The sequence below is a fragment of the Heyndrickxia acidicola genome (assembly GCF_001636425.1).
Classification (GTDB): Bacteria; Bacillota; Bacilli; order Bacillales; family Bacillaceae_C; genus Bacillus_AE; species Bacillus_AE acidicola.
The window spans coordinates 3,951,861-4,009,531 of sequence record NZ_KV440953.1 but is presented as its reverse complement, the minus strand read 5'-3'; the positions used below and the strand labels follow the sequence as shown (position 1 = coordinate 4,009,531).

Here is a 57,671-nt window from a genome sequence, read left to right as displayed (position 1 = left end):
CAAAGTTGATTGAAGCGAAAAGAAGTACTTGCAGATTAATAGATATACAAACGAATCATAGACAAAAAAAACATCCAAAATAAGAGACTCCAATATTACGAAGTCTCTTAATAGAATAAAAAGAATTATATTATTCTGCTGCTTCAGCCCGTTTTTTCTCCACTGCATCTTTATATACTTCCAACACCTTTTTTACCCCTTCTTCCAGTGACCAGTGGTGGAAGGCCCACTCCCTAGCTTGATTCCCGAGCTTTTGACGGTAAGCATCATCCTTTAACAGAGAATCGATATGCTGACATAATTCCGCTTCATCTCCAATTCTTGAAATCAATCCGGTTACTTGATGCCTTACCATTTCCGGTAGGCCTCCCGCATCGCTAACGATAACAGCCTTCCCTGCAATTTGGGCTTCAATGACGGATAAAGGCTGATTTTCTATGAGGCTCGGCAGAACGAAAATATCTGAACTTGCCAGCAGCTGCGGAATGTCATCACGTTTTTCCAAAAAAATCAGGTCCCCTTCTATCCCGAGAATTCTGCTCTGTGCTTCCAGCTCCAGCCGCTTCTCCCCTTCTCCAACAATCCAGCAAACCCAATCCTGCCGTACCTTTTTTAATAAACTGAGAGCCTCAATGAGGTGATGAACTCCTTTCAACTGAACAAGTCTCCCGGTATACAAAATCACCTTTTTATCCTTCGGGCGAACAACCGGTTTAAATAGCTGAACAGCCGGCTTCTCATTCATTTGTCTCAAAAAGTCTTCTACATTATAACCATAATGATAGACTCTGAGTTTTTCAGCAGGTACCTTGAATTCATCCGTTAAAATCTTCTTAAGCCATTCATTCGCTACAATGGTCCATTCTGCTGATACGGTCCCTGTATATTCCAATTCGTCAAAGTACCTCCGCACTTCTTCAGAGGTTTGAGAAGAGGATAGCTGCCGCCTCATTTCATGGGCAACACAGCCATGCAATGTTGTCACCAATGCCGGCCCTTTGACATTCAATAGATTTATACAGGCTGTTGAGAGTACATCCTGTGTATGAATAACATCATATTTTTCAAGGCCGAGATAAGCAGCCCCCAGCTCATAAATACGTCTTTCCAATTCACAGTGCTTTACGATGGGATCACTGGGAATGGCCCTTAGAGGATCTGTGGCTAAGCTCTCATTCACTAAAGGAAGCAATTGGGACCTTTCTACTTTCCTAAATTCATTGACAATATAAACATATTGATACTTTTCGCCATAGCCAAGTATATCTACTTCATTTCCTAATGATTCAAGCTTTTTTTTAAGCTGACTGATATAGTTCCATACCCCCCCTACATGCGGAACAATCCAAAACGTAGCAAGCAGGATCTTCATGGTTCATCTCCCTTTTCTTATTCTATTTACATAAATATTTTAAGGAACAAGCTGGTGTATAGACCGATATCCTCTTTCCTGAAACTTATTTATAACGGCTCTTTCACAAACCTTGCCGCCAGTTGACATTTAGAAAAAGATAAAATTAAAGCTTCTGTATGAAACCATGTGAAAATATCTGTTGAATGTTATTTTTTACTCTGATGATTGAAGAGGAAAGTGAGTGCCTGCAGCGGAAATCAATAGCCTATTTATAAGAAAAAACTAATTTCATATTATATAGCTTGCAAAAAAATTTTGGTAAGACGGACAACTTAAAATGTATTCATTGTACGTAAAACAACCTTTATAAAACATGCAAAACAAATACTACTTTTTGAAAAATAAAAATAATTCATTTGTAAATTTTTTATATAAATGGGGGAATCGACTCTTTGATACGTCTATACGTATAATCGAAAAAGCCATACAATATCACATGCCACTAGCTTGGCATAATATTTTTTAGGAGGTCATTCTATTGCCATTAGCATTACAAGCTTTCACAACTCCTTCCAACACTTTGGTCATCGCAGATACTTCTGCACCACCGCCGCCCCTTCCAACCCCAGCTGTCCTAACCACTCCAGCCACGCCTTTCATAGATGGAAATAACGCATATATTTGGTCACCTAACAATGCATCAGGGCAAACAGTCACATTTCAAACCGATTTCATAATTCCCGGTCTTCCAATAGGTGTAGCATTAGGACTTTCAGCTTTTTATGCTTTCGCTGCAAATGAAACAGCTACTGTTACAGCAAACCTTCAGATTGTAAATAATCTCGGAATTGTTATCTTAGATATTCCTTTATTTACAGCATCCAATGGCGGAAATCCAGAAAACGTTGTGTCTGCATCCGGAGATGCTCTGCTTGCAGCCGGTATATTGGACGGAAATACTGCACGCATCAGAGTTGATGCCACTGTAACAGCACCTGTAACACTCCCATACGAACCAGCCAATACAGGAAGATATCTTGGAGAGATTATTGTACGTGACATTGTAGGAATCGGATAAAGTCACTTTCTGATTAAGGAGCAGATACAATTTCGGTTGTATCTTCTCTCTTGATAGAGGAATTCACACTCATTTGTTTGATACCTACCAACGATACTGACTGTATGCAAAAGGCATTCTGGTAAACAGGCATTTTAGATGATATCCAAGAATCGATAACCAGAATACGCACCTTGAAAAATAGGAACAAGGAGTGCAGGCAATGAAAATCATGACCATTTTAGGGACCCGCCCTGAAATTATTCGCTTAAGCTTAATCATAAAAAAATTAGATGTCTTAGCTGAGAAACATATATTGGTGCACACAGGACAAAATTTCACTTCTTCCCTAAACGATATTTTTTTTCAGCAATTAGGAATCAGAAAGCCGGACTATTCATTATCAGCCCAGCAAAACACACTCGGTGGGCAGCTATCGAACATGTATAAAAATCTGGAATCCATCCTCCTGAAAGAAACCCCTGACAAGGTACTGGTTCTGGGAGATACGAACAGCGGATTAAGTGCTATTTTGGCTGAAAGAATGGGCATTCCGGTGTTCCATATGGAGGCAGGCAACCGCTGCTTTGACTTAGAAGTACCGGAAGAGAAAAACCGCCGGGTTATCGATGCTATTTCAAGCTTTAACTTGCCCTACACACCGCAAAGCAAAGAAAACTTAATAAAAGAAGGCGTCCCAAGAAACCGCATTATTGTCTCCGGCAATCCCATTTATGAAGTGTTAGAGCATTATGTAAAAGAAATTGACGGAAACGATATCTTAGACAGATTAAAGCTTAAAAAAGAAGACTATTTTCTTGTTACGATTCATCGTGCTGAAAACGTTGACCATGAAAACCGATTAATAGAAATTATTCAAGGACTGAACTTTGCCGCAAAAAGATATAAAAAAAGATTGATCTGCAGCATCCATCCGCGTACTAAATCCCGAATCGACAACATCCCTTCAATATCTGTAGATCCTCTGGTTGAGTTTCATGAACCCTTTGGTTTCTTTGAATTTGTAAAATTAGAGAAACATGCTTTTTGTGTCTTAACAGACAGCGGGACCGTACAGGAAGAGTGCTGCTTGTTTCATGTACCTACCGTGACAATCCGAAAAACAACGGAACGCCCTGAAACCATTGAGTGCGGAAGCAATATATTATCCGGAATAGATGCGAAACAAATCCTACATTCCATTCAAATTATGGTGAACCAGCCAAAGGTATGGGAATTCCCTGAAGGTTATCATGTTAAAAATGTTTCTGATAAAGTGATTAAATTATTAGCAGGAGGAATGAAAGTTGTTTAATAACAAAGTCATTTTAGTAACAGGAGGAATGAAAGTTGTTTAATAACAAAGTCATTTTAGTAACAGGAGGAACGGGATCTTGGGGGCATGAATTAACCCGGCAGCTTCTCTCCTGCAACCCAAAAGAAATTCGGATATTCTCAAGAAATGAAGCCAGCCAATTTTCCATGAAGCAGGAATTTAACTCCCACCCCAAATTGAACTTTGTGATTGGGGATATAAAAGAAAAAGATGATTTAACGAAAGCATGCAAAAATGTTGATTATCTGTTTCACTTAGCCGCTTTAAAACATGTCCCTGTATGTGAGAACCAGCCAATGGAAGCCTTAAAAACCAATGTACTTGGAACGCAAAATGTCATTGATGCAGCGATAGACTGCAATGTTCAAAAGGTCATTTATATTTCTACAGATAAGGCGTCGGATCCTTCCAACTTCTATGGGCTCTCAAAGGCGATGGGAGAAAGGCTGATTATCCATGCAAATACATTGGATACCAAAACACGTTTTGTTTGTATCAGGGGCGGGAACGTTCTGGGGACAAACGGAAGTGTAATCCATGTTTTTAAAAGGCAAATAAAAGAAAACAATCGTGTCGGCATTACCGACCAAGATATGACCCGCTTTTTTCTAACCGTTCAGGATGCCATTAAGCTCGTTTTTAAAGCTACATTTGAAGCTCTCGGCGGCGAAATCTTTGTCATGAAAATGCCCACATGCAGGATTATCGACCTTGCCCAGGTATTAATCGACGAATCGAAACAAGAAAATGTTGAAGTGGATATCATTGGAGCCCGTCCGGGAGAAAAAATCCATGAATTACTCCTCTCGGAATATGAAAGTAAAACAACTGTAATCTATGATGAAGAATACTACGTTATCCTGCCTTCCATCCACATTGAAGGGCTAAAAGAATATTACAGCCAATGTGAACTCGTTACGTTAGAAACGTATAATTCCAGTACAGGACTTATGAATATGGATGAAATTAAAGCAATGCTCGAGAAGGGAGGCTTCCTGTAAATGAAGGTATTAATCCTTGGAGGAACAGGAATGGCCGGACATGTGATGAAAGAATACTTTAGGCATAATCCTAGATACGAAGTTTCCTACACTTCAAGGGATAAAAACGATCCGGATAGTATTTATTTGGATGCAACCGACTCGAAAAGGCTTGAACATGTTATTGATGAGTTGAGGCCGGACATTGCTATCAATTGCATCGGCATCTTAAATGAAGCCGCTAGCAATGACCCCATGACGGCATTGCAGGTGAACGGCCTGCTCCCTCACCAGCTGGTAAAATTAATGGAGAGGCACCAGGGAAAAGTCATTCACATCAGTACAGATTGCGTTTTTCTGGGGACCAAAGGGGATTACACCGAAGATGAGATCGCGGATGGAATTTCTGTATACGCCAGATCAAAACGATGGGGAGAGATTCTGAGCGATAAACATACAACCATCCGGACTTCCATCATCGGTCCAGAGCTGAACGAAAACGGGATTGGTCTTTTTTTATGGTTTATGAAGCAATCAGGAGTGATTAAGGGCTATGACAAAGTATTTTGGAACGGCGTCACCACTCTTGAATTAGCCAAAGCAGCGGAACAGATGATTGAGCAGAATATTACCGGCCTGTATCACCTTTGCTCTAAACAGAAAATCACAAAATATTCCTTATTAAAATTATTTCAGGAGATTTTCCAAAAAGATGATGTCACCATTATACCGGACAGCGATATTGTACTCGATAGAACCATAAAAAATACGAGGACGGATTTTCTCTACCAAGTCCCAGACTATAAAGACATGCTGATAGAGCTGAGAGATTGGATGCAAAGCCATTAACCTAGCCATTTTGCATAGCATTCTCTGCAGTTAATATTCTAATAAACCCACAGCAAACCAGACGGCCACGCTCTGCTTTATCAGCCTCTCCCCTTCAATCTCCCTGAGTTAAATTATTTTAAGTGTTATATGTACCTAAAAATGTGAGTGAAATAAAAGAATTGCGTACAATCTTTTTTATATGGGTTAGAAATGCAACTAAGACTGATCATTACGAATAGATCTTTTGTAGAAAAACAACACTCTATGCGAAAACAGCAATGAAAAAAAGAGGGATAAACCAATGAAGAAAAAATCTTCTGAAAATCCAAAGGTTTCCATCATTATACCTACTTATAATTGCCGATATACCGACCAGGCTATCATAAGTGCGATGAATCAAACTTATAGTAACAAGGAAATTATTGTGATTGACGATGGCTCAACACAGGAATTTGATAAAATCATTCCCTATTTAAGCTCCATTCGCTACTGCTGGAAGCCAAACGGCGGAACAGGCAGTGCTTTAAACCTCGGAATAGAACAGGCTTCGGGAGATTATTTTTCATGGCTTAGTTCAGATGACCTCTTTGAACCGGATAAGCTGGAAAAACAGGTCTGGTTTATGATCTCCCAACATTATGATGTAAGCTATACCAATTACAGCTTTATAGATGTGGACAGCAACGTAACCGGAAGATCCGTAGGTCTGCATTTTCCCTCCAAGAAGGATTTTTATAACCGTTTTAAAACGTTCTGCCATATCAATGGCTGCACCGTCATGATGAAAATGGATGTCATCAAGAAGGTTGGCTTGTTTAATGAAAACCTTCGTTATACCCAGGACTTCGAATACTGGCTGAGAGTCATTCAGCATTATGATTTTCATTATTTAGATGAGCCCCTTGTAAACTACCGGGTTCATTCCGAATCCGAATCCTTTAAAAGTGCCGATGCACAGCTGCAAGAGATTTACCAGCTCAATGATAAATACCGGCCGATGCTGGAAGAAATGATACAAAAGGAGGAAGAAGCTTGAGGTTTACCTTTCCCATTGTCACTCTCTCGAAAGGGGGAGCACAACGTATGTTAGCCGAAGTGGCAAATGGATTAGCGGAAAAGGGGCATGACATCACCATTCTTTTATCCAAAAGTGGCGTCATTGAATTCGATATGAAGGCTACTATCAAAGTGGTACCCGATCATTTTCCCATAGACTCCTTCCCGCCTGCAGACGTAATTGTTTCGAACTTCTATACAACCGTCCCTCCCTGCCAATTGGCTGCAGAAAAAGGACTCGGCACACATATCCGTTATACCCACTGCTACGAACCCATTTTCATGCCGAATCAGGCAGAAACCTTTCTCAGCTACCATGTCACCCCCCATCTGTTCGTAGTCTCTGAAGCTCAAAAAAAATTAGTAGATGTCAATCACGGCCTGAACGCAAAAGTAATTCCAAATGGCATTAACCCTGTATTTAAAAACCTGCATACAAAAAAAACGAATGGGCCGTTGCAAATCTCTGCCATCGTCCGCCTTAGTGAAGGGGGACTTTGGCACAGACAGCAGAATTACTTAATTGAACAGTTGCGCATTGTGAAGCTGGCGCACCCGGAAGTGCAGATAAACCTTTTTTGTCCGCCAGCTGAGCTAACAATCTCTAAATCACTACAGGAGATAAAAATGCTAAATGAATTCACTTTCCATACGCCTGCAAATGATCAGGAATTGTGCATGTTGTATAACCAGACGGATATTTTTGTCACATCCTCCATTTTTGAGTCGTCCCTTTTAACAGGATTAGAAGCCATGGCATGCGGGGCAGCATTAGTGACTACCTATGCAGGAGGGAATATGGACTATGCAAAGCACTATAAAAATTGCCTGGTATCTTCCCGCATGGACAATCAACTCTCTAAAGATATCATGACCTTGATAAAAGATCCTTTTCTACGACACTATTTAATCGTAAATGGCGAAGCGGAAGCAAAAAAATGGACGATACAGCGTACGGTAGACACCTTTGAAGAAAAAGCCAGAGAAATCCTTACTCGTTTGGGACAATAAAAAGTGGTATATTGAGACACACCATTCCCCACAGGGATGAAGATTCTCCGGCCCGGTCCAATCATTCACATATAGGAGGATTATGATGATCCCCAAGGTCTCCATCATCATTCCATTTTATAATTGCCCCTATGTCGATCAAGCCATCCAGAGTGCACTGAATCAAACCTACCCAAATATTGAAGTGGTTGTAATCGACGATGGCTCAAGCATGTTTATCGAAAAAATAGATTTCTTCCGCAACAGAATCATCTATCTTCGCAAGGAAAACGGCGGCACTGCTACAGCCTTGAATGAGGGCATTAAAACCGCTAAAGGTGATTATATCGCCTGGTTAAGTTCAGATGATTACTTTCTTCCCGATAAGATTGAAAAACAAGTAAAGCTTATGATAGAGAAGAATACAGCGGCCAGCTTTACAAACTATGATTATATCGATGAAAAGAATCGGGTATTGGTTCATCGGAATGGGCCACGTATTTCAAAGCCTAAAGTTCTTTATACCGAAATGCTAAAATACAATGCGATCAATGGCTGCACTACCATGATTAAAAAAACGATCTTCGATGAGATTGAAAGCTTTAACCCTAAATGGCGATTCACACATGATTATGACATGTGGTTCCGCTTGTTATTAACCGGTGTGTCCATTCATTATTTGGATGAAGCACTAGTTAAATTCCGATATCACAAAAATGCTGGCACTAAAAAGTATGCACGGGAAATCCAGCTTGAGGCAGCTGCTTTGGAGAATCATTATCGGCCGCTTCTGGAGGAATATATCCGAGAACATTTTTAGAATAAGGCTTTGTTAAGAGACTATATTTTAGCTCATTCGTGTAAAAAGGTCATTTCACACGAATGAGCTAGAAAGTGATCAGTTATCTAAATCGAAATGAACAGAGCCTTTTATCGATAACAACTGCTTATGCAAAACCTGCCATTCAAGTGGTAGACCGCTAAAGACTTTGAAATGGCGGTTTACTCCAGAATTGCCCGCTAAAAAGCAGGCACTTAAAGCGGAACTCAACAAGCTATTGCAATAGAGCCTATGAAAGGAGCGCCATTATGAAAAATGATCATCAACTTTTTTTCCCTCCATTCTTCTTCAATTCAATACCTAAGAGCGGGACTCATTTAGTCAAACAACTGCTTTTAGGAATACCAGGTATTCAAAACGATGAACTGAAAGGTCTATACGGCGAGCTGTCCTATAATAATGATGCCGTTGAATGGCTGACAAACCTAAAGACCAATGAATTTCTGAATGGACATATCTTTTTTTCCGATGAATGGACTGAGTTATTAAATAAATGTAGCCTGAAACAAATCTTTCTTTATAGAGATCCCCGTGATGTCGTGGTTTCCATGGCTTATTTTATCCCTACTCTGCCAGAACACGATTTATACGAACTGTTTACATCTTCTGATATGACACATAAAAAAAGAATCATGCTGCTGATACAAGGCATTGAAACACATTCACAGCCAGACATCGGAGAGTGGTTTGACTCTTTTTTAAAATGGTCTAACCACCCATCCGTATTGTCCCTTTCATTTGAGGAATTTGTCACGAGCCATTCAAGCTGCCTGGCATCTACACAAGAAATGGCCCGGTTTATCACAGAAGATAAGCTGCCTCCTGATGAACTCGAGCAATTAGCTTTAATCATGATGGAAAATCTTCATCCGCAATCATCCCCGACATTTCGAAAAGGAAAAATTGGCGGCTGGAAGGATGAATTTACAAATGAGTTGAAGGAAGCCTTTAAATTGACAGCAGGAGATGTACTCATTTCTTTAGGATATGAAAAGGATCTTAATTGGTAAGACCTGAGCCCAACCTACACGGCTCCTTCTTTTTCATGGATTTGAACTGTTCGTACGCGTTATCTATTTCTCCTAAGGTGGACTGGTAAAATGCATATAAATGAATTGAAAAGAAGATATTCAGCTATTTATAGCTTAGGACAAAACTGTTATCCCTCCATTCATCTCCGCAGGCTCGGATTAAGGCCGTTTGCCGGTTTCCTAGATTGGAATCTCAGCCATTCTTTAAGCGGCGTGAATCGCCTAATAAAAAATGATTTTCATAATTTCCTGCTTCTTGAAAACCTGGCCTTTACAAACTATTGGCTGGATGGCAAGGAGCTGGCATTCCTTGATACCCTTAATGATATTGAATCTGTCCATGATTTCAAATCTCCACCGAACACCACCACATCCCTGCCCTCCTATCCTGAAGTAAAAGCAAAGTATGATGCACGTATTAAACGTTTCATGGAAAATGCAAATACATGTGAATTGATCCTCTTCGTCCGGCTTGGCGGAACCTATATTGAAATAAAAGAATTGGAAGAAATACTGGAAGAAAAAGTAAAGAACCAATTCCATATCCTTTTTATTACTGAAGCATCGATCCCAAAAGAACCAAAATTAACACACACCTGCATCATTCAAACGCCCATTACAACGGAACTATGTCTTGAAGACACCTTTTGGAATCAAGTATTCGAAGGAATTACAGTAGAAACTCCCTAAGATCGCATTTCAGCTCTGCTCTGTTACATTTCTATCCGTTAACTGCTCGTTTTTTAGCTCATTATTTCAGCTTTGCTAAAGGCTCTTTTCGTAAACTTTGTTCCTATCTGACACAGTAAGTGATAAAAAATCGAGATTCAGTATGTTAACTTTTTAATAACGTACGAAAAGATGCCACGAAACTAGGCCACATACGGATAAATTCTTTATACGTAAAGCAACAATTTATGCGAAAACAGCCTTGCTAAAAGGCGAGGGTGACTCAAAGGGACTGGAATATGCCGCCGCTGAATGGAGTCACCCTTTTTTCTATTGAATAAGTATGGTAGGGGGAGACCCGCAGGAGCTTGCTATGATGAGGCTCCCCAACCGCCCCGCGAAAAGCGAGTGCCTGCAGCGCAAATCAGCCAGCAGGATGATCAGAACGCTGGCCTATATCTATGTACAATCCCAATTTGGATTTAATTCAAAGGTTGATTAGAGAGGAAAGTGCGAGACTGCTAAAAAACACGAATCCTTAAAAAAATAGCAAAACCCAAAACTCCCTCCTCAGAAATGATGGGGCGTTTGGCTAATTGTTGAATCCTGATAAGCGTCAAAAAAGACCTATTTATATGAAACTCGTCTTTTTACAGCAAGGGCGTTTTTTACACCAATACACAAACAGGCATTTGACCAACAAGATTCTTTTCGTAACGAGATAAAAAGCAACCAAACAAAAAGAACCCCGTATCTACGAAGTTCTTATAATGGAGAAAGAACCCTCCTCCAATTTCCAATCTATTTATACTGCCTGCCCGATGAAAGGGCAATACACCTATTCATCCTTTTCATTCATCGCTTCCTCAACGGAATAAGCCACTTCTTTCTTGATAAATTCATCAAAACGGGTCAGCTTCTCTCCTTTTACAAGCTTATCCAGCAGAGCAAGAATAAATTTACGGTTTTCCTGATCGTCTATCTTATGATCGAGCAAGACCTGCAAAATGCCGATCTGCATTAACCTTGGATCTTTCTTTAATTCCTTCTCAATCGTAAGCTGATTCTTTTTATTCGCGGATAGGGTTTTGTTTTTTTGTTGAAAAAAAGAAAAAGGATCTGCGCCTTCTATCTCTTGGCTGTTCCCAATCAATAAAATTCTGGATATCCCCAGATAGATTTCAAATATTCCGGTCAGTTCCTCATTTCCTTCCGTAACGAGGGTAATCTTTTCTTTTTTATAATTTAATGTAGATAAAAAATTCACCACAGTGGGATGAACATCCAGTTCCGCTTCCAAGAAGAGATGCTCCCCCTTTTGGACCTGCCTGAATGCCCATCCAAGAATTGGAACATCTGTCCCATCTAGGATTGCTTTATTCATATCTATGGTTTTACCTCCATAAAAATTGGTACACGTTTTTCTGTGACAGGAAAGGATAGGTACCATTAATGGCGGACCCTATCCGTTTCCCTCTTTGCTTTTCCTTCTGCTTTTTTAAAGACAATATACTTATTGAAAAAGAAGCTTGAAGTAGATGACAGGAACATAGAAGCCGTCTTCGCAATAAATGTATTCATCCATTTCGAAAATAAACCAGCAGATCCCAGCAGCCAAAGTCCCAAAAGGAATACAAGATCAGCAATCAATAGACTGGCAGCCGCCTGGATAAGAAAAGCGATAAATTGTTTCGGATTCTTCTTTTGCTTAAACGTAAATCGTGAATTCCAGATATAACTGTTCAAAACAGCTAATCCATAGGCTGCAGAATTATAAAAGGCAAGCCAAAAGGATTGCTTCGTTGGAAAAAAGAAAAGAAGCCCATACAGTACGGCAAGATCAATGATCGCACAGCTGATTCCCACCATACTGTATTTTCCATATTGAATGACGTTATCTTTATAGCGTTTAAGATTGTTCAAGGGAGCATCACGTCACCATTTCCCCTATTTAATAAGTATTTTCTTTCAGCACTTCAGCTGGCTGCAGATTTTCCGTTAACGTTTTTCTGTAATAATCAAGCAGCTGTTTGGATGGTTTATCCCATCCCGCCTTTTGGCTGGCATGGCGGGCCTGTTCAGCGAGCTTTAAACGAAGCGAGTCGTCCTTAAGCTTTATTATATGCTGGACAAATTCCTCTTGGTGTTCCGGATTGTAAAGCATTCCGGTAATCCCATGGCTGACCTGTTCAGCTGTAGGGCCGCTCTTGGCTGCAACAACCGGCAGGCCCGAAGACATGGCTTCTAATAACACAAGCCCCAGGGTTTCAGTTGTTGACGGGAACACAAAGATATCTGACGAGGCATAGGCACTAGCCAGCTCATCCCCATGCAAAAAACCAGTAAATACCGTATCCGTTCCCTTGAAAAATTCCTCAAGGAACGCTCTATGCGGGCCGTCCCCCACAATGGCCAGGCAAAAGTCAGAGGATTTCCTCAGTACCTCACGCAGCTTTTCAATATCTTTTTCCGGGGCCAATCGTCCCACGTATAGAAGCAGTTTTTTATCTTTTTTGCCCTCAGTCAGCCGATCACGCATGGCTTCATCATAACGGTGAGGATGATATTGCTTTGTATCCACGCCGCGTTCCCAAAGATGAATGTTTTTAAAGTTTTTCTCCTTTAGTTCAGTCAGCACAGATTGGGAGGTACATAAATTCAAGTCAGCCCTGTTATGCAGCAATCGGAAGTACCACCACAGCGCCGGCTTTAAAAATGAAAGGCGGTAATAATCCGCATACTTAGGCACATGTGTATGATAGGACGCCATCAAAGGGAGCTTTAATTGTTTTGCATAATAAATTCCTGCTGCTCCAAGAAAGGCAGGATTGACTACATGGACCAGATCAGGCTTGAAATCCAGTAAATATTTTTTTACCTTTCGAGAAAGAAAGGATAATTTTTTATCTTTATAAAGAAAAAAAGGATAAGCTGGAATGCCCGCAACAGGTGTTCCTTCAAAATCTGCCACACCTAAATCCGGTGCAATCACCAGAACCTCATTCCCCTGCTTTTTAAGCCAGCGAATGGATGCACACAGCCGGGTCACGATTCCATCTGTTGATGGCAAAAAAGTTTCCGTGATGATCGCTATTCTCATGGTTCTGCTCACTTCCTATTACCATTTGACTTCAGGTAAAATTTTCTCCTTAATAACACGATCTTGGTGCTTCATCACCGTTATTAAAATATTATGAAGGACCTCATCGGTTAACAAGTGCGGCTGAAGGCCGAGATCAACGAGTTTGGTGTTAACGGCATGATAGTAATGCTCTTCTTTTTCTTTCCTAGGGTTATCCAGATGGGCAATCTTCGCCTGAAGGCCTTCCTTCTCTGCAACCTTCTTCACCTTTTGGGCAAGGTCAAGCACTGAGAACTCTTCTGTAAATTGGTTAAATACACGGAATTCCCCTTTATCAGCAGGGTGATTGGCTGCAATTTCGATGCAGCGGACCGTATCCTTTATGTTTAAGAAACTGCGAGTCTGGCCGCCTGAACCATAAACGGTTAGATCATGGCCGACCGCTGCCTGGATCAGAAAACGATTTAATGCTGTACCAAAAACGCCGTCATAATCCAAGCGGTTCGCCAAAACAGGATCAAGCTTCGTTTCCTCTGTATCTAATCCATACACAACCCCTTGGTTCAAATCGGTTACACGAAGTCCCCAAATTTTTGCAGCAAACATTAAATTATGGCTGTCATGGACCTTGGAAAGATGGTACATAGAACCTGGCTGTTTCGGATATGGAAGGACATCCTCCCGCCCGTTGTGGGAAATTTTAATATAGCCTTCTTCAATATCAATATTAGGCTGGCCGTATTCTCCCATCGTACCCAGCTTAATAATGTGGCAATCCGGAACAAGCTCCTTCACAGCATAGATAACATTCAGCGTGCCCACCACATTGTTTGTTTGGGTAAACACTGCATGCTCACGGTCAATCATGGAATAAGGAGCCGATCTTTGTTCCGCAAAATGAACAAATGCATCCGGCCGTTCCTGACGAATCACTTCTCTTAAAAAGTCGTACTGCATCAAGTCACCCTGATAGATATTGATCGTGCTGCCTGTTAATTCAAACCACCTGTTTACCCTTTCTTCAAGAGTAGAAATCGGTGCTAGAGAATTTGCACCAAGCTCCTGGTCCCACTTACGCCGAATCATGCTATCTATTATTGAAACTTCATGTCCTTGTTTTGATAAATATAGGGCTGTTGGCCAGCCGCAAAAACCATCTCCGCCTGCAACAATAATCCTCATTCTAAATCCTCCTAAATAATCGAATCGTAATAAATAGATACCAAAATCATTATAAAAGTTCATTCTTAAGTTTTTATGGAGTAGAATAAAAGAATTTTTAAAAATTATTGTGCAAGGATGAACTTTCTTAAGGTTTATCATGTCTGTTTTCCAAAACGGCTTGGGCCATGAATAACTCGATAACGGACATTATTCATGATTTCTCGTAAGGACAGGATTCAGAGGAAATAAAAATGGTTATGATAAGAGAAACATGCGCTATTGCCCGAGTAGAATACTGTCATTTAAGTTTATGAGGGAGTATGGTTATGAACGCATTAATTCATCTATTAAATGAATATGGATACATTGTGCTTTTTTTCTCATTAATGCTCGAGCTCATTATTATTCCCATACCGAATGAAGCTCTTATGAGTTATGTAGGCGTTCTTGCCTTCCAGGGGAAAATGAATCTGATTCTGTCCATTCTTGTTGCAGGACTTGGCGGCATTATTGGCGCCTCAATTTCCTATTGGATTGGATACAAGCTTGGCGGTCCCTTTTTTAAAAAATATGGACGCTACATCCATATGGGACCGGAAAAAATGGAGAAAATGGAACATTGGTATTCTAAATATGGCAAGGTCCTGCTAGTCGTTTCTTATATCATTCCGGGAATCCGCCATGTCGCCAGTATCATATCCGGTGTCATCAAGCTTCCGTTTCGTTCATTTGCTGTTTTCTCCTATATAGGTGTGTTTTTGTGGGCAGGAACTTTCATTTTCTTAGGCTATTCGCTTGGTCCTAAATGGGACAAGTATCAAGGGGAAATTAAAAAATGGCTGGTTCTTGCCAGCATTATAGCGGGCATCGCGGTTCTGGCGTATATCGTGATTAAAGCAAACCGTCAATTTATCAAGGAATCCATGAAACTCATTTTTCACGCCACCTTTAAACGCTATAAAAGCTTTGTCAAAGTAAAAATTCTCCTATTGTTTATGCTCATTCTGTTTGCTGCCCTTTTTGCATTAATGATCGGCATGATACAAGATTTTATTGCCAATGAATTTGGACACTTTAATATCGTTTTCCGAACCCTTGTTTATTCTATTTTCACACCAGGATGGAGCGGCATCATTTCTATTGTTTATGCTATCGCTTCTGTAAAAGTTTTAAGCGTACTCGCTGTCCTAACGGTTCTCATTGTTCTTCTTAACAGAAAGAATATCTGGCTTGAGCTGTTGTTTTTTGCCATCACCTTAATTGGCACCTTGTTGTTTTCAACAGGAATCCACTGGCTATTCCGATTCTTATTCAGCAATAAACAAATAAGCTCACATTTTCCCGATCAACCTGCCATGTTTATTGTCAGTATAGGCGGCTTCTTACTGTACACGCTATTTAGGCACAGGCGCAACTATCATGCCATCACCATCCTATTGGTTTTGTTTTTAGGCGTGCTTGCTGCCTATTCCGTCAGTGTCGTATCTATTCAAACTGCTGAACCCAGTGATATCATGGCGGGCTATGTATTCAGCGGAGCATGGACCAGCGGCATGTTTTTTGCCCTTGAAATATTCAGATTCCTTTCCCTTCTAAAAAAAGAGCAGAATGGTCAAGAGAGCAATTAACAACGGTCCGTGCATCGTTGTATCAGGGACTGTTGATCATGGAAGAATAGCAAGATGCTCTTTTGAAACTCCTTCACAACTTTTGTGGAGGAGTTTTTACTGGAGATTGGTTTTCATCAACTTTGTGAAGGACTTTTCTATTGTGCATTGGGCCTGTTTGGTCCTTCATCTACCTTGTGAAGGACTTTTCTATCGTGCATTTGGCTCGTTTAGTTCTTCATCTACCTTTTGAAGGACTTTTCCAGCTCGCCTTTGTCTCGTTTAGTCCTTCATCTACCTTTTGAAGGACTTTTCCAGCTCGCCTTTGCCTCGTATTGTCCTTCATTCACTTTATGAAAAACTTTTCCAACTGTGGTTTTACTGCAAATAGGATTACTTCTCAATATCTGCAAGCTATTTTGGTTCTAATCCCCCGCTCTCATAAAGCTCTTTTGATAAACCTCCTTACGATACTTTTGAAAGGAGCAAAAAAAGTATCGAATATGTATGCTTATAAGCGGTTTACGAAAAGATGCAGTGAGTACAGACAGAATACAGCTTTAACAAATGTACGAAGAATAAGATAAAGCAGCCAACAATAATAAAAGAATGGGATGTCATAGTATACGCTTCATCCCATTCTGTACACATCCTATTTAAAATCCCAGCCCCGGAAAACCGCTCATACCGCCCATTCCTCCTGGCATCCCCATCATTCCTCCGGTGCCGCCCATTCCTCCCGGCATTCCCATCATTCCTCCGGGCATTCCCGGCATTCCCCCTGGCATCCCCATCATTCCTCCGGGCATTCCCGGCATTCCCCCTGGCATCCCCATCATTCCTCCGGGCATTCCCGGCATTCCCCCTGGCATCCCCATCATTCCTCCGGTGCCGCCCATTCCTCCTGGCATTCCCATCGTGCCGCCGAGGCTGCCCGTGCTTCCCGGCATTCCCATCATTCCTCCAGTGCTGCCAGTGCTGCCTCCTGGCATCCCCATTGTTCCGCCTGAACCTCCCGTGCTTCCTGGTATTCCACTGGGAAACATTACACTTGCTGGCTTGCTGCTCATTGTTCCTCCCTGGCTTCCGCTATATCCCGGTAAGCTGCTCATCCCGCCGGGAGATCCCATCATTCCAGGCATTGTCATTGTCCCTCCAGGTCCCTGCATGATCATGGAAGCTCCAGGGGCTCCAGATCCTGGTGAGCCTCCGTGTGTGCTCGTACCGCCCGGCATCGATAGTGGATTTCCAACGATATTTATTCCCCCAGGCAAGGTTCCAGATTGTCTTATCTGGGCATTTCCAATCGCTCCACAATTTCCTAATCCATAACCCGCAGAACTGCGCATAACAGTCTCATACCCCTCATGTCCTATGTCGCTCATATAATCTCTCCTTCTATACTAGGTTACAGTCTAGATTATGGCTGAAGTCCAGGGAGGGTATAGACGATTACCCAATTTCTTTAAATTACACCTCTTTACATTTTAAAAAAGCTCGGTTAAAAACCTGCAATGGATTGAATACTTGGTACTCTTTAAGAAAAAGAGAAAATCAACCATAAACTAAAAAGCTCCCTTCCCCACTTGCGGCCAATAACATTTTTTATTCTAGAAAAAAATGTTAAAAAACCATTGCTATTTTTTGTAAATGTATTATTATCATTTATGAGAACATTTTTTATTCAACTATTATCAAAAGTGGTAATATTTTTAAAAATGGAGGATATAGATGAAACAGACCAACGCAAAACTCATCCTGCACCCTGTTCGCATGAAGATTATCCAATCACTAATTAATGGCAAGCATTTGACAGTTCAGCAAATCTCCGAACGAGTAGGAAATGTCCCGCAGGCTACCCTTTATAGACAGCTAAACACACTTTTAGAGGCGGGTTTTCTAGAAGTGACGGCAGAAAATCAGGTGCGGGGGACGCTCGAAAAAGTTTATGCCTTAAAACAGCCCTCTATCCAATCGCAAGAAGATCTTAAAAAGCTGTCAAAAGAAGAACATTTACAGTTATTCCTTCTTTTTCAATCACTGCTTATCGATCAATACGAGAACTATCTAAAAAACCATGACATTGATTTAATAAAAGACGGTGTCAGCTACAGGGCTGCAAACCTCCAGCTGACAGATCAAGAGTTTGCTGAACTGACAAGAAAAATTTCTGACTTTCTGTTAGAAGCCATGAACAACGAACCCTCACCTGACAGAAAGTCCAGAAACTTTGCCACCATTATTATTCCTGATTAACATCACCAAAAATAATGATTTGGGGGGTGTTGGCCATGGCTGACACATTTACAGAAGAAGAAATTGAAATAAAAGGAAAAACTGCAATACACGGAACCCTTACCATCCCTTCTTCGCAGCAAACTGAAAGATTTCCTGCTGTGCTCTTTTTAGCAGGCTCAGGGCCAATTGACCGGAACGGAAACGGCCCTAAAGGAAAATATCAATTTAACTTATACAAAGAACTAGCGGAACGAATTGCAGGCTTTGGCTTTGTCACCTTCCGTTATGACAAGAGGGGGACCGGAAGGAGTAAGGAAAAGCTTGTTTCAGCTGGGCTTTGGGACCTTGTTGAGGATGCAGAAGAAAGCTATTTATTTTTAAAAAATCACCCCAATGTTGATCCCGCGCGAATTGTCGTTCTTGGACATAGTGAAGGAACCATTATTGGAACGGCACTTTCAGAAAGGCAGGAAATTGGAGGCTTGCTGCTGGCTTCAGGTGGAGCAGCCAACTTAAATGAGTTCCTATCCTTTCAAAGAAAGCTGAGCTATAAAGAATTGATGAATGCAAAAGGGCTAAAAGGACTGCTGGCACGAAAGCTTGTAAATGTTGAGAAGCAGGAAATGAAAGTTCAAAAATGGACGGATAAAATGATTCACTCTAATAAAGACGTGTATAAAGTGCTTTTCTTTTTTAAACAGCCGGCAAAATGGATGCGGGAGCATTTCGCTTATGATACTAGGAGCGCCTTAAGAAAGCTCGACTGTCCCGTCATGGCAATCTCTGGAGATAAGGATCCGCTGGTGGAACCGGAGCTTATCGGCGAGCTTCCTTCTCTTGTAAAAGGTCCATCTGCATCCTATTATATTAAGGATATGGAACACGGTTTGCGCGTCCAGCATGAAGAAAGGTCTATATTAAAAGCAAAAAAAATGTACAGCAAGCTTGTAGAACGCCCTTTAAGTCCAGAGGGGCTAGAGGCAATATCCCAATGGCTGAATACCCATTTCAAGGAGGGCGTTTCCGTTGATCACTAATACGGCAATCATTTCCATGTTTGTTTGTATTCTTTTTTCCTTTCTCTTATTCGGCGGTCTCATCGTCTTTTATAGAAAAAAAGGCGGAGTCTCCGTAAAACCGTTGCTTCTTGGTTCCGTTGGCTTCATCTTTTTTAGCCAGCTGCTCGAGAAAGTCCTTCATGCCATTGTTTTATTGCACTTTCCACATTACATGGATCATCCCGTCTGGTTTGGCTTATACGGTGGATTCACCGCAGGGATTTTTGAGGAGGTTGGACGCTTCATTCTATTTACCTGGCTTCTCAAAAAATATCGCGACTATCAATCTGGCATTTCCTTTGGCATTGGATGGGGAGGCGCTGAAGCCGTATTGTTAACCCTGGCAGTGGTGCTTCCAAATCTCATCTTTGCCTTTATGATCAATTCGGGAACATTTGAAGCTAAGCTTGGCAGCCAGGTTTCCGCTGAAGCCATCCGCACTTTAAAGGAAGGCGTGTTAAGCCATGGTGCCTCCTACTATTTCTTCGGATGTGCAGAAAGATTTTTTTCAATCTTTATTCAACTCTTTCTTTCTGTGTTTGTCTTATTGGGAGTGGTGAAAAGGAAGTCAATCTATCTTTTATATGCTGTGCTCATTCACGCTGCCGTCGACTTTCCACTAGTTTTCTTTCAAACAGGACATTTCACCCTGCTTTGGGTCATCGAGGTGTATGTTGCTATCATCGGATGCCTGTCCATTTTCTTTTTAAACCGCTTAAAAAGATACTTTTAAAACATAAAGATAGGTTTTAAATATCCTTTCACATCTCTCCACATATGATAAAAATTTAAAACCTATCAATCCTTCTATCACTGACCGCTACTAAAGTTTTTCACGTATGGGAAGCAATTTCGGATAGGAGAAATATAGCGGATGATATTGAAATGTAAAGGCTCTTTTCGTAAACTTTGTAGCTATTTAACACAAATAAATAATGAAATTCACAGGCTCTGTAGTAAATCTGTGAATTGCTTACGAAAAGATGCCACGAAGACTCACTTCACACGAATTTAACACTTTTACGAAAAACAACAATCTAAGTGAAAACAGCCAATGCTAAATTCCCAACACAAATGCAGGGTCAATCCATCACTATTCCCCCACAATATAAAAATCTAATAAAGTTTTTTGGGATTTCTCGTAAAAAACACTTAAAAATGTTTAATAGGGAATCATGCGGGAAAACAGATAATGTAAGTCATTCTTCACACCAAAGGAGATGTTGCTTTTATGAGGAACAACCAATGGAAACAAGAGAATGATGCCGTTTTTAGTCCCGGCGACTAAACGTGGAGTACCTGCAAATTAATAGTGTAAGCCATTCTCATGACCCAAAAGGAGATGTTGCTTTTATGCACAACAACCAATGGAAACAAGAGAATGATGCCGTTTTTAGTCCCGGCGATTTATATCCGAAAATACTGTAGATTCATAGGTTATAAGCTATTCTCATGACCCAAAGGAGATGTTTTCTTTTATGAACAACAACCAATGGAAACAAGAGAATGATGCGGTTTTTAGTCCTGGTGACTAAGAATGGAATACCTGTAACTAATAAATATAAACCATTCTCATAACCCAAAGGAGATGTTTTCTTTTATGAACAACAACCAATGGAAACAAGAGAATGATGCTGTATTTAGTCCCGGCGACTAAATACGGAATACCTGTAAGCTCATAAGTATGAACCGTTCCCATGACTCAAAGAAGATGTTGCTTTTATGAACAACAACCAATGGAAACAAGAGAATGATGCCGTTTTTAGTCCCGGCGACTAAAAACAAAAACCCTGCCACACGGCAGGGTTTTATTGTGTTGATTTCCATCTTATCCAGACTCTTTTCAGTAGCCTATCAAATGCGTCATTCTCTTTCGGGAGCAGTTAAAGGCTCGGAGTCTTGTTTTAACAGCTCAATAAAGACTGAAAGCGCGCTTGTCATAACGCTGTCCCTAAATTGTTTTCCTTGTGATGATATGACACATAATGTATTGCTATCTGCTGACCAAGAGGCTGTAGGGACAGCTAAAAAACTAATCCACTTACCATCAAAACTCCACTTAAAGTAATCAGCATCAATAGCAAACAAATCTTTTTTATCTGTTTTGACGGTATAAAAAGGTTTAGCTTTATCTTTACTGCCATTTGCGTTAACTGGAATTCTATATAGCGGTACTGGTCCCCATCCAGTAGGGCGTATACAGGATTGTGAGGAAACGATAAAGTCTTGTCCATCAGGGAACCATTCAAAACCACTAACACCTACTGCTACATTTTGAAAACCTTGTGGGCGGCCATCCTTTATTTTCGTGACATTTAATATTCCTTGATCATTGTGGGTGACCATTTAAAATCTGATGTCACCACCCTTACATAAGGCTGATAGCTTACTTTTTCCTTTGTGTCATAAATGAATAAATCCGATTTTCCCCCAAGCTTATCCCCATCGATATAGCCTATAAAATGACCGTCATAAGACCATTTTTGAGAATACACATAACGGTTCTTTGTTAGTTGAACTTCTTTATCTCCATCTTTTAGCCATAACTGATGGTCACGGATAAATGCAGCTTTAAGTGGAGAACTGGCACTAACCGAAGTTGATAAATATAGACCAATAAATATCAGTAGTAAAAAAATCCGCTTAATCAAGATCATCCATCCTCCTTTTAGGATGATCAAATATTAGTAAGGAATTCTCTTCACTCATCCCGGTTTAGTGAAACATGAAAAGGCTGCTCACAACCAACAGCCCTAAATGATGCCGCTATAATAAAAAAAGGCTCTTTTCGTAAACTTTGTTGCTAATTGACACAAAAAAATGATTTAAAACAAAGATTTAGTATTAAATGATGTGAATAGCTAACGAAATACGAAGGCACACAACATAAGGAATGATGCCTTGTACGTAAAGCAACAATTCATGCGAAAACAGCCTAACAAAATCTGTTTTTCCAATCGTCTAAAACTTACAACTTCTAAACATCTTTTTAACGGAAAAAAATGTCCTTCAAAATAGAAAAAGGTATCCGGATAGGGACATTCGAAATACCCTTTGTCTGCAACCTGACACCTTTCAAATGCAAGAGGTTTTTATTTTTGCTGTTGATTTGCTAATGGTTGTCGCAAGATCATCATTAACTATAACCATTTGAATTTATTACCATATTTCCCCAAAGGACAAATCACTATAGCTTTAATGTAGTATTAAACCATATTTGTTTAAAAAATATTGTTCAGCTTCTTTCATTTTCTCAGGTATTCGAAGGTTAGATTCATAGGTAGGGATTGCCCGGTGAATAGCCACAGCATCGTTGACAATAACGGTCTCATTAATACCTAATTTTTTCATTTCTAAATAAAAGGCATCATCTTCCCGAACATATAAGCCTGGCACCTTGACATCAGGCTGCAATGCCCTTCGACAAAGAATCAAGCAGCCGAAGGGACCCCACTCAGCTACATGGTATTTTTCATTAATAAAAGTATGTTCAAATCTGTAAAGGATGCCATCCTGTATAAGCATTCCTGATCCTGCCCTTTGAACAACTTCGTTAGGTCCTTTAACTACACACGAAAAAAAAGAGTGATTTGGAAAGGCATTAATTGCTTCAATTATCTTTTCATACCATCCCTCAGTTATTTGCATATCATCATCTAAAGATACGACAATTTCATAGTTCAATTTTACCCTTTCAAATAAATGAAAGCGTCCCCCCCCACACCCTATTTTTTCTAAACTTATTTCCCTGCTGTCATTTAGCACTGCAAAATAAATATCATCCCTTCCATATTTATTCAGCAAAGAAGATACAATGTCTTTAAGAGGAGGAGCACCATCGTTATATATATAGATTGCAAAAGGGATATTGATGTACTTTATTAAATGTTCCACAATCCATGAAAGGGATTCTTCCCTTGTATTCGTGGTGGTTATCATAAAACAAATTTTCATTTTTTTTCTCCTTAAATAACTTCTTCATTGTAAGCAAATTTACATGTTCATTAGATTATCTAGACCAATCACTTCATCAATAAAAGAATCGGTTACAACTTCATTAGTAATAAATGTCTTCATCCCTGAGCCGATGTCAAAAGCTACTTTCCCAAAATTTTGAGCTATATATGGAGCAAGAATAACTGCATTTATACCTGCTGAAAGAAAACATATGTCAAAGGTGAAATGACTGAGTTCTTGCTTAACATTAGGAATATCTTCATATTCATAAATTGGGATAGCTCCTACAATTTCACAGCCTAATTCTTCTGAGTATCTTGCTTTTAATGAAGTCATGGCTTGTGATGCCAGTGAACCAATCAATAACACCTTTCTATCTTTTAAAATTTGTTTGAACTTTTCTTCGTGCGATTTCATAAATACCCTTCGAATATTTGCTTCAAAGACCCTTTTTGGCTCTATATCGTAAAGTGAGAATACTCTCTCGGTAATTGTTTTTGCATTTACTTCTAAAGTATTATAACCAATAAAATCCGCCGCTTTTACTGCCTCGAGGACTTGCTGCTGTGCTTGTGGGTTAGGAAATCTAATTCCCCTATGATAAAATCCTTCCTTAAATCCACTATTAGCAATTTCTGCTTCCCTCTGAAGATGAAATTGGAAATTTTGCAATACAGGATCGCCAGCAAACCTATCTTGTCCCATAAAAACTGCTTCTGTTTGTCCAACTGATATGATTGAACACGGAAGCTTTTGATTCAATGACTCTAAAATTCTGTCCATTAATTGAGCACTGGTTAATGGTTGTGTATCCATTCAGTCTGGTCCTTTCATTATTAAATTAGATGCTTATTCGTAATAAAATATGTTCATTCATAAAGGTTGTGAACAAAGTATCCTTATTTTTAATAAAATGGGTCAAATCATGGGGAGAGGGTAAATTTGTGCAAGACTTTGTAATTAAATTCGTCTTTACCTAAGCAACGTGAAATTGTCCGCATAATTTATTACAAACTGCGATTTAAAAACATGGCTTTTTGCTTTGAATCTTATAGGAGGTTATTAAAGTTGGAGAGTGTTTCAATCCTTATTCCCTACAGACCAGATAACGGGCCACGGGATCAAGCGTTTAAATGGGTGAAAAAGTATTACAAAGCGCTCATGCCGGAGGCTGAATTGTGTATAGGCAGCTGCAAATATAGGATTTTTTCCAGGTCACAAGCCATAAATGATGCAGCAACAAAAGCAACAGGAAATATTTTTGTCATTGCTGATTCCGATATCTTGTATGATCCAAAAATTATTGAAGAATCCATTAACCTACTGGATCGATATCCATGGGTCATTCCTTATAACACCATTAAAAGGATTAGCGAAAACAGTTCTAATGACCTTTATAAAACAGAACCGGAGTTTCCAATCAAAATGAATCTGGAATGTGGGATTACATGTGGATTTCAAGGTGGATTGAACATAGTTCCAAGATTGAATTTCGAGAAGGTAGGCGGATTTGATGAAAGGTTTTGTGGCTGGGGAGGAGAGGATGATGCATTTGCACACTCTTTAAATACTTTGTGTGGTCGATATATAAGGCTAGAACATGAAATTTTTCATTTATGGCACCCACCATTTAGTGGATATGAGGGGTTGGAGGATAAAGATGCTATTTATCAACTTTTTCTTCGATATCTGAGCGCAAATGGGAATCCAGAGGCAATGCGGAATTTAATTGAAGAAAGAAACACCGACCTATGCGGCGAGTGTTATAAAGTTTAAACAATATGAGCTAAATTAACGTTAGTGAATAAAAAGGAGGATAAATTTTATTGGAAAAATTAAAACTTCTTGTCATAACTGGTGACTTCAGCAAATATGTCTCCCCTGAGTTTCATTATTTATTAAGTGAAGTGGCTAAACTAACAGATTTAACGGTTTGGCATGAACCGGGCAATATAAATGATATCATTAATACTCTCCCAGCACGCCCCGATTTTATTTTTATCAATGAATATGGCGAAACCAATTCCCCCAAACTTTCCGGAGTTGATACATTGGAAATCCCCTTTGCTGTAAACTTGCATGATATCCATTACCATATAGAACAACGCAAAGAAGAACTGCGATCATTAAATGTAAAAGCAATTTTCACCTACTATCGAGACAGTTTTGAGGAATGGTACCCGGAGTTTTCAAGCAAAATGAGATGGCTGCCGCATCATGCCAATACACATATATTTAAAGATTACGGAATGAATAAAGAAATTGATTACCTTTTAATGGGTGCAGTACATCCTACCATTTATTCCTTGAGATACAAAATCCTTGAGGCAATGCAAAACAAACCTGGATTTGTTTATCATGAGCATCCAGGATACCGTAATGTAGAAGACCATGAGAAAGATACTACTTTTGCTGGCCAAAGATATGCTCAAGAAATTAATAAGGCCAAGATCTTTTTTACATGTAATTCAATTTATAACTACACGGTAATGAAATACTTTGAAGTCCTTGCCTGCAGGACTTTAATGTTAGCCCCCGCCTCACCAGAAATATTAGATTTAGGATTCATTCCAGGTAAGCACTTCATTTCCATAACCGAAAACGACTTCCTAGAGAAGGCTGAGTATTACCTGCACCATAATGAAGAAAGGGAAGCTATTGCTTTAGAAGGTTATCGATTTATACAAGAACAGCACTCTACTGCTCAACGAGCTCGACAATTTGTAAATATGGTAAGTGATCTTATAGAAAAAGAAAATTAGAGTCCTTAACAAGGAGGAAATTAATTGAGTTCCCATCCAATTGAAGATATTACTTCTTCTGAGATTGCTAGTCTTCTTGGCTTAAAACATATAGAAATAATTGACCGGGATTTAATTCTAAAAAATAGCAGCACTAAAAAAATTGAACACATTAAGTGGAGAGAAAACTCGGAAGCAGCTATAAAGGAAGTTTTTATTAAATACGGTACGACTCCTTCATTTATTAAAGAAATATTATTTTATGATGCTTTATCAAAACCGGTACGCAAATTTATACCCCAACTTACTTCTTATCAATTTAACCCTGAAAGATATATTATGATATTAGAATGGATTAACGGAGAAAACCCTGATTTATCTAATCATCATATTGTAAAAAAGGTTTTCCGCAATTTAGGCTTTTTTGCTGCCTGCTTTGAAAACCCAATTTTGAGATTTCGTAATGGTAAAATCAAAGGACTTTTAAGGGAAAAAAGTCGTTATGGTATGAATGAAGCAAAGGGACTTGTCAATAATTTATTTGAAAAGCAAACAATCTGCGATAACCTCATAGAATTAGGGGAATTTCGGAAAATAAAAGAAGACACTATAAAAAACATTGGCGGAGAAAAATTGCTCTTATTTTTAGAAAGACTTCAAAACGGTTGGATTGACCATATTGTCAACACTATTTATTATATGCCCCTGACAATCCATCCTGGTGATGTTTCTAAATTTAATATGTTAATTAGAAATTCCAATAATGGCACTGTATTTTTTGATTTTGAAAACATGAAAATAACACCGATGTGTCAGCTAATGGAGTACATTGGTGAAAAAGATATTCACGTCCCTCCGGAGCAACTTTCAAAATTGGCTCTAAAATCATATTTAAATGGTTGGAATTCAAAAAGCAAAAATAAAATCAACTGGAATAAGTTCTATAATAGTTATATTTATACAAGAATTTACTACAAATGTTATTTGCTGAGTTGGTGGCTAAAAAGAGAAGGAACTAAGGGAGATCCAGGTATTGAATGGATATCACAGCATGTAAATGATTTGTCTGCACTAGTTGATATGGCCGATACACCCCCTCCAAAAAAATAACCTCACTTGTAAAAATCAGGACATCTGTCGGTTCGTTTATCCTTACTATAAATAAAAGGAGTTGGTTCTTGTTGAAGGTTTTGGTTACTGGAGGAGCTGGTTTTATTGGATCACATACGGTGGATCTATTAGTTGAAAGTGGATATGACGTTTTAGTGATTGATAACTTGTGTACCGGCAAAAAAGAAAATATAAGTACAAAGGCTGCTTTTTTTAATTTAGATATCAACAGTAAGGAAGTAGAGCAGGTTTTTTGCGAATTCCAACCAGATATTCTTATTCATCTGGCTGCACAAGTAAAGGTTTCAATTTCTTTAGGTGATCCTTTTAGAGATGCAATGGAAAATATCATGGGTACAATCCGATTATTATCATATTGTGATAAATATGGTGTTCAGAAAGTAATATTTGCTTCTTCTGCAGCAGTTTATGGAGAAAACCATCAACTTCCTCTTAAAGAATCTGCAGCAGCTTCCCCAGTTTCCTTCTATGGTGTTTCCAAATCAACATGCGAATCCTATATAAGGCTTTTTAATCATTATAATAAGCTTCCGTTTACCATTTTACGGTATGCAAATGTTTATGGACCAAGGCAAACAGCAGATGCAGAAGGAGGAATTGTGTCCATTTTTTTAAACAATATAGCAGAAAACAAACCTTTAGTTATTTATGGAGATGGCGAGCAGACAAGAGATTTTATTTTTGTTAAAGATGTAGCCAAAGCCAATGTGGCGGCCATCACAAAGGGAGATAATGAAATAATAAATCTTGGAACCGAAACTAACACGTCTATCAATAGGTTATCTTATATGTGCAGGGATATTTTGAAATGTAATATCGTTCCAAGCTATGAATCTGCTAGGGCAGGAGATATCCCAAATAGTTTCCTTGCAAATAGTAAAGCTAAAAAATTATTAAATTGGATACCATCATATACTTTGGAGGAAGGATTAAAGGAAACAGCTAAAAGTATAAAACCATAACACAGTTAAGCTTTACATTTCCAGTTCAGGTCAGACGCAAACAGCTGCGATCAAGAACAACTTAACAGGAAAGAATATTCCTTCACGATAGGATTTTAGGAAATCAATAGGAGAGCATTCTCCAAGGCTCTTTTCGTAAACTTTGTTGCTATTTGTATAAGTGAATGTAGGATACAAAGGGTCCATACTTGAAAACACAATGACTAAAGACGAAAAGATGCCACGACGCCTCACTTATTACGGGTTTAACACTTATGCGAAAAGCAACAATCTATGCGAAAACAGCCTTTTCCCAAAAGATCACTCAATTTAGTTTGGTGATCTTTTTGCTTACTTTAACATCTGCCTATACCGAAACTTTTACTAAACCCTCATTTACTTATGGTACGGTTCACCGTAGTAATTCTAAATGAGGTTTTTTCTATTATCACGACATATATTCAATTACAGAATTATAAGCACTATTCCATATTTCTCTTGATCTCTTTTCTCCTAAATTATGGACATTCATTAAGTCTGTTTCTGAACCTGATAAAACTTGTTCAGTTGTATTTATTCCTGCATCAATCAATAAAATTTTTTGAAAAGTGTTTTTTTGTTTTGAATCATACTATTCTCTAAAGTTCACTCTTACAGAAAAAATGTTGGGGAATCTGGAGGATTATTGGGTTCTAAATGGGAGGTTTTATTAAAACAGTAATCCCTTATATTTGACACAACATTATCAAAAAAATATACAAAAAATAGGCCCTAACTAAGAAAGACTTAGTAAGGGCATTTATCTTTTATACTTTTGCAGGAAACTATTGTAATATAATCTTAACTAAAATATCCCCCAATTTTCCTCAAAATAGGATTGCTATCAATCATTTAAACTTCAAGCATTGTGGGAACACACGAAAAATCATTGACCTTACCAACAGTTCAAGCGGTTGAACAAAAGCTTGAAAAAGCAGGTGCCACTGTCATCATGACTCGGACCGATAATTCGTATATTCCCTTACAACAACGTGAAGATATTTCCAACCAAAACCATGCGGACGCTTTTATAAGTTTTCACTATAATTGGTCAGATGAGTCATCGGTAAATGGATTGACTGATTTTTACTATCAGAAATCAAATAATCCTTTAGCCTCGGATATTTTAAATGAGGTCACAAAAACAACGGGATTAAATAACATTGGAAAAAATTCGATGACTTGTATGTTTTACGAAACAATGCTCAACCAGCTCCAACATACATTAAGAAAATCTTATGCACAGTTCTTGCAGTATCCATATATTTCAAATTTGTGACCTGTAATCTTAAAATCAACAAACATAGCATTTAACATTTCCATTGGGCACATATCAAAATGAATGGTTTTTTTACACTTTGTGCAAATTACGTGATGATGATGATCTTCCGATGAACATGAAAAACGGTACTGTCTTTCTCCCTGAAATTCGGTTGCTTCTAATATCCCAAGTTCCTCCAGAAGGGACAGGTTTCGGTATACCGTATCTAGCTAATATTCGGATAGCTTTCTTCCATAAAACTCATGATTTCCCTCGCTGGCATGTATCGTTTCTCATTAAAAAATATCTCCAAGATCATTTCTCTTTTATCTGTATATTTATATCCATGATCCTTCAAGATTTTTAAAGCACCGTCTACATTCATCATTACACTCTCCTTATTTAATCTCTAATGCCTTTGAAACCTGATCTAATTGATCATCCATCCATTGTAAATAGGTCTTACCCTTTGGTTCTGTTTCAGTAACTTTTACAATTGGAACTCCAGAGTTTTCTGCCATTTTCACAAGATTATCGACTGTCGGGCTAGAGTTTTGTATATTATATACAAATAGTTTAATATTTTTTCCTTTTATATCACTTTGCAGCTGAGCAACATCGGAAGCCGAAGGATCCGTCCCTTCATCGATTGCTTTTGAAAATTTCGGATCATTAACACTCATGTTTAGTGCATTTGCCATGTAATCAAATACTGGTTCTGAAACGTCTATCTTCACTCCAGATATTTGTTTAAGTTTCTGAACTTTTTTTTGAAACTTTACTAATGAAGCAATAAATGTTTGTGCATTTTTATGGTAAGTTTGAGCCTGACTTGGATCTAACTTTGCCAAATTATCTGCAAGCTTATATGCTAGTTTCGGCATCGCGTCGGGATTGTACCAAACATGTTCATTATCCCCATCTTTTTTGCCCATTACGTCATCTGCTACTTTTATGATGGATTTTGATTTTGAGGAGGAATCTGCACTGATCAGCTTATCCATCCAGCCGTCATATCCGACCCCGTTATATACAATCATTTGAGAATTACTAACCGTTCTTGCCACATCAGGAGTTGGTTCATAGTCATGTGGGTCTGTGTTAGGATTATCTAGAATGTTGGTAACCACTACATGATCCCCTCCAACGGCTTTAGCTACCTCTCCATAAAAATTCTCTGCTGCAACGATTTTAATTTTACTGCTGGATGTTGAATTAACTTCATTTGATGTAGACGCAGAATTCGCAGATGAACCACAGGCACTCAATAGAAATATTAAGGACACCGATGCTGCAAGACTCGTAATCTTTGGAAGTCTGCTCAGTTTTACCATAAATTAAATCCTCCTTTTAAGACTTAACATCTATCAATATTATTTTTCCTTGCTATATAGTGGTAGCTTCAATCGGCTTCATTCGTTCATGAAGAGATCTCCAACCAAGGGAAATAAAATACAAGACACCTTCAAATGCTGTTATTAAAAAGCTAATTGGCAAGTTTGTATAATACCCAACAACCAAACCAACCCATACTCCTATTAAAGCAATTAACGAGGAAATCCATATCATTCTACCGATTGAATGGGTAAGATTACGAGCTGCTGCAGCTGGAGTGGTCATCAAGGTAAAGACCAGCAAAGCACCCACCATCTGTGAAGCTTCAGTGGTTGCTACAGCAAGTAAAAGCAAAAAACAGATGGAGATAAAACGTATTGGTAATCCCGCTGCTTGAGCGCCCACTGGGTCAAACGAATCAAAATTCAGCATCTTATAACCTAGTGTTAATAATAGAAGAACCAAAATGGATAAAATCGATATTTGCCATACGTCATTCGAACTTATGCCGAGTATATTTCCAAAAAGAAGGGAAGTCATTGAATTAGCATTTTTAGTTGAAAGTGACAAAAATAACAATCCAAGCCCAAGAAACACACTTAAAACCACGCTAATGGATACCTCTCGTCTAAAGACCTTTACTCCCATCTGGCCAATTGCTAGTGCACTCGCAATGGTAAAAAGAAGAAACCCATTTAATGGGCTAAATCCTAAATATACAGCAAAAGCAGAACCAGAGAATCCAATATGAGAAAACGTATGTGCCATAAATGAGCTGTTTCTAGAAATCACGTAAACTCCTATTACACCGCACATAATGGAGACGATGGTTCCTGCTATAAAAGCATGTTGCATAAAATCAAATTGAAACATAAAAAAACACCACCTATTCCGCCATCGAATGCACACATATGGATGCAGCGGTTTCTTTTGTATTATCAAATGAGACAAGAAGACTAGAACCCGCATGTACGACATCGACTGGCATTCCATAGAGTTTAGATAAAACAGAGGACTGCATAATTTCATCGACCGTTCCTATAGCATAAGTATCCTGGGTCATATATAGGATGTTATCCGCATATCTCGAAATTAAATTGACATCATGACTTACAAATAAAACGGTTATCCCACGTTCTCGGCGGATTTGATCGACTACTGATGCAATGGTTTCTTGAGCCCCTGGGTCTAAATTCGAAGTGGGTTCGTCAAGTAACAGTATTTGTGGATTTCTTACCAATGCTTGAGCTAAAAACAGACGTTGACGTTGCCCACCCGATAATTTCCCAATCGGTTTATCGGCATAATCCATAGAATTAGTCAATTCCATAGCCTCTTCAACGATCAATCTATCTTGGTGAGTTAGCCATGGTCTTAATTTATGCGGCAATCCTAAGCTCACAAAATTCCGAGCTGACAACGGTGTATCAGGATCGATTTGCCTAGATTGGGGTACATAACCAAGGCAAGAAGCATTTACGATTTCAACAGTACCTTCCTGTGGTTTAAGTATGCTTAGTAAAACTCTCATAAGTGTTGTTTTCCCAGAACCGTTAGGCCCAATAATTCCTAAGAATTCACCAGATTCAACTGAGAAAGTAAGATTTCGTAAGACCCACTTCCCATCAAACGATACATTTACATTTTTAAGAGTTACAGCTTTAGTCAAATCAACAACTCCTTCGTAATAAACAATAAATCGTAATGATCACTATTATAAATAGTAATCATTACGATTTATTATGTCAATTACTTTCTTTTGGGCCGATCTCCAATGATAAGCACCTTGGAACTTGATAGTAACCAAGGCTCCTCAATTTAATAAAATTTTATTTTATAAATTAAAAAATTAGTCATTACATCTGATTCTACTTATCTCATTTCTTTTATCCTCCAAGTTTATGTTCGCGAGCAACAATTCTAAATTCTTTATCTTCACTATTGAACTTTCTAAATTCTAATATATTTTTTTGCCGCTCCAACAGTAAATTTATAACGTTCCATTGCTTTACCAAACTCCATTCAATACTTAGCTCTTCTTATGGAATCACGCCCAGTAATTGATAATAGTAGTATGGATTAGAGAGGTGAAAATGTGTAAAATAGAATAAAAACGAATTTTATTCTACTAAAATATGCAAATTTTTATTTAACCTTTAGATCCTAGTTAAAAAAATCCCCAATTTCCCCTGTAAAATTTGAAAGTGAACCTTTTTTCAGCAGTTGGAGATTATCCTAAATTTCACCAAAAAATCTTTGTATGTTTTTTGGTTTGGATCTTACTGTTTTCCAAAATTTGCTCTTACAAAAAAATCCGGGGAACTTGGGGGAATCAAATAGTTAAATTTAAAGGTATAGTAAAATGTAATCGTTAATTTACTTTTATCCCTTTTAGTAATGTGCTTCTCAAATCAGTGGTGGTTTACTTTAGAGAGCAGAAAAGGATTTAAATTCCAGGGAAATAAAATAAGTGGTGATTACAGAATCCTCGATCCGAATGATTACCGTGTTGATTCGATAACGAATATGCTTTGAGAGACACGTTCTATACGGTATCCAGATAAAATTCAATATAGTGGCCATGCTTATTTTAGTAAGCATGGCCACTAATCAGCCTATTTAAGTTTGCATTTCTTCCTTTTGATCCGAAATACAAACTTAAAACCTCATTTACTTATGGTACGGTTCACCGTCATAATATAAAATGCTATAGCCCATTCCTGTTTCTAGAAAAATAACCTATTCATTTGAATAGGGCGCGTTTTCTTTCATTTATAGATTGAAAACCATAAAAAACAAGTCCTCTTATTATACTCATAGTAAGGTGTTGAAGCTTTGTCATTTTTACTATCGAAGCTATTTTATATCGCTTTAAATATTTCAATCCTACGAAGGTAAATAAAATGTGGAGAATCGTATTTGAAATAAAATATAATGGGAATTTGCCATACGTCAGTTTTAACATCCAAAGACTCGTGACAAAATAAGGACCAAAATTAAAAAAATCCATACTATCTAATGGAGGTATCCCTTTATAAAACCGCCACCACTTCTTTTTTTCACCGAAAAAATCCAATGCTTTTGTAAATGTAACGATAAATATGGCAGACGGGAGATATTTTTTAAATGTATTTTTTCCAAGGAAAGGTAAAGTTAACCATGGAAGAATGACCATAGCTAATAAAAGTAATTTCGAGTTTTTCATTTTACCACCTCCACGGTTTAGGATATGTACTTTTTTAAAATCCATCCATATTCTGCATAATATTATTTCTCTGCTTAAAAACCCGTTAGAGTGCTTTTATTAAGCTTTTTGCACAATTTAAGGAGATCTATTCTTTTACCTATTAATTTTTTTTTAAAAAAGGCTCTGTTGAATTTCTATCTTATAGCTTCCTTCTAATAGCCGCCCTCCGGTTCCGGACATAAAAAAAGCTGCCAATCATGACAGTAAGGCGTTCTCTTTTGGAGATCAGCAGAGGAAAACGCAAGTATAAAAGCAGTGTATTTCAGAATTGAAATCACACAGCTTTTTATTGTTTTGAGTAAATATATGGTTAGATTAATGAAGAAGCATTAAAACGTTTCATCTCTTTTTTATTGCAGCTAGATTTTTTTTTTATTCAGAATCCATTTCTAAAACTTCTTCCTCGAATTTTTGATAGGCATTCTGTACACCCATAATAACTTTTTTAATTTTAAAGTAACCATTAGAATAGGTATATGTATCTCGTATTTCTTCCCACATAAAATGATACATTTTTAAATCTGATGTTTCACATAAAATAAAATCGGTATAGGTACCGTCTCCAAAGGCATCTGCGTCAAAAAATTTCACCTTAACGTTTTTGCTGTATTTTCCAATTATTGAATATAAATCCCCTGCAAGCTCTCTTCTTTTTTCACGAGGTAAAGCTAACCAAGATGGATAAAACTCTAATAAAATTATAATACCGTGATTTAAATTGTTTTTTGTCATTGTTTTGTCTCCTTTAATTCATTTAAAATACAATTTAATTGTACTAATTTTTAGTAATTTATGGTAATAATTCTTTCCGTTTAAAACCTAAAAACGACTAGTGGGAGTAATTTGTGAAATATATCAACTAATAAATCTGGACCTATTAACATACAAAAACGCATCTGAAATCACAACAAGACAATAAAAATTATCAACGTGTTAAATACTATGAAATTTCACTTGTGATTTAACCTTCCATTTCACTAAAATCCTTGATAGATCAATAAATAAAGCAAAGCGAATTCATATGTGAATTGCTTTGATTTTATACTGTCTTTTATAGTTGCGGGTACCTCAAACGGCTTATCATGACAGCCGGGATCTTATCGTTTTGTTTATCCTATTTCTACCCAGTACCGTTGAACAATTTCATGACTGTTTGAGGAAATCACTTCACTTTCTAAAATCCCTCCCACTTTTTGAATGGTCTTGGCAGAGCCGATATTGGTTTTATCACAAGTGATCAATACTTTTTCCAATCCTAGTTTTTTCGCTTCCTGTAAGCAAAGTCGGAGCTGCTCAGCGGCGTACCCCTTGAGGCGTTCATCCGGGTGCACACTATAGCCGATATGTCCATTCTCAATCAATAATTCTGGTGTTAATTGATGGCGAATATTAATTAAACCGATTAATTTCCCATTTACCATACTCAAAAATTGAGAGGCCGGAACTCGGTTTTGCGGTAAGTTTTCTCCTTTTTCCTGGTCTTTGACTTTTTGAAGCCATTCATAATAGGATTCAAAATGTTGTAATGAAGAACCGCCATATGGCTGTTCTCCCAAATGTAAAAACGCTGTCCGATAAGCCATTATTTGTTCACTATGCTCTTGTGCCGGTCTTACTAATATCATTGTCATCATCTTTTCTATATTATTTTTACTCTTCTTTTTCGATACCGAATGACCATTTTCCTTCAGACAGTTAAGCTAAGCAAAAAAAGACTGCCACACACATGGCAGCCAAAACTCTTTTTTCTCCTTTCGGAACCATGCATCCAGCTCCTCTTTCTCTCTTTCACACGCGCACAATAAAAAGTCTCGAACCGAAGTTCGAGACTTTCAATGGACTTTTCCTTTACAACCATTAGCTCAATACGGTAATTTGGTTCGTGTACGAAGCAGCTGACGTTCCTTTTGTATCGGATATCGCGATTTCATCATTGTCATAAGCATCATCATTTATTGGGGCAGTACCTACAGTGTAAGTAAGAACCGCTTTGCCTGTTGAGTCAAGAGTTACAGCAACAGGTGTTATGCTGATTTCCCTTTCACCTAATGTAAGCTTACCTGTTTTGTCCATATCACCATGCTTGAATGTTACATACACAGTCTTACCCGCGTCGGCAGGGTTCCCCTTGATCATCAGGCTGTAAGTCTTTCCGGAGTAAGCACCTTGTATGGTTTGATTAACAAGTGTTCCATTATTTGTGCCTGCACTCACTGAGTCAGGTGTTCCTATCGACAAAGTGCTAGATTCAGTCCTACTGTTATTTTCAACTACAAACCTCGCTGCTGCTTTACCAGCAGACCCCTTGCTATCGTTTTTACTGTTAACCGTACCGCTAGTTTGGGTCTTTGACCCTTTCGCGTTCCTTTGTTTGAACAAAATTTCGTTTGTCTTAAACTGCACTGGCGTCACACCAAGGGCTTTTGATAAGTTCGCAATTGGCAAACAGACGGAGCCATTCTTTTTAACAATTGGAGCCTCCAGCTTAACGGGTTTCATGTTTACTCTAACGTAATTGCCGTGGGATGGTATTTCAACGGAGTGACCCCCGTATATAAAACTTTCTTCCTTCCCAATCTTGTGTGCACGAACGTCCAAGCTTTGTTCCAGATCTTTCACAGCCACGTAAAGCTGTCCATTATGAGTAAATGGTTTCATTTTAGCTACTGGTTCGCCCGTATTTGGATCTAGGAACACAGGAGGATTGTAGTAGCCTGGGCTAAAGTCAAACATGTTATCAAGAGAGCCCGCTTGAGTATCAAAGGAGCCTTTGCCAATGCGTCCGAGTTTCCAGTTGTCCTCAACAAAACGAAGGACAGAGGCTTGGTCTGCAAGTGTACTGACGACAGCATTATGCTTAGCATACGGCGATATTACAACCATCGGAAGCCGAGGTCCGTATCCTATACGATCTTGCGGCGGATTAGCGGCATTATTTCCTTTCACCGCTTTTGCATGCGGATCGTTCGGATTCACAGTTGGGGGCATAACGTGATCATACCAGCCGTCGGAATCATCATAGGTGACAATAATCGCAGTACTTTTCCACGTAGGTAAGGATTCCAGCTTATTGACGGTCTCTACAAGCCATTTTTGTTCGTCAATCGGGTCTGAGTAGGATGGATGGCCGTCTTGATAGGCAGGTGCCTTCAAGAAAGAGTAGTTTGGCAGATTGCCAGCATTTGCGGCTGCCCAGAAGTCAGTCAAATCATATTGATGATTTGCTTGATCCGTATGTCCAATCATCGCGACAGATGACGGTTTCGCATGAGTTAGATTCGACGTTCCTGCATAGTATTGAAATGGCTCGTGATGCGGGATGTAGTCAGTAACTGCATTTCCACCGATATTTTTGTGCTGTGCTGCTGGATTATCGTATCCGCCAAAGAATGAACCCCAAGTGAGTCCTTTTTTATTCAACAAATCACCGATATTGGTACCCGATAATCCCGCAGTAGCCCCTTTAGAAGCAGAATCATAATAAGGGTCTGTGTCACCGTAAAGGTCACCACCTGTAACTGCCCAACTAGGAAATCCCTTGTCCCCAGGCTGTAATGGGGTTCCGTTTTGTGCTTTGTTTGCACTATACGCAGCAGCGCCGCTCGTGTTACCTGAAACAACGTTGATAGCTCCCGGTGTTGATGGTCCTAAGTTTGAACCAAAGTAATGATCGTTCATAGCAAAGTGCTGGGCGAAATTCCAAAATGCCGTTACCGTGTTGCCATCATAATAATCCATAACCATTGGATTACCGTGTCCGTTATTTTCAACAAATTTGTCCATCTTTCCACCGTTAAAAGACTTCTGTTCAGAAGTAAAGCCGTGATCCATATCTGGAGTCATTGCTTGAGACCGATCCAAACGCTGTGGATTCGCAGCGTTTGGGTTTTTTGTTAATAATGATGCAGACAGTCCATTCACTTTGGGAGTGCCCGGGGCTGCGTAGAATGGCGGTTCATTTGCAGGATTCTTGGCAATCGGATAAGTACCGAAATAATGATCAAATGATATATTCTCGTCGAAAATAACAACTACGTGTTTTATAGGTGTCGCTGTTTTTCCTTGACTATTTTTATTTAATACATTGTAAGGGATTCCTTTTGTAACACTTTTTGCCTCCATTTTCTGACTTGGATTATGAGCAGCAAAAGTAGGTAAAGATATAGATAAAATTGAACCCATTGCTAGAATACTTGTTGCAGCAAGCAATAGTAAAGATTTCTTTTTCATACACTCAACTCCATTTACTTTTTATTAGAATTTAAAATAGTCTAAAATCTATTTTTATCGTATCTATATAATGTAAATATTGGGTTAATTGAAGATTAAATTAAAGTAACAATCTACTAAACTAGTGACAGATCCTATGTTTTTAAAACAATAGATTTTTAACCTTTGGCTCTGTTAACCTGCCTGTTGATTTTTGCTGCAAGTACTTGCTTTTCAAAGGGAGTCTGAACAAGTCTGTTTATGATTAACTTCTTAACGCCTTTCTTCTTCATCCCTTTCATTTGCCCCTCGTTAGAATAAATTCACTTCTTTTAATACCTCCGCTCCTATATTCGCCATGATGTTGAACGGGTTTCTGAAGAATGACACAGGAAAACCCGAATAAAGGACTGTTTTCACCAGGTCCATTATTCGGGTTTAGGTTCAAAATAATAGAATCATGACTCTTCTACGCTATAGTAATTTCCCACCAGATTATGACAGCGAATCACCTTAGCCGTACAAAAGGCATTCAGAATGCACTAAAATGATTCTTTTAAATGGCAGAGAAAAGGCTAACGTATTTCCCGTATCTAAACAGGATAAAGTCATTTTTTCACATATTCATAAAGCGTCATTGAGGAATTCCCAAATCCCATCCAGCCTCCGCCTTGTTTGGAAGTAGATTGTGAGTCCTCCCACTTAGATGCAGGTACGACAACACAATTGGATTTAATCCAATTGAGTACTGCTGATTGTTGACCTCCAAATGATCTTCCTTGCAGAAGGAAATAACGGACCTGCCCTTCATTGACAAGCTTTTGCAGCTTTGGAACCGTAAGCGCCGGATCATTTCCCATAAATCCTCCCATCGCCATAACAGGAAGACCGGTATCAAGAATCATCGGAGCAGCCGACATAGAGTTTAATGTTGCCACCAAATAGGTTCCTTTTTGATAATTCGACTTTAAATAGTTTTCAAGTTTAGCATTGGATGCCATGTCTTCTTGTCCATGCTGGTTTTTCAGCTCAGGACCTGCAACCGGTTTGGTCACGTTTCCTCCGTATTCAATCGGAGTAATCGCCCATGCTGATGGGGCAACGACTAAAGACAGAACACCAATCACAAGCGCAATGATAGAAATACTTCTTTTACCCGGAGCCGCTATTTTCTTGACAAACAGCAAACAAACCAAGGAAATCAATGCTAGAACCCCAATTGCAATGGAAAGCGGGTCACGTAAAGTCGGATATTTCCATACTACCGATATTTCAAAGATGACGGTACACACCAATGCAAGCGGTAAAAACCAACTTTCTTTTTTCTCATTTGCACACCATTGTTTCCACATCTTGATAAAACCGGCTCCTGCCAAAGCTGCAATACCTGGAGCCATCTGAACCATGTAGTAACTGCTGAACCTTTGTGCAATACTAAAGAAGACAAACATGGTCAAAACCCATACTGTCCATAAAACAGCCGTTTGGCGTTTACGGTCTAGAGGTGACCGGAAGCGCGTTCCCCATAAAAGTGCTATAACACTAATGAAGACACCCGGTAAAAGCCAGCTGAGCTGACCATCCAATCCGGAGGTTGTAAACAGCCTGAAAATGCCCGCATTCCCTGTTTGTCCAAACCCAGAATAATTCCCTGCATTTCCGTGAGCTCCTCTTCCTCCGTTCATATTACTAAACCGTCCGCTTTGCTGTGAACCCATGTGGTAGTTCCCCTGTCCACCTTGCTGTGATCCCGTGTGGAAACTTCCCTGTCCACTTTGCTGTGATCCCGTGTGGAAACTTCCCTGTCCGCCATGCTGTGAACCCGTGTAGTTATTTCCCTGTCCGCCATGCTGTGATCCCATGCGGAAATTCCCTTGTCCGCCATGCTGCTGACCAACCAACCGATTAATCCCGTTATAACCAATGGCAAGCGTCACCATTGAATTATCCTGCGTACTTCCCACATATGGGCGCTGGTCTGCAGGAACTGAATCCACAATAACCGACCAAGATAAGGAAACAACCACAAGAACGATTGTAGCTGTCAATAAGTGTGCAATCTTTTTTCTCCAAGTTAATTTGGGGTTGATCAAATAAAAAAGATAAAAGGCCGGCAATACAAGGAATGCTTCCATCATCTTAATGTTAAACCCGACTCCAACTAGAAAAAATGCAAGAACTAACCATTTTAAATGGCTTTTCTCTACCGCTCTGCTAAGCGCCCAAGTGGCAATCAGAGTAACAAACATGAGCATACAATCCACTTCATTTGTCCGGTCCGCTGCCACAACAATCGGGGTTAGTGCCAAAAATAGTGCTGCCAACAGCCCGGCCCCAATTCCAAATACACGAGCCACAAGATGGTACAGTAAAGCGACCGCTAATACACCTGCCAGAGCTTGAGGAAAAAATAAACTCCATCCTTTAAACCCAAAGATATATGCACTTAATGCTTGAAACCAAAAATCAACTGGTGGTTTATCAATGGTTATAAATCCTTTAGGATCAAATGAATTAAAGAAGAAGTTATGCCAATTATCCAGCATACTTTTTACTGCGGCAGAATAAAAAGTATTTCCAATCCCCTCCTGCCCTAACTTATAAAAATTAAGAATGATAGATAACAATAGAATTGCTGCCAATCCAAGATAATGCCTCTTGAATTTTAAATTTACTTGTCTCATAGGTCTCTCATACCCTTCAATTAGTTAACAATATTTTTAAGTACCGTTTTACTTAACTACACGATCTCCTGTTTGATCAGTAACTCGATAAACAGGTCCATTGTAACCAGCATCAAGTATTAGGAGATATCGTCATACCCATTCTTCTCTGACTTTTTAACAGTACCAGGCCAATGGTTGAATTCCAGTTTTTATTACTTCATCACCGGACCCACAATGAGTAGTTTTTGCACTTGTATTGTTTTTACCAGTATCCTTACTTCTGCCTTTATACTATTCCATTTATTCACATAACCAAGCATGGGCTGCATCTTTTAACCCCTGATAAACATGTTGTATTTACGTTCATTCACCACCAGTATTTTTATTTAAAATCCACGAAAAGGCTTTTGTAACGATAATGTTTCATGTAATCCCATTACGGTTTGTTATTATAGCACCTGAAAATGAAAAAATTCTAAAAAAAACGTTAGGCTTTCTGTAATTTATTTATCAATCTTCTCAGAGTGAACTCGGCAAATTTGCGTTGAAATAAAAAAGAAGAGGCTGTTTGCCTCTTCTTTAGAATTTATATTGGTGTTGAATCCTCATTCTTCACTTTTCTGATAGCCTTAAAAATCGAAAATCCTCCAACTCCGCCTACAATAAATATGGTTAATAATAAGGCGACGTTAATGGAATCAAGATTAAAGATGGGAAGTCCTGTTGAGACACCCCAATCAGATACTTTCGGAAACATTAATTCTACCATTCCCAAAATAACAAATAAAATACCTCCAAAAAGAAGGGTATTTGCAGAGACAAATTCTCCAATATACGATTTGGCTTTGCTATCAAGATTTTGACGTTCAATCCACCTTCCAAACATTCCACCAATCAAAATCTGCATAATCATGGTCCCAATACCATATAGTAGACCGGGTAAAAAGGCTACCCAAGCATTTGGCATGTTAGGCGAAATGACCGTATAGATAATCGTCGCAAAAGCACCAGTTCCCCACCCGGCAATAAAGCCGTGGATCAAAGCCAGTTTTACAGGGACAGGCTCTCCTTCCTTTTTCAAGGATGGAGCCAGCTTCTCAATCCAAGGAAACAGATGTAAGGTCTTTTTCTTAAACATAATGAAATATCCAGATAGCAGCATCACTAATCCAACGATCATATAGACCACTTGCTCTGCTCCTGACTGTGTAAAAAATCTTACTAAAGCAAAATACGCCAGTTCTGATGCAATAGCCCGCTGAAGGGTGAAAGCCAGTGAAAAGAAAAGGCCTGCCCGCATCCCCCCGCGTGTACTATAGCTTCCAATTGAATAACTAAAGGTTATCGGCCAGGTATGTTCATCAGGTGTAATACCATGAATCATTCCCATTAAAAGAACCGTAATCAAATCAATAGCCCAAAAGATATGATGGGGATCATGCCAGAAGTTCAATGAGTCCCCCTCCCTACAGATGATTGTTGACATACTGAACATGTGCCAAACAGATCGAGACGATGATGATCCACCTGAAAATCATCAGGGACTTCTACACCAGGGCAAGATTGATGCATATCTACTACTTGGTGGCATGACAGACATACTAAATGATGATGATGGTCACATCCGCAAAAGACATAATAAATGACACCCTCTATAAAAAAAGGTGTGGCAATTCCCGTTTTAGTCATAACTTCTAGCAATCTATAAACAGTTGTTAAGCCAACTTTCACGTCTTTCTCCAGTGCTAGCTCATGGAGTTGAGCAGGCGATAACATTCTGGATGACTCAGAGAATAAATCCAGAAGAGCCTCCCTTTCACCAGTTAAACGAAACTTTTGCTCATTAAGTAGAGCCTTAATTTGTGATCTATTCAACATTTTACTACCTTCCAAAAAATATTATAGAAAATCATTTTCTATAACATATTCTATATACTTAAGCGTATCGCGTCAAGATATCTTTTCAAACAAGCTTAAAGACATAAAAATAATGGCTGCGCTGGGTTGTTAATTTATTAGATCTCACTGGCATTGTGTCTTGCCACTGCTTCGGCATCCTGCCATACCTCTCTTATCGTGAAGACATTTCTTTTTCTGTCTTCTTTTAAGATTGCAGGAAAGTAAAAAAGATTCAGGTTATATAAAGAACCCTGATAACGAGCAACTCCAGTAGGCAGCAGGAAATATTATTTATAAACTGGCGGAATAATCGAATTAAAGATGCTCCTATTCCGCTCTCTTTGATGGCTGTATATAAAATGCAATCTACGAAACTGGCTGCACCCAGCGTATGATTTTCGCTGTATTATGTAAGATTTGCAAGCTGCCGTTTTGTAAAATGCAAACAAAGCAACTCACGCCCTTATTTTCAAGAAGCAGGGGCGGGTTACTTTTTTTTGTGCAATCTAATTTACGGTAACGATCAGAGAGGTATGAAATGCAATCATCCATTCTAGTTCGTCTGGAAATTTACAAGGTCCTTTTATGAAGGACATCTCATGCTTTCCTCTCGCTCGTTTTGTCCTTCATCCCTCCGATGAAGGACATCTCAGGCTTTCCTCTCTACCGTTTTGTCCTTCATCCCTCCGATGAAGGACATATCATGCTTTCCTCTCGCTCGTTTTGTCCTTCATCCCCTCGATGAAGGACTTTTCGCGCTTTCCTCTCGCCCGTTTTGTCCTTCATCCCCTCGATGAAGGACATCTCATGCTTTCCTCTCGCTCGTTTTGTCCTTCATCCCACCGATGAAGGACATCTCAAGCCTTCCTCTCCCCCGTTTTGTCCTTCATCCCCCCGATGAAGGACTTTTCGCGCTTTCCTCTCCCCCGTTTTGTCCTTCATCCAACCGATGAAGGACATCTCAAGCTTTCCTCTCGACCGTTTTGTCCTTCATCCCACCGATGAAGGACATCTCAGGCTTTCCTATTAGTAAAAAAGCAAAACGATGATCCCTCTATCGTTTTGCTTTAAGTGAACGTTATTATGGTCCTTTTACAAGCTCCCTTTGTTTTTATACCCAACCCTATTATTCAACCGTCAAGCTCTTCGCCAAATTGCGCGGCCGGTCTACATTATAGCCGCGCACCGTTCCCGCATAGTAGGCTAATAATTGCAAAGGGATGGCCGCAATAATCGGCATCAAGTACGGGTGGGCCTCGGGAATATACATGACTTCATCCACGATTTCACTGACCTCATCATCCCCAATGGTTGTCACTCCGACAACAAAAGCATCCCTGGCTTTCAGCTCTTTAATATTATTAATGGTTTTTTCCCGGAGATGCTTTTGCGTAGACAGCGCAATCACGGGAACACCCGGCGTAATCAACGCCATCGTTCCATGTTTCATTTCCCCTGCTGCATAGGCATCTGCATGCAGATAGGCTACTTCCTGAAGCTTAAGGGCCCCTTCCAGCGCAAGCACATAATCCAGGCCGCGGCCAATTAAAAACAAGCTTTGCTGATCCTCTGTAACCTGTGCAAACTGATCAATGGCATCCTGCGTCATAATCAGCGTTTTATCCACTTCTTCAGGCAACTGATGGAGTTCCTTAATCATGTCAGGAACACGATTCAATCCAGGTCCCTGTGTTTTTTCGGTAAAGAGAATGGACAAAAGCAGCAGAACTGTGATTTGCGTAGTATAGGCTTTGGTGGCAGGAACCGCTAATTCGGGTCCTGCATTGGTACAAATGGTATAATCCGCTTTCCGCGCAAGATTTCCACGCCTTTTATTCGTAATGGCAATGGTCGGGCATCCATAGCGTTTTGCCTCACTCCAGGCAGATAGAGTATCCGCTGTTTCTCCCGATTGGCTGATAATCAGTATTAGGGCTTTCTCATTCAGCGGTCCATGCTCACAGCAAAACTCAGACGAAACAGCTGTTTCAATCGGAATGTCCAGCATCGTTTCCATTACTTTTTTGCCAATCAGCCCGGAATGATAGGATGTTCCATTTGCCACTATAATGATTCTTCGGAACTGTGAAACATCGTGCTCTTCAAAAAAGGAATCCAGCTCCGGCAGCTGCACACCAGTTTCAGTCAGCCTGCCTTTTAACGTATTTTTCAAGGCTGCAGGCTGCTCCATAATCTCCTTCAGCATATAGTGATCATAATCCTGCAGGCTGAAATCATCTTCATGCCATTCAATGATCCGTTTTTTCGGATGGATGGTGTCCCCCGCTATGGTTTTTATTTTCACTTCACCAGGCCTCAATACGGCTATTTCCCCATTTTTAATGGGATGAATTTCTTTAGTGTAGGAAAGAAGTGCAGCGATATCTGATGAAAGAAAAGCCTCATTGTTTCCAAACCCTACAATTAAAGGGTTCTCTTGTGAAATGCCAATGATCGTGTCCGGCTGATTCCTTGACATGATGGCAAGCGCAAAGGATCCCTTCAGCATAGGCAAAACCTTCCTGACTGTTTCCTCCACATCCCCAGTGTCGTATTCCACTAACAGATGGGGAATCACTTCTGTATCTGTGTCCGTCACAAACAAATAGCCCTGCGAGATTAAATGGCTCTTGAGCTTTAGATAATTCTCAATAATGCCATTATGCACAACGATAAAGCGTTCTTTTTCATCCGTAATTGGATGGGCATTAAGAATTGTTGGAGCACCATGAGAAGCCCATCTTGTATGGCCGATCCCCAAATGCCCTTCTAAAATGGGATCAATCTGTAAAGACGCATCCAGATCCTCAATCCTACCTGTTTCTTTTCTCAGCTCAATCTTCTCTAAATTGGAAATGGCGACCCCCGCCGAATCATAGCCCCTGTAATCTAAATGGGTTAAACAGTCTAACAGAATAGGCTGAGCTGATGAATTCCCTATATACCCAACAATTCCACTCACGCATCATCACCTCAAAAAATATGTTAATTTTTATTATATATGATTAAGCGCCAATCTTATCACATTTCTATCATTCTATTCTTAAAAAGCGCACTTACTCTATTATAAAAACCGCTTTTCTTCTGCAGTTAATTCGAATAAGCTATTGCAGTCTGATAGGAAAGGAAGTGAAATTTATGGGCAGCAAGATTGATAAGCTAACTGCTGTTTTAAGGGAGAAATTTTTATTTAAGCGAGCGATGAAGCTCTCAACACCATTTTAAAAAATGTTTTTTGCCACTGATTTAGCATCATACAGTTTAGTCTCAAAAGGGTGAGACGAATGTTTTGGTCATGCTGAGTTGATTCTGGAAGGCATTTGAATGATAATGACATTGAACATCGTGACCATAAAATACATATGTAGGCTAATGGAGGGTTTGTGCTATGTCGGATAACACCTTGGAAAAAAAGCATTTTTTGTTAAAAATCATCACGACCAGAACAACTTTTTCTCAAGACATGACCGAAGAAGAACGAAACATCATGGGGCAGCACGTTGGCTACTGGACAGACAAGCAAAATCAAGGGATTGCTGTGGTTTTCGGACCAGTCCTAAATCCGAGCGACCCACATGGAATCGTCATTGTTGAAGTGGAGAATGCAGAGCAAGTTCCAACACTCATCGCAGAAGACCCTGGTGTCATTGCAGGAATTTTAAAAACGGAATTTTATCCAATGAAGGCTGTGTTACGGAAATAATACTTTTTATTTATAAGAGGTAGTAAAGGCATTGCCTCCCTTATTGCGTTCAAGGCTGCGCGTTGTTTTTTAGCTCATTCGTGTGAAACGGCCGATTCACACGAATGAGCTAAAAAATGATTTAAAACAGGACCACACATTATAGAAGTATATATAATGTGTGGTCCTTTAATGAGCGGTTTCCCTCAACTAACCTTACTATCATTTTGTTAACAGGTTAACGTTTAGACAAATGTAAATTTAGTCAATGATTCGTGATTCGATGTTTTGTTTGTCAGCTCTCTCTTATAAGCAAGTATATGTCGATTTGCGAGAGTTAACTTTCAATAGATGCTGTTTTCTCTACATCGATTAGATTCCGACCTTATCTGCCTCTATGGCATCCTTCCCTTGTAAAGAGCCATTGTCAAAATAAATCGCTTTTCCTGTTTTAGAGGATTCATAGATAGCTTCCAAGATTTCTGTAACGACTAAGGCTTCTTCCGGTTTTACAAGAGGTTCCGTATCCTTTAGAATGCTTTCAATCCACAGCCTTGCTTCCAGGTCTGCATCACTTTCCTGCTTCCCTTCATAAAAAGAGACGCCTGTCGCATTTAGGTCTACGTTTTGTGTATATAATTTCCCGAAGTTTTCGCCATTGATTCGAAGCCCTTCTTCCATATCAGCTCCGCCTTCCGTACCCGCAAGTACACATTTCGCTTCTCCTATTTGCAGTGTGTTTAATGCCCAGCTCGATTCAAGCGAAATGGTCGCACCGTTTTCCATGACAATAAATCCAAAAGCAGAATCTTCCACTTTAAATTTCTCCGGATCCCATGGACCCCAGGCATTTGCTGCATTTTCCCGGCTTCCAAGCTTATGAAATGTGGTTCCAAGCACTACTCTCGGCTTGTAATTGTTCATCATCCATAAAGTCAAATCCAGTGCATGTGTTCCGATATCGATCAGAGGGCCGCCGCCTTGTTTTTCTTCATCCAGGAATACGCCCCAGGTAGGGACCGCACGGCGGCGGATGGCCAATGCCTTTGCATAATAGACATCCCCCAAACCCCCGTCCTGGCAGAATTGTTTTAAATATTGGCTGTCCTGACGAAAACGATTTTGATACCCGATTGTTAATTTCTTTCCTGTCCGTTTGGCCGCCTCTACCATCTCTCTCGCTTCTTTTGAGGTTTTCGCCATCGGCTTTTCACACATAACATGTTTATCAGCTTCCAGCGAGTGAACCGTAATCTCAGCGTGAGACTCATTTGGCGTACAAACATGTACCACATCGATAGTTGGATCCTTTAATAATTCCTTGTAGTCCGTATAAACATTTGCCGCTTCTGCTCCAAACTTTTCTGCAGCCTCTACTGCCCGTTCTTTAATAATATCGCAAAAAGCAACGAGTTCAACCTGTTCAATTTTTTTCAGGGAAGGCAAATGCTTCCCATTTGCGATCCCTCCACAGCCAATTATCGCGACCTTCAATTTCTTTTCCATCATCCATTCCCCCTGATAATCCTTTGATTGCGTTTATTTAGGCACATAGGCCCTATCATTATCCATCTTATCGATTGTTGTTTTCGCAAAAAGTGTTTAATAGCTGCAAAGTTTACGAAAAGAGCCTTATTGATTGATGACAAAGTCATTTAACAATGGAGGACGTTCACAGACACTTTTCATTATGTAGTGGCTTCCCTGTTCTGATGAACGATGAATCCCATGCATAACTTCCAGCACATGCAGAGCCATACTGCCATTTGCACGCGGTGATCTCCCTGTTTCAATGGCCTTTGCCATATCTGCAAGGCCAATTCCCCGCAAATTATCAAAGCTTTCTCCGGCAGGCTTCATTTCTTTCCATTCTTCCTCATCATGCCGCTTTACGAGCAGCGGCTGATTAAACTGGTTTGGATCCGGCAAGCTGATGGTTCCATGTTCTCCATAAATTTCAATGAACGGTGTACGGGCTCCTGATACATCAAAGCTTGTTGTGATGGTCGCGGATGCTCCATTTGCGAAGTCCAGAATGCCTGATACATGTGTTGGTACTTGAACAAGAATTTGCTCACCATACTTGGCCGGACTGGTAATCGTTCTTTCTGGAAAAGTAATCCTGGCTGAACCGGTTAATCGCTTGACAGGACCCATTAAGCTCACCAAAGCCGTAATGTAATAAGGCCCCATATCAAACATTGGACCGCCGCCCGCATGATAAAAAAACTCCGGGTTTGGATGCCAGGATTCAGGTCCCCGTGACATCATAAAAGCACTCGCACCGACTGGTTTTCCAATCAGGCCGTCTTCCATTAATTGTCCCGCAAGCTGAATACTTCCTCCTAAAAACGTATCCGGTGCTGAACCGACGACAACCTGATTGAGGCGTGCTGCTTCCATGATCCGTTCTCCATCCTCAAAAGTAACAGCCAGCGGTTTTTCCGAATAGACGTGCTTTTTTTGTGCTATAGCCTGCAGCGATACAGAGGCATGTGCATGCGGAACGGTTAAGTTCAATATGAGATCAATGTGCGGCAGTGCCGTCATCTCTTCAACACTTGCCACATGTTCAAGTCCGTATTTTACAGCTGTTTCTTTAGCCTTCACAGAATCAAGATCTGTACAGGCAATGATCGTAAAATCAGAAAAACGGCGGCTGTTTTCCAAGTAAATCGTGCTAATATTCCCGCACCCAACGAGACCCACATTCAATGCCATTCTTCTCCCACTCCCTTATTTTTGTTCAGAAGCTGCTTTCAGCTTTGTTTTCAAGTAGTTCATACTGATTTCAACACTTTCAAACGGAGTGCGGCGGCTCATATCCTGTTCAACCACCCACCACTTTACTCCTGCGTTTTCACCAATCTGCAGAATGGAATCGATATCAATGCTTCCAGTTCCAAGCTCTGCAAAAAATTGTTCTTCATCCTTGGTCATATCCTTCAAATGAATGAGCGGCGCCCTGTCTTTGTAACGGTTGATCCACTCGATCGGTTCTTCTCCTGCCTTTGCTAACCAGTAGACATCCAGCTCTGCTTTTACATGATCTGCATGCGTTTCTTCAAAAATGGATTCCAAGGCTTTTCTTCCGTCCGGCAAACGGTCCAATTCAAAGTCATGATTATGGTAGCAAAGTGTAATGCCTTCTTTTTCACAAACCTCACCTGCTTTATTCAGAAACGAAATCAGCGCTCTATAATCCTCAGCACTCCTGCGTTCCGGAGCCAGATAAGGACAGACTACATAGCGGCTTCCTAATGTTTTTTGATCTTCAATCACTTGGGTTAGGTTGCTTTCCAATTCATCAAGGGACACATGGCTGGATGCCGCCTTTAATCCGAGTTCATCCAATAACAGCCTTACTTCACCTGCTGTTAATCCCCCGTATCCAGCAAATTCAACTCCATCAAAGCCAAGCTCCGCTACTTTTTTCAACGTACCGGCAAAATCCCTCTCACATTCCTCACGCAGGGTATACATTTGAATCGCAACTGGAATTCTCATTTTACTTCCTCCCACTCGATATCCTTTTTCGGCAAAAAAATTTGTTCAGTAGTTGGTGAAACGTTTCTATAAAACTAAAAATCTTGAAATAAAACTTTTCTGCAAATCTATTATAAACATACAAGCAAGCGGTTTCAATAATACTTAGATTGAATGTTTCGACAAATTCAAACTATACTAAGGTTCTTTTTTGTGAAGTTAGCAGAATAATTTACTTCCCTTAAGTCTAAAAACCTTTTAAAAAAGGCAATATTTGTGCTGCTCATCCATTTAGACACTTTTTTCAGCACCACAAATATTGATGACATTTGAATTCCAGCAGACAACTGCTGCACGCAGATGGCCCGTATTAAACACGCGGATAGGCCTGAACAGATTTTCCTTCGATTAACGTCACATCAATCAGCTTTGGTTCTACCTCTTCATTCGCAATCATTTTCAAGAGATTCTCCGCCGCCAGATATCCCCAGTTATATCTTGAAAAATCAATCGTCGCCAATCGGGGCTGCATATAAGCAGCAAGATCGATATTATCAAATCCGACGATATGGATGTGCTCGCCAACATGATACTTTGTACCAGCCAAATAGTTATACATCCCGATGGCTGTTTCATCGTTAAAACAAAAAACAGCGGCTGGCTGGGTATATTCCTTGATCATTTGTTCAGTGGCCAGTTCAACATCCGCGCCGCCCTCGAATTCGATATAGTTGATATGAGGATAACGCTTGATTGCTTCCCTTACTGCCTGCAGACGCTGTTTGGCGTCATAAATGGTTTCGCGGCCTGGAAGAACATACAGTTTCTGATGGCCCTTTTCCATTATATAATCAATGGCCATTGCAGCCCCGGCTTTGTTATCCAGCAATACCTGATTAATATTTGGATGTTCTACTTCTCTGTCAAGCACCACTAATTTATGTCCCCGCTCTGCATAATTCAATAATTCTTCACTCGAAAAGGTAACATCCAAAATAATAGCGCCGTCTATTGCTTTTTCAGGAATAAATCGATGGGACTGCACCCCGCTGCAAACAATCAATTCATATCCTTTGCTGCTTAAAGCTTCACGCATTCCTTTGAAAATAGGCCCAAAAAACGAACCGGTGTAATCTTCTATAAAGGTTCCGATAATCTTGGTCTCTTTCTTCTTTAGGTTTCTTCCGGCTGCATTTGGAATATAGTTTAGTTCTTTGGCAATTGCCACAATCCGTTCCGTTGTTTCTTCCGTAATTTTCGAGCTTCCATTTAATGCGTAGGAAACCGTTGAAATAGAAACGCCTGCTTTTTTAGCAATGTCCTTAATATTCGCCATGGCTTTTCCCCCCCTTGCCATCCATAGTTCTTTTTTATTATACAACGTTCCTAGTAGAAAGGGATTTTCAGCCTTCTTTATTTCTCTAAATTGAATATCATTTCAACCGCGTCCCGGCTGTTTGGACCGACATAAACGGCAAAGCTTCCGGCATCGCTTTTATACGCTAAATCTGCATGATGATAGCGGAGCTGCTCTTCAGTTAAGGTAAAGGTTACTTCCTTCGTTTCGCCCGCCTGGAGGAAAACATGTTGAAAAGCCTTCAGCTCTTTTAAAGGACGGACAACCTCCCCTGTAATATCCCTCACATACAGCTGGACAATTTCCTCTCCCGGGATTTCTCCTGTGTTTGTTACACATACAGAAACTTTAAATGGTGTTTCCAGCGTCATATGGGCTGCAGATAATTTTGCATCACTATAAGAAAAACTTGTGTAGCTTAAACCAAATCCAAATGGAAAAAGGGGTTCATTCGGAATATCCAAATACCGTGACACATAATATTCCTGAGCATCTGGTGCATCTTTAGGTCGCCCCGTATTAAATTGATTGTAATAAACAGGGATCTGGCCTGCAGAATACGGGAAGGACATGGATAAACGCCCTGTTGGCACAGCCTCTCCATATAACAGATCGGCAACTGCCCTCCCGCCTTCTGATCCAGGGTACCAGGCTTCCAATACTGCATCTGTTTCATCCGCCACCCCATGAAGATCAAGCGGTCTGCCATTAAATAACACTGTCACCATCGGTTTATTTAATTCCTTTAGCTTAGCAATTAAGTCGAGCTGCACCTGAGGCAAACGGATGTCTGACCGGCAGCTCGCTTCACCGCTCATATTGGAGGATTCCCCCAGGGCAAGCACAATAATATCTACTTCACCCGCTGCCTTGAAGGCAGCATTTCGCTGCTCCTCTGTTCCCGTTTCGATGTCACAGCCTTGAGAGACCGATATGTGAGAATGGGGAGCTCTTTCTTTTAAGCCATCATACAGCTGAACTGTATCTTCTTTCGACCCCAACCATGACCATGCTCCCAATAAATCTCCGCTTTGTGCAAACGGACCAATTAGCGCAATTTTTTGATCTGGCTTCAGCGGCAGAACGCCTTCGTTTTTTAATAATACACATGACTTCACAGCAAGCTCCCTAGAAAGCTCCAAATGACTTTCACACCGAATAACTTCCTTCTCGCGCTTTACATTCGCTCCCCGGTATGGATTGTCAAACAGCCCTAACGTTTCCTTCAAACGGAGAATACGCAAAACGGCCTCGTCAATCAACGCTGTATTAAGATTCCCCTTTTCCACCAGTTCTTTCAAATGATGTACATAGCAGGATGTCATCATTTCAATATCTACACCAGCTGTAATGGCTTTTAAAGCTGCCTCCGCTTTATTTGCTGCTGTGCCGTGCGGAATGAGTTCTTTGACGGCTCCCCAATCCGAAATCAACACCCCATCAAATCCCCATTCCTCTCGAAGCAGATCACGCATGAGTTTTTTATTTCCAGTTGATGGAATACCGTCCAAAATATTAAAAGCAGTCATCACCATTTGGCAGCCTTCATCCAGCGCGGCTTTATAAGCAGGCAAATAGTATTCCCTGAGCTGGCGCTCTGACATATCAACGGTATTATAGTCTCTCCCGCCTTCAGCCGCTCCGTATGCTGCAAAATGTTTAACACAGGCTGCAACTTTTTCTTTGTCGCCAGTTAAATCATCTCCTTGAAACCCCCTGACAAAAGCTCGTGCAAACACGCTGTTTAAAAACGGATCCTCCCCAGTGGATTCCATTACCCTTCCCCAGCGCGGATCCCGAACAAGGTCCACCATAGGAGCAAAAGTCACATGAATGCCTGAAACAGCTGCTTCCTTTGCTGCAATTTCTGCACTTTTTTGTGCCAGTTCAGGATTCCAGGAACATCCAATAGCGAGCGGCACAGGAAAGATGGTTTTATACCCGTGAATAATATCCGCCATAAATAGCAGCGGAATCCCCAATCGATTCTCCTTTAAATGGGCTTCTTGAATGTGAATCACTTCTTTTGCTCCTGCAGCCCCGAGTACCGATCCACTGTTTCGCACATCTTCATCTGAGATCCCCATCTCAGCCATTGGACCGGTAATCTGACCGCTTTCCTTCGATCCATTAAAAAAAGGAGCAGCTAACTGAAGTAACTGAGAAATTTTTTCGTCGAGCGTCATTTGTTCCAAAATAGACTGTATATTCGTTTTCACCGTTTTCATCCTTTTGCTCCTCCAATAAACTCATGCAATTATTTTTTATAGAAACGTTTCAATGGCTGATGGTTAAGGATTATAAACGCTTTCAAACATTCCGTCAATATAGACTTTATACCTAATGCTGAAAGTTCAAAAAACTTATTGCAATCGGTTACACCCTCCCCTATACTAAGTTTCATAGAAACGTTTCTATAAGGATTGGTTGATCCTGTTTTGAAAAAAGTAATGGCTAAAAATGCATGCCATAAGTTCTTATTTAGTTCTTATGAATCTACTAAAATCAAGGGGGTTTATGGATGAAAAGAAGATTATTGAATGGCTCAATTGTTATGCTTCTGATCTGTATGGTTATTCTTAGCGGGTGCAGCGGCAGTTCCTCAGCAAGCGGCAGTACAGGACAAAAAGTGCAAGTCAATTTTTGGTACACGTGGGTCGGTGAAGAAGGCAGCCACATGCAGCAGCTGATCAAAGAATTTAATGCCAGTCAGAATAAAATAGAAGTCGTCGGCTTAAGCCAAGGCGATGAACAAAAGCAAATGACAGCAATCGTTGGAAACAACCCTCCTGATTTAGCCAGTCAATACAATCAGGACAACGTAGCTTCCTGGAGCGCCAAAGGCGTCATGACGCCGCTGGATGATTTTATGAAGAAAGACCACTATGATACGAGTGACTTCTTGCCCGCCACTATGAAAGCAGTTCAATACAATGGAAAAACCTATGCCCTTCCTCTTGGCATGAATACGTGGATGCTGTATTACAACAAAGATATTTTAGCAAAAGCGGGAATTAAAAATCCTCCGCAAACCATGCAGGAGTTAAAAGCCGACGCAGAAAAATTAAGCGTTGTAGATAAAAACGGAAATCTAAACCGAATTGGTTTATGGCCTGATCAGGATCCAACCATGTATATGTATTCTTTTGGAGGAAGCATTTGGGATCCAGCAAAAAAAGAAGTAACACCTGATAATCCTGGCTTTAAAGCGACGGTTGAGTTTTATAAAGACCTGTGGGACAAGTACGGCTCCAGTAGCCTTGATCGCTACGGCTCCGGCCTCGGCAACTATGCTTCCGCACAAAATCCATTTTTCGCTGGAAAATCAGCCATGACCTTTGATGGAGAATGGTTAACAACCTTTATCAAAGAATATGCTCCTAATTTGCATTATGGTGCTGCGCCTATCCCATACGATGCAGCTCACCCTGAAGCGAAAAACGCCGGTTATGTCAATGTCAATGCACTTTATATTCCAAGAGGGGCAAAGCATCCTCAGGAAGCATGGGAATTTTTAAAATGGCTGACGTCAAAAGAACAAATGATGAAATTTGATATCGCTTTGGGAAATCTGGCTCCTAGAAAGAGCGCCTTAAATGATCCAGCATTTTCAAAAGTCCCAGGCTTTACTGAATTCCTGAAATACTCGCAAGGACCAAAAATGAGCGTACATCCGCAATTACCATTTATGACTGAGTATATGCAGCAAGTTTTAACAGAATATGATGCTATCCTGCGAGGAAAAACGACTGTAGATGCCGGATTAAAGAGCATAAAAGATAAAATTCAGCCATTGGTACAAAGCAATCAGTAAGTTTCATGAAGCCCCTCCTGTTATATAAAAATGGCAGGAGGAGTTTTTAAAAGAAGGCTCTGCTAATGTCTGGGTTGATAACTTTTTTGAGCTCATTCTTGTGAAACAGTCGTTTCACAAGAATGAGCTCAAAAACAACGAAATCCTTTTAATAATATTTAATAGAAAGGAATCTTCCAAATGAAATTATCGATAGTACCTGTACCAATATCGCAGAACAAAAAAATAGCTGTCAAAAAGAAGAAGAATAGAGAATTTCTTATTGGTCTTCTGTTTGCCTCTCCATTTATTATTGGATTTTTATGTTTTACTGCCTATCCGTTTATCCAGTCTTTCTATTATAGCCTAACAGATTACGACGTATTTAACCCTCCAAAGTGGATAGGATTCTCGAACTATAAACAGATTTTCCATGACCCGAATTTCTATAAGTCCATGTCCAACACCTTTTATATGGCATTCATCGGGGTTCCCATCAGTTTGTTTGCCAGCTTGATGATGGCATTAGTGTTAAATATGAAGGTCAAAGGCATTTCCATCTATCGAACGGTCTATTATCTGCCAACAGTGGTACCGGCTGTCGCAGGCTCACTTTTGTGGAGCTGGATTTTAAATCCACAGTATGGAATGCTTGATCTTGCCTTGAAGGCTGTGGGACTTCCTGACCCTGCATGGCTCCTGGATCCTCACTTTACAAAGCCTGCACTCATTATTATGGGGCTGTTCGGTTCTGGCGGAGGGGCCTTGATTTATCTGGCTGCACTTCAAGGGATACCGGCTGAATTTTATGAAGCTGCAGAGATTGACGGGGCCAATAAGTGGCAGATTTTCCGTTCTATCATCCTTCCTGCACTCTCTCCTGTTACACTGTTTCAATTGATAATGGGATTGATTGGTGCATTCCAAATTTTCACCCAATCCTTTATTTTAACCGGAGGATCGACAGGGGGACCAGATCAATCCATGCTTTTCTACGCGGTGAATGTCTATAATGAAGGGTTTAAGAACCTGCATATGGGATACGCATCCGCTCTTGCCTGGGTCCTATTTGTTATCGTCGTGCTCATTACCATTCTGATTTTAAAATCTTCCATGCGCTGGGTTTATTACGGAGGTGAGTAAAGGTGGAAAATATGCAAAGTGTACGGCCAGGGAATCCAAAGAAAAGAGTAAGCCGTTTATTCAAAAAGACAATTGTGCCTCATATAATATTGGTGTTTTTTGGATTATTATTTTTATTTCCTTTCTTTTCACTTGTAATGACAGCCCTGAAATCACCAACTGAAATTTTCGAGCTTCCTCCTGAACTCTTTCCGAAAGTCTTTCATTGGGAAAATTTCAAGAGAGCATTTGAAGCAATGCCATTCTTTATGTACCTGAAGAACACCTTGTTTCTTTGCATTGTAAATATTGTAGGGTATCTAATATCCGCACCGCTGGTTGCCTATTCCATATCAAAAATCCAATGGAAAGGGAAAAAGCCGCTGTTTTTAATCATCATCGCCACGATGATCCTTCCTCCAGAGGTGACAATGATACCGGTTTATATTATTTATTCAAAGCTGGGCTGGATCAACACGTACCTGCCTTTAACCATTGGAAGTCTTTTTGGAGGGTCATTTAATATTTTTCTAATCAGACAATTTATGATGGGTATTCCGAATGAATTAATGGAAGCTGCCAAAATTGACGGAGCCGGTGAACTGCGAATCTATGGACAAATTATCTATCCATTATTAAAGCCTGTTCTGACAACCATCGCCATTTTTACTTTCACAGGCGTTTGGAATGATTTTATGGGGCCGTTAATCTACTTGAATAACCCTAATCTATGGACCATCTCTGTGGGACTTCAAGGATTCATGCAGGAGCATGGAGCCCAGTGGGAGCTTCTGATGGCTTCAGCTACCATCTTCACCATTCCATCAGTTCTGCTTTATTTTATCGGACAAAAGCATATCCTTAAAACCGGTTCTGCCTTTACTGGATTGAAATAAGAAAAGCGAAAGCGCCTTGTTCATCGGCGTACGGATTCCGTAGTCTTCGACTGAGATAAAGGATACACAGCGAGGAACGAGCTGATGTTGACTTATCGCAGGGAGTAGACGCAGAAATCCGCTAGCCGATAGGTGCTTTACTAAGACTATATTTCCTTCAAAGACAGGGTGTGATAACGATGTTTTCAGTTAACGGAAAGATTTATGGAATCTGTAATAAAATATACTATCTCGCATTCCTAAATATCATTTTCCTGCTGCATTGCCTGCCAATTGTGACAATCCCTTCCGCAGCAGCAGCATTATTCGGGGCTTCAAAAAGGCTGGTACAGGGTGACGAAGAGTTCCTCTTTAAAACGTACAGAGAAATGTTTAAAAAACATTTTACCAGGAGTCTGCTTACAGGTTTGTTCATGGCAGCGTTCGGTGCAGGCTTGCTCATCAATTTCCGCCTGCTTTCCCACATAAACACAGTTTTGAACCCTGTATGTTTCACCGGCTTATGCTTTATAGCCATATTTTTTGTCATCACGATGCTCTATCTCTTTTTAGTAATGGTAAGCCGAAGCAGCAGCTTAAAGCAATTAATCATCGATTCTTTTACCATAGGAGCTT

The 57,671-nt window shown here is 39.8% G+C and carries 48 protein-coding genes and 2 pseudogenes (1 of these 50 only partly in view); 23 read left to right on the top strand and 27 right to left on the bottom strand.

Annotated features, from left to right (window positions below; all coding sequences use genetic code 11):
• Positions 1 to 130 precede the first annotated feature (130 nt).
• Positions 131 to 1,372 carry a glycosyltransferase family 4 protein gene (locus A5N88_RS18710; RefSeq protein WP_066268776.1) on the bottom strand — a complete coding sequence of 414 codons (1,242 nt, stop codon included), beginning with the start codon at positions 1,370 to 1,372 and terminating at the stop codon, positions 131 to 133.
• Between the two features lie 520 nt (positions 1,373 to 1,892).
• Between A5N88_RS18710 and A5N88_RS18705 the strand changes: the two genes are divergently transcribed.
• From A5N88_RS18705 to A5N88_RS18665, 9 genes are all read left to right on the top strand, one after another.
• Positions 1,893 to 2,432 (top strand): hypothetical protein, encoded by a 540-nt coding sequence (locus A5N88_RS18705; protein ID WP_066268774.1) that lies wholly within the window; start codon positions 1,893 to 1,895, stop codon positions 2,430 to 2,432.
• Positions 2,433 to 2,634: 202 nt separating this feature from the next.
• Positions 2,635 to 3,726: a non-hydrolyzing UDP-N-acetylglucosamine 2-epimerase gene (gene wecB, locus A5N88_RS18700; RefSeq protein ID WP_066268772.1), complete on the top strand. Its 1,092-nt coding sequence runs from the start codon at positions 2,635 to 2,637 to the stop codon at positions 3,724 to 3,726.
• 35 nt (positions 3,727 to 3,761) lie between these two features.
• On the top strand, positions 3,762 to 4,748 hold the full coding sequence (locus A5N88_RS18695) for a polysaccharide biosynthesis protein (protein ID WP_066268769.1): 987 nt from the start codon (positions 3,762 to 3,764) through the stop codon (positions 4,746 to 4,748).
• A complete protein-coding gene (locus tag A5N88_RS18690) occupies positions 4,749 to 5,576 on the top strand; it encodes a dTDP-4-dehydrorhamnose reductase family protein (protein WP_066268768.1) in 828 nt (275 codons plus the stop codon).
• Positions 5,577 to 5,859: 283 nt separating this feature from the next.
• Positions 5,860 to 6,594 (top strand): glycosyltransferase, encoded by a 735-nt coding sequence (locus A5N88_RS18685; RefSeq protein WP_066268767.1) that lies wholly within the window; start codon positions 5,860 to 5,862, stop codon positions 6,592 to 6,594.
• A gap of 47 nt (positions 6,595 to 6,641) precedes the next feature.
• Entirely contained in the window at positions 6,642 to 7,625 is a 984-nt protein-coding gene (locus tag A5N88_RS18680) for a glycosyltransferase family 4 protein (protein ID WP_157090724.1), read from the top strand.
• An 85-nt stretch (positions 7,626 to 7,710) separates the two neighbouring features.
• On the top strand, positions 7,711 to 8,424 hold the full coding sequence (locus A5N88_RS18675; protein ID WP_066268763.1) for a glycosyltransferase: 714 nt from the start codon (positions 7,711 to 7,713) through the stop codon (positions 8,422 to 8,424).
• Between the two features lie 269 nt (positions 8,425 to 8,693).
• On the top strand, positions 8,694 to 9,455 hold the full coding sequence (locus A5N88_RS18670; protein ID WP_066268760.1) for a sulfotransferase domain-containing protein: 762 nt from the start codon (positions 8,694 to 8,696) through the stop codon (positions 9,453 to 9,455).
• Positions 9,456 to 9,545: 90 nt separating this feature from the next.
• Positions 9,546 to 10,166, top strand: a complete 621-nt coding sequence (locus tag A5N88_RS18665; RefSeq protein WP_066268759.1) for a DUF1796 family putative cysteine peptidase — start codon at positions 9,546 to 9,548, stop codon at positions 10,164 to 10,166.
• An 817-nt stretch (positions 10,167 to 10,983) separates the two neighbouring features.
• Here the strand turns inward: A5N88_RS18665 and A5N88_RS18660 are convergent.
• From A5N88_RS18660 to A5N88_RS18645, 4 genes are all read right to left on the bottom strand, one after another.
• A complete protein-coding gene (locus A5N88_RS18660) occupies positions 10,984 to 11,529 on the bottom strand; it encodes a hypothetical protein (RefSeq protein ID WP_066268758.1) in 546 nt (181 codons plus the stop codon).
• A gap of 65 nt (positions 11,530 to 11,594) precedes the next feature.
• Positions 11,595 to 12,068, bottom strand: coding sequence for a GtrA family protein (locus A5N88_RS18655; RefSeq protein ID WP_157090723.1), 474 nt, complete (start codon positions 12,066 to 12,068; stop codon positions 11,595 to 11,597).
• A gap of 28 nt (positions 12,069 to 12,096) precedes the next feature.
• Positions 12,097 to 13,245: a glycosyltransferase family 4 protein gene (locus A5N88_RS18650; RefSeq protein ID WP_066268751.1), complete on the bottom strand. Its 1,149-nt coding sequence runs from the start codon at positions 13,243 to 13,245 to the stop codon at positions 12,097 to 12,099.
• Positions 13,246 to 13,263: 18 nt separating this feature from the next.
• Positions 13,264 to 14,409, bottom strand: a complete 1,146-nt coding sequence (locus tag A5N88_RS18645) for an NAD-dependent epimerase/dehydratase family protein (RefSeq protein WP_066268750.1) — start codon at positions 14,407 to 14,409, stop codon at positions 13,264 to 13,266.
• Between the two features lie 308 nt (positions 14,410 to 14,717).
• On the opposite strand from A5N88_RS18645, the gene A5N88_RS18640 reads away from it, so the two are divergent.
• Entirely contained in the window at positions 14,718 to 16,019 is a 1,302-nt protein-coding gene (locus A5N88_RS18640) for a VTT domain-containing protein (RefSeq protein ID WP_066268746.1), read from the top strand.
• 635 nt (positions 16,020 to 16,654) lie between these two features.
• Here the strand turns inward: A5N88_RS18640 and A5N88_RS18635 are convergent.
• Positions 16,655 to 17,383, bottom strand: a complete 729-nt coding sequence (locus tag A5N88_RS18635) for a hypothetical protein (protein WP_066268744.1) — start codon at positions 17,381 to 17,383, stop codon at positions 16,655 to 16,657.
• 346 nt (positions 17,384 to 17,729) lie between these two features.
• Here A5N88_RS18635 and A5N88_RS18630 point away from each other — a divergent pair, with 346 nt between their 5' ends.
• Genes A5N88_RS18630 through A5N88_RS18620 form a run of 3 tightly spaced genes read left to right on the top strand, consistent with a single transcriptional unit; the run spans position 17,730 to position 20,027 of the window.
• The gene (locus tag A5N88_RS18630) at positions 17,730 to 18,254 is read left to right on the top strand and encodes a helix-turn-helix domain-containing protein (RefSeq protein WP_066268740.1); all 525 of its coding nucleotides are present in this window, start codon (positions 17,730 to 17,732) and stop codon (positions 18,252 to 18,254) included.
• Between the two features lie 35 nt (positions 18,255 to 18,289).
• Positions 18,290 to 19,273: an alpha/beta hydrolase gene (locus tag A5N88_RS18625; RefSeq protein WP_066268738.1), complete on the top strand. Its 984-nt coding sequence runs from the start codon at positions 18,290 to 18,292 to the stop codon at positions 19,271 to 19,273.
• Positions 19,263 to 20,027, top strand: a complete 765-nt coding sequence (locus A5N88_RS18620; RefSeq protein ID WP_066268736.1) for a YhfC family intramembrane metalloprotease — start codon at positions 19,263 to 19,265, stop codon at positions 20,025 to 20,027. Before A5N88_RS18625 ends, A5N88_RS18620 begins: the two co-directional genes overlap by 11 nt.
• Positions 20,028 to 21,244: 1,217 nt before the next feature.
• Here the strand turns inward: A5N88_RS18620 and A5N88_RS18615 are convergent.
• The 3 genes and pseudogenes from A5N88_RS18615 to A5N88_RS18605 form a co-directional block, all read right to left on the bottom strand.
• Positions 21,245 to 21,951: pseudogene (locus tag A5N88_RS18615) on the bottom strand (translocation protein TolB); the annotation flags it as partial.
• Positions 21,952 to 22,489: 538 nt separating this feature from the next.
• Complete coding sequence (locus A5N88_RS18610) at positions 22,490 to 23,248, bottom strand: glycosyltransferase family protein (protein ID WP_066268732.1); 759 nt, start codon at positions 23,246 to 23,248, stop codon at positions 22,490 to 22,492.
• Between the two features lie 39 nt (positions 23,249 to 23,287).
• The gene (locus A5N88_RS18605) at positions 23,288 to 24,067 is read right to left on the bottom strand and encodes a GT-D fold domain-containing glycosyltransferase (protein ID WP_066268730.1); all 780 of its coding nucleotides are present in this window, start codon (positions 24,065 to 24,067) and stop codon (positions 23,288 to 23,290) included.
• Between the two features lie 252 nt (positions 24,068 to 24,319).
• Between A5N88_RS18605 and A5N88_RS18600 the strand changes: the two genes are divergently transcribed.
• The 4 genes from A5N88_RS18600 to A5N88_RS18585 all read left to right on the top strand — a co-directional run bounded on the left by A5N88_RS18600 (position 24,320) and on the right by A5N88_RS18585 (position 28,085).
• The gene (locus A5N88_RS18600) at positions 24,320 to 25,027 is read left to right on the top strand and encodes a galactosyltransferase-related protein (protein ID WP_083953219.1); all 708 of its coding nucleotides are present in this window, start codon (positions 24,320 to 24,322) and stop codon (positions 25,025 to 25,027) included.
• A 50-nt stretch (positions 25,028 to 25,077) separates the two neighbouring features.
• Positions 25,078 to 26,013 carry a glycosyltransferase family protein gene (locus tag A5N88_RS18595; RefSeq protein ID WP_066268725.1) on the top strand — a complete coding sequence of 312 codons (936 nt, stop codon included), beginning with the start codon at positions 25,078 to 25,080 and terminating at the stop codon, positions 26,011 to 26,013.
• 24 nt (positions 26,014 to 26,037) lie between these two features.
• The gene (locus A5N88_RS18590) at positions 26,038 to 27,102 is read left to right on the top strand and encodes a hypothetical protein (RefSeq protein WP_066268723.1); all 1,065 of its coding nucleotides are present in this window, start codon (positions 26,038 to 26,040) and stop codon (positions 27,100 to 27,102) included.
• Between the two features lie 71 nt (positions 27,103 to 27,173).
• Positions 27,174 to 28,085: an NAD-dependent epimerase/dehydratase family protein gene (locus tag A5N88_RS18585; RefSeq protein ID WP_066270675.1), complete on the top strand. Its 912-nt coding sequence runs from the start codon at positions 27,174 to 27,176 to the stop codon at positions 28,083 to 28,085.
• A 427-nt stretch (positions 28,086 to 28,512) separates the two neighbouring features.
• On the opposite strand, the gene A5N88_RS26415 is transcribed toward A5N88_RS18585, so the two are convergent.
• A complete protein-coding gene (locus A5N88_RS26415; protein WP_198160321.1) occupies positions 28,513 to 28,656 on the bottom strand; it encodes a DNA-directed RNA polymerase subunit alpha C-terminal domain-containing protein in 144 nt (47 codons plus the stop codon).
• A 315-nt stretch (positions 28,657 to 28,971) separates the two neighbouring features.
• Between A5N88_RS26415 and A5N88_RS24475 the strand changes: the two genes are divergently transcribed.
• Entirely contained in the window at positions 28,972 to 29,382 is a 411-nt protein-coding gene (locus A5N88_RS24475; RefSeq protein WP_260525570.1) for an N-acetylmuramoyl-L-alanine amidase family protein, read from the top strand.
• Here A5N88_RS24475 and A5N88_RS18580 read toward each other — a convergent pair.
• The 12 genes and pseudogenes from A5N88_RS18580 to glmS all read right to left on the bottom strand — a co-directional run bounded on the left by A5N88_RS18580 (position 29,340) and on the right by glmS (position 45,682).
• A pseudogene (locus A5N88_RS18580) lies at positions 29,340 to 29,749 on the bottom strand (Fur family transcriptional regulator). The gene A5N88_RS24475 and the pseudogene A5N88_RS18580 overlap by 43 nt on opposite strands.
• A gap of 13 nt (positions 29,750 to 29,762) precedes the next feature.
• Positions 29,763 to 30,698, bottom strand: coding sequence for a metal ABC transporter solute-binding protein, Zn/Mn family (locus A5N88_RS18575; RefSeq protein ID WP_066268722.1), 936 nt, complete (start codon positions 30,696 to 30,698; stop codon positions 29,763 to 29,765).
• 52 nt (positions 30,699 to 30,750) lie between these two features.
• Complete coding sequence (locus tag A5N88_RS18570) at positions 30,751 to 31,572, bottom strand: metal ABC transporter permease (RefSeq protein ID WP_066268721.1); 822 nt, start codon at positions 31,570 to 31,572, stop codon at positions 30,751 to 30,753.
• Between the two features lie 13 nt (positions 31,573 to 31,585).
• Positions 31,586 to 32,368: a metal ABC transporter ATP-binding protein gene (locus A5N88_RS18565; protein WP_066268719.1), complete on the bottom strand. Its 783-nt coding sequence runs from the start codon at positions 32,366 to 32,368 to the stop codon at positions 31,586 to 31,588.
• Between the two features lie 1,074 nt (positions 32,369 to 33,442).
• Positions 33,443 to 33,949: a hypothetical protein gene (locus tag A5N88_RS18560; RefSeq protein ID WP_157090722.1), complete on the bottom strand. Its 507-nt coding sequence runs from the start codon at positions 33,947 to 33,949 to the stop codon at positions 33,443 to 33,445.
• 369 nt (positions 33,950 to 34,318) lie between these two features.
• Positions 34,319 to 34,678, bottom strand: a complete 360-nt coding sequence (locus A5N88_RS18555) for a darcynin family protein (RefSeq protein ID WP_066268717.1) — start codon at positions 34,676 to 34,678, stop codon at positions 34,319 to 34,321.
• A gap of 377 nt (positions 34,679 to 35,055) precedes the next feature.
• Positions 35,056 to 35,571 (bottom strand): GNAT family N-acetyltransferase, encoded by a 516-nt coding sequence (locus A5N88_RS18550; RefSeq protein ID WP_302466997.1) that lies wholly within the window; start codon positions 35,569 to 35,571, stop codon positions 35,056 to 35,058.
• Positions 35,572 to 35,803: 232 nt separating this feature from the next.
• Complete coding sequence (locus A5N88_RS18545; RefSeq protein ID WP_066268716.1) at positions 35,804 to 38,176, bottom strand: alkaline phosphatase family protein; 2,373 nt, start codon at positions 38,174 to 38,176, stop codon at positions 35,804 to 35,806.
• A gap of 587 nt (positions 38,177 to 38,763) precedes the next feature.
• Positions 38,764 to 40,839 (bottom strand): glycosyltransferase family 39 protein, encoded by a 2,076-nt coding sequence (locus A5N88_RS18540; RefSeq protein ID WP_066268713.1) that lies wholly within the window; start codon positions 40,837 to 40,839, stop codon positions 38,764 to 38,766.
• A 568-nt stretch (positions 40,840 to 41,407) separates the two neighbouring features.
• Positions 41,408 to 42,274 (bottom strand): hypothetical protein, encoded by an 867-nt coding sequence (locus A5N88_RS18535; protein WP_066268712.1) that lies wholly within the window; start codon positions 42,272 to 42,274, stop codon positions 41,408 to 41,410.
• Positions 42,271 to 42,699 carry a Fur family transcriptional regulator gene (locus A5N88_RS18530; protein ID WP_066268711.1) on the bottom strand — a complete coding sequence of 143 codons (429 nt, stop codon included), beginning with the start codon at positions 42,697 to 42,699 and terminating at the stop codon, positions 42,271 to 42,273. The genes A5N88_RS18535 and A5N88_RS18530 overlap by 4 nt, the downstream gene beginning before the upstream one ends.
• Positions 42,700 to 43,846: 1,147 nt before the next feature.
• Positions 43,847 to 45,682 (bottom strand): glutamine--fructose-6-phosphate transaminase (isomerizing), encoded by a 1,836-nt coding sequence (gene glmS, locus A5N88_RS18525; protein WP_066268709.1) that lies wholly within the window; start codon positions 45,680 to 45,682, stop codon positions 43,847 to 43,849.
• Between the two features lie 426 nt (positions 45,683 to 46,108).
• On the opposite strand from glmS, the gene A5N88_RS18520 reads away from it, so the two are divergent.
• Positions 46,109 to 46,423, top strand: coding sequence for a YciI family protein (locus tag A5N88_RS18520; protein WP_066268707.1), 315 nt, complete (start codon positions 46,109 to 46,111; stop codon positions 46,421 to 46,423).
• Between the two features lie 351 nt (positions 46,424 to 46,774).
• On the opposite strand, the gene A5N88_RS18515 is transcribed toward A5N88_RS18520, so the two are convergent.
• The 5 genes from A5N88_RS18515 to A5N88_RS18495 all read right to left on the bottom strand — a co-directional run bounded on the left by A5N88_RS18515 (position 46,775) and on the right by A5N88_RS18495 (position 53,473).
• Positions 46,775 to 47,908 (bottom strand): Gfo/Idh/MocA family protein, encoded by a 1,134-nt coding sequence (locus A5N88_RS18515; RefSeq protein WP_066268706.1) that lies wholly within the window; start codon positions 47,906 to 47,908, stop codon positions 46,775 to 46,777.
• A 126-nt stretch (positions 47,909 to 48,034) separates the two neighbouring features.
• Positions 48,035 to 49,123 carry a Gfo/Idh/MocA family protein gene (locus tag A5N88_RS18510; RefSeq protein ID WP_066268704.1) on the bottom strand — a complete coding sequence of 363 codons (1,089 nt, stop codon included), beginning with the start codon at positions 49,121 to 49,123 and terminating at the stop codon, positions 48,035 to 48,037.
• A gap of 15 nt (positions 49,124 to 49,138) precedes the next feature.
• Entirely contained in the window at positions 49,139 to 49,909 is a 771-nt protein-coding gene (locus A5N88_RS18505) for a sugar phosphate isomerase/epimerase family protein (RefSeq protein ID WP_066268702.1), read from the bottom strand.
• Between the two features lie 349 nt (positions 49,910 to 50,258).
• Entirely contained in the window at positions 50,259 to 51,224 is a 966-nt protein-coding gene (locus tag A5N88_RS18500; RefSeq protein WP_066268700.1) for a LacI family DNA-binding transcriptional regulator, read from the bottom strand.
• A 77-nt stretch (positions 51,225 to 51,301) separates the two neighbouring features.
• On the bottom strand, positions 51,302 to 53,473 hold the full coding sequence (locus A5N88_RS18495; RefSeq protein ID WP_066268698.1) for a glycoside hydrolase family 3 N-terminal domain-containing protein: 2,172 nt from the start codon (positions 53,471 to 53,473) through the stop codon (positions 51,302 to 51,304).
• Between the two features lie 293 nt (positions 53,474 to 53,766).
• Between A5N88_RS18495 and A5N88_RS18490 the strand changes: the two genes are divergently transcribed.
• From A5N88_RS18490 to A5N88_RS18475, 4 genes are all read left to right on the top strand, one after another.
• Complete coding sequence (locus A5N88_RS18490) at positions 53,767 to 55,059, top strand: ABC transporter substrate-binding protein (RefSeq protein WP_066268696.1); 1,293 nt, start codon at positions 53,767 to 53,769, stop codon at positions 55,057 to 55,059.
• Between the two features lie 180 nt (positions 55,060 to 55,239).
• Positions 55,240 to 56,181: a carbohydrate ABC transporter permease gene (locus A5N88_RS18485; protein ID WP_066268695.1), complete on the top strand. Its 942-nt coding sequence runs from the start codon at positions 55,240 to 55,242 to the stop codon at positions 56,179 to 56,181.
• A gap of 11 nt (positions 56,182 to 56,192) precedes the next feature.
• Positions 56,193 to 57,056: a carbohydrate ABC transporter permease gene (locus A5N88_RS18480; protein ID WP_066270670.1), complete on the top strand. Its 864-nt coding sequence runs from the start codon at positions 56,193 to 56,195 to the stop codon at positions 57,054 to 57,056.
• Positions 57,057 to 57,235: 179 nt separating this feature from the next.
• On the top strand, positions 57,236 to 57,671 hold the 5' portion of the coding sequence (locus tag A5N88_RS18475; RefSeq protein WP_066268694.1) for a YesL family protein. The gene runs 212 nt beyond the window's last position; 436 of the gene's 648 nt are visible here — the first part of the coding sequence; the start codon lies at positions 57,236 to 57,238; its stop codon lies off the right edge, out of view.

Excerpts from the sequence above, each read along its gene's own strand:
- A5N88_RS18505 (WP_066268702.1), bottom strand. The coding sequence starts at position 49,909 with ATGAGAATTCCAGTTGCGATTCAAATGTATACCCTGCGTGAGGAATGT.
- A5N88_RS18605 (WP_066268730.1), bottom strand. The coding sequence starts at position 24,067 with ATGGATACACAACCATTAACCAGTGCTCAATTAATGGACAGAATTTTA.
- A5N88_RS18610 (WP_066268732.1), bottom strand. The coding sequence starts at position 23,248 with ATGAAAATTTGTTTTATGATAACCACCACGAATACAAGGGAAGAATCC.
- A5N88_RS18710 (WP_066268776.1), bottom strand. The coding sequence starts at position 1,372 with ATGAAGATCCTGCTTGCTACGTTTTGGATTGTTCCGCATGTAGGGGGG.
- A5N88_RS18520 (WP_066268707.1), top strand. The coding sequence starts at position 46,109 with ATGTCGGATAACACCTTGGAAAAAAAGCATTTTTTGTTAAAAATCATC.
- A5N88_RS18530 (WP_066268711.1), bottom strand. The coding sequence starts at position 42,699 with ATGTTGAATAGATCACAAATTAAGGCTCTACTTAATGAGCAAAAGTTT.
- A5N88_RS18650 (WP_066268751.1), bottom strand. The coding sequence starts at position 13,245 with ATGAGAATAGCGATCATCACGGAAACTTTTTTGCCATCAACAGATGGA.
- A5N88_RS18545 (WP_066268716.1), bottom strand. The coding sequence starts at position 38,176 with ATGAAAAAGAAATCTTTACTATTGCTTGCTGCAACAAGTATTCTAGCA.
- A5N88_RS18515 (WP_066268706.1), bottom strand. The coding sequence starts at position 47,908 with ATGGAAAAGAAATTGAAGGTCGCGATAATTGGCTGTGGAGGGATCGCA.
- wecB (WP_066268772.1), top strand. The coding sequence starts at position 2,635 with ATGAAAATCATGACCATTTTAGGGACCCGCCCTGAAATTATTCGCTTA.
- A5N88_RS18685 (WP_066268767.1), top strand. The coding sequence starts at position 5,860 with ATGAAGAAAAAATCTTCTGAAAATCCAAAGGTTTCCATCATTATACCT.
- A5N88_RS18690 (WP_066268768.1), top strand. The coding sequence starts at position 4,749 with ATGAAGGTATTAATCCTTGGAGGAACAGGAATGGCCGGACATGTGATG.
- A5N88_RS18480 (WP_066270670.1), top strand. The coding sequence starts at position 56,193 with ATGCAAAGTGTACGGCCAGGGAATCCAAAGAAAAGAGTAAGCCGTTTA.
- A5N88_RS18675 (WP_066268763.1), top strand. The coding sequence starts at position 7,711 with ATGATCCCCAAGGTCTCCATCATCATTCCATTTTATAATTGCCCCTAT.
- A5N88_RS18570 (WP_066268721.1), bottom strand. The coding sequence starts at position 31,572 with ATGTTTCAATTTGATTTTATGCAACATGCTTTTATAGCAGGAACCATC.
- A5N88_RS18635 (WP_066268744.1), bottom strand. The coding sequence starts at position 17,383 with ATGAGCGACATAGGACATGAGGGGTATGAGACTGTTATGCGCAGTTCT.
- A5N88_RS18490 (WP_066268696.1), top strand. The coding sequence starts at position 53,767 with ATGAAAAGAAGATTATTGAATGGCTCAATTGTTATGCTTCTGATCTGT.
- A5N88_RS18510 (WP_066268704.1), bottom strand. The coding sequence starts at position 49,123 with ATGGCATTGAATGTGGGTCTCGTTGGGTGCGGGAATATTAGCACGATT.
- A5N88_RS18640 (WP_066268746.1), top strand. The coding sequence starts at position 14,718 with ATGAACGCATTAATTCATCTATTAAATGAATATGGATACATTGTGCTT.
- A5N88_RS18575 (WP_066268722.1), bottom strand. The coding sequence starts at position 30,698 with ATGGTAAAACTGAGCAGACTTCCAAAGATTACGAGTCTTGCAGCATCG.
- A5N88_RS18555 (WP_066268717.1), bottom strand. The coding sequence starts at position 34,678 with ATGACAAAAAACAATTTAAATCACGGTATTATAATTTTATTAGAGTTT.
- A5N88_RS18500 (WP_066268700.1), bottom strand. The coding sequence starts at position 51,224 with ATGGCGAATATTAAGGACATTGCTAAAAAAGCAGGCGTTTCTATTTCA.
- A5N88_RS18495 (WP_066268698.1), bottom strand. The coding sequence starts at position 53,473 with ATGAAAACGGTGAAAACGAATATACAGTCTATTTTGGAACAAATGACG.
- A5N88_RS18485 (WP_066268695.1), top strand. The coding sequence starts at position 55,240 with ATGAAATTATCGATAGTACCTGTACCAATATCGCAGAACAAAAAAATA.
- A5N88_RS18660 (WP_066268758.1), bottom strand. The coding sequence starts at position 11,529 with ATGAATAAAGCAATCCTAGATGGGACAGATGTTCCAATTCTTGGATGG.
- A5N88_RS18550 (WP_302466997.1), bottom strand. The coding sequence starts at position 35,571 with ATGATATTAGTAAGACCGGCACAAGAGCATAGTGAACAAATAATGGCT.
- A5N88_RS18625 (WP_066268738.1), top strand. The coding sequence starts at position 18,290 with ATGGCTGACACATTTACAGAAGAAGAAATTGAAATAAAAGGAAAAACT.
- A5N88_RS18670 (WP_066268760.1), top strand. The coding sequence starts at position 8,694 with ATGAAAAATGATCATCAACTTTTTTTCCCTCCATTCTTCTTCAATTCA.
- A5N88_RS18645 (WP_066268750.1), bottom strand. The coding sequence starts at position 14,409 with ATGAGGATTATTGTTGCAGGCGGAGATGGTTTTTGCGGCTGGCCAACA.
- A5N88_RS18540 (WP_066268713.1), bottom strand. The coding sequence starts at position 40,839 with ATGAGACAAGTAAATTTAAAATTCAAGAGGCATTATCTTGGATTGGCA.
- A5N88_RS18665 (WP_066268759.1), top strand. The coding sequence starts at position 9,546 with ATGCATATAAATGAATTGAAAAGAAGATATTCAGCTATTTATAGCTTA.
- A5N88_RS18680 (WP_157090724.1), top strand. The coding sequence starts at position 6,642 with ATGTTAGCCGAAGTGGCAAATGGATTAGCGGAAAAGGGGCATGACATC.
- A5N88_RS18630 (WP_066268740.1), top strand. The coding sequence starts at position 17,730 with ATGAAACAGACCAACGCAAAACTCATCCTGCACCCTGTTCGCATGAAG.
- A5N88_RS18560 (WP_157090722.1), bottom strand. The coding sequence starts at position 33,949 with ATGGATTTTAAAAAAGTACATATCCTAAACCGTGGAGGTGGTAAAATG.